Genomic DNA, 57,671 nt, shown 5'->3' with positions numbered 1-57,671 from the left:
TATTCGCACCCAGATGGTAAAGCGCGTTTTGTCGTGACCAGTGAATCTCCGACGCGTTTAAAGAGAACAAAAGGCTGGTGGTTCAATACGGGCAGGCAACGCGACCAATGGCATACCATGACGCGCACAGGTCATATCGCACACCTTGCCGCCTCTGAGTTAGAACCAACCGTGTACATGAACACACTCTCTGCCACTCAAAATCGCTTAAAAGCAGGACAACTCACCAAGCTGTTTCAGCCTACTTCAAACACCGGTATTTATGCCAAAGTTGCCATTGATGAAGGTTTGGGTTTTCAAGAGCTGTTTATGTCAATGCATTGGGCGGGTCGATATGGCGGTGAAAGCAGTGTTAACGCGATAGTAAACAGCGCAAAAGACCCTATTTCTGGGCAACCTGCGTTTAAGTCATCTTATGTTGAAGTGCAAGATGCGGCGGTAAAAACCTACGGTATGTTCATCGGTACACAGTTTGATTCCGGTAAATTTCTCTACAGCGCATTTCAAGCAGAAAGCAATTTGGGCATTTGGCGCTTTGCACACGATAAGCGACCAAAGAAGCAGAGTTTTTGTCGAACGGAAAAGAGCCGCAGAATTACGATAGATATTGCCCAAGGTTGGCTAGCGGTGGATTACGACCTTGTTGGAGACGTTCGTATCATTCGCTCTGTTTTGGTGGTGTCTAGTGAACCGATTCAAACCGACTACACCAACTTTACTGGCTTGATTGGCAAACCGATGGAGCTATCGCAACTGCTTACCATCACTCAATCGCAAAGCAGTGCCAAACTGGTTTGTAGTTGTTTCCGTGTCACTGATAAACAAATACATGACGCGATGGAGAAACAAGACTGCACTTCACTGACTCAACTTCAAAACAAACTCAAATGCGGCACTAACTGTGGCTCGTGCGTCTCTCAAATCAAACAAATGGTCGACAGCCATCAGCATCAAAAGGGCAAACAGCAAGCGAACGAGCAAAGTTTGGCTATTCAAATAAAGTAAGTTACAAAGAGGATAAGCACATGGAAGCGCCTTATCAAAAGTCTTGGTTTAAGAAAGGACAAGCGAGTCAGAAACAAGAACGCTCGTCTCGTTTTTCTAAGCATGACCAAGCAAGCAAACTGAAGCAACTTTTAGAAGACCATTCAGTAGACCTAGACGCGAACCACAAAGGTTTTGTCTCGATTGTCGGAGCAGGGCCGCACGATCCAGACTTGTTAACCGTAAAGGCTGTGAAAGCGATTATGTCGGCAGAGATTCTGCTGTACGACCGTTTGGTTAACAAAGATATTTTGGAGTTGGCTCCGCCACAGGCCGATTGGATTTACGTGGGCAAACGATGCGGACAACCTAGTATTGGTCAGGAAGAAATTTGTGACTTGATGGTATCACTCGCTCAACAAGGAAAGCGAGTTGTGCGCTTAAAAGGGGGAGATCCTTTAGTATTTGGCCGTGGAGGCGAAGAAGCATTAGCGCTCGTCAAACACTCAATCGCGTACGAAGTCATTCCCGGCATTACTGCTGCGATTGGATGTTCAGCAAACAGCTTGATTCCGCTGACTCATCGTGGCGTTGCTCGCAGCGTTACCTTTGTGACAGGGCAAGTGGTAACAGGCGCATTTGAGGCGTGGAGCCAACTGATGCAAAGCGGACAAACGTTAGTCTTCTATATGGGGTTAGAAAAGTCATCGCAAATACAAACGGGTTTAATCGGCTCTGGTTTGAGAGCAGATTTCCCAGTCGCGATCATCACTCATGGTTGCAGCCCTCAACAACAAGTGCACGTTACACAACTCAATCAGCTCAATGATTTATCGATTACACTTAAAGGCGTGAGCCCAGCATTGATTGTGATGGGAGAAGTTGTCAAACTGCGCGAACAACTAATAGAAACCGTACAGTCAGTGACGGAATACGAGGGAATATGAGCAGCATTTTGGAATGTATTAGAACAGTCGGTCGTGGCGAACGTGGTAGAAAACCACTGAACTTTGACCAAGCGTTTCGAGTTATGGATGAATACCTAAACGGTGAGTGCGACGACGATCAGATGGCAATGCTGTTGATGCTGATCCGCGTACAGAACGAGACTCAACAAGAAATCGCTGGCTTTGTGAAAGCATTCCAATCCCGCATGCCTGCTATTGGTGCAAACATCGACTGGCCATGTTATGCAGGCAAACGTGAAGCGGCAGGTCAACCTTGGCACCTGTTGGCAGCAAAGATCCTCGCCGATAATGGTCATAAAGTGTTGATGCACGGCTATCACGACCGCCAATCTGGTCGTTTACACGCTGAAGACTACCTCGACAAATTTGCTATTACGAAAGCGGAATCAGCAGAAGACGCAAAGCGTGTATTAGAAACACAAAACATTGTGTATCTGCCGCTGAGTGCGTTTGCTCCTCAAGCAGAAACCATGATCGGTTGGAAGAATCGTTATGGGCTTAGAACGCCGATTAATACTGTGGTTCGAGCATTGAATCCGGGGCAGGCGACGGTTGGTATTCGTGGTAGCTTCCATCCTGGATTCCAACAACTTCATGCTGAAGTCGAATACGAGATTGGTCAAACCGCTCACGCTGTTGTGTCATTTAAAGGACAATCGGGTGAGTCAGAATACAACCCGAAAGTAAGTCAAACCGTATGGTTAAGCCAAACAAGCGGCGTGACATCGCACTACTGGACGGAGCAAATGCTGTCTGAGGTGCCAATGCCTGCGAACTGCCCGTTTGGGACGTCAGAAGATGACATGAACCAAATGGCGAATACGGTTCTCGCCACAATGACAGTGGTCTTGTTTGCACAAATGCACGACAGGGAAAAAGCATTCGAACGAGCTTTCTCTTACTGGCAAGCCTATTGCGGCCAGCAATAAGATACTATTGTCAATTAATGTAAAACCAACGACGCAAAGTTGTTGAATCTGAATCCATTATCTACTGTTTGAAGAAGGTAAAAGATCCTAGCTCGCCAATGATGTGTTTCACCACCTTGCTCCGTATCAGAGTGGTGAAACCGCAGTTTTAGCCTCAATCGCGTTCGTTTTTAGCTTCGCGTTTGAGAATGAGAAAATCCCATATGGTAAGACACAGAGGACATGGATAATGGTTCTAAAGCATACCACTCCTAGTGAAAAGGCTTCTCATCCGATCCCGCAAGAAGCCTTCGATTGGTACGACGAATACGCCCACGGAAAAATCTCGCGCCGTGAGTTTCTAAATAGGCTGGGTGGCCTTGCTGTGCTTGGCTTTAGCATGACAGCACTGGTCGACGCGCTAACCCCGAATTATGCACTCGCAGAACAAGTTTCATTTAACGATCCTGACATCAAAGCAACTTACGAAACCTTTCCATCTCCAAATGGGCATGGAGAAGGGCGTGGTTATTTGGTGATGCCACAGAAGAAGACCTTAAAATCGCCGACTGTGTTGGTGATCCATGAAAACCGAGGTCTGAACCCTTATATCAAAGATGTCGCAAGACGACTTGCAAAAGATGGCTTTATTGCTTTCGCTCCAGACGCGCTTTATCCACTCGGCGGCTATCCGGGGAACGACGATGAAGGTCGCGCCATGCAGAAAGAGATGGACAGAGCCAAGATCGAACAAGACTTTATTGCAGCGGCTAACTTCCTTAAGCAATACGAGGGTGGTAACGGTAAATTGGGCGCGGTTGGATTCTGCTTCGGTGGATACATTGTCAACATGCTTGCAGCAGTTATGCCAGAAGAACTCGATGCAGGTGTGCCATTCTATGGAACACCCGCGGCGCAAGAGATCCAAAAGCAAGTCAAAGGGCCATTGATGATTCACTTTGCAGGGCTCGATAAGCGTGTTAACGACACATGGCCTGCTTATGAGCAGCAATTGATCGCAACCGACGCACAGTATCAAGCGTTAATGTATGAGAACGTCAACCACGGCTTCCATAACGACTCAACAGCACGCTACGCACCGGAAGAAGCAGCACTCGCTTGGGAGCGCACACTCGGCTTCTTCAAAGAACATCTCGCCTCTAGTTAAAACGCGTCTACTTTAGTTGGCACATTCCTTGTTATGTCTCTCTTAGTGAGTGAGATATAAACAAGGAATGTGCATGACTCAATCAACGTCAAAAACACCCATCATAGTATGTTGTGATAGCCTCCAAGAGCAGGCTCGATTGTCCGGCTTATTGAGCAAAGATTACGACAACATCATCGGCTGCCAATTGGCACAACTAGAAACGTTAATGCAACGAGAACCGTCAGCAAGCGTTGTGGTTGGATGGCAGCAACCAACCGCGGAACTGCGTTTGATCGTCGATTTCTGCCGCAGAAAATCGGCACCACTTCTTATCGTCTTAAAGCAATTATCATCCAATGATATCAATCGGTTATCAGAAAAAATGGACTATGTGCTCATGCCCCACGATAGTGAGTTTGCGCTTCAACCTTGGATTGAACATGCGACATTAGTGAGAGCGAAATTCGAAAGTATGCAATCGGAAATTGAATCGCTGACCCACAAGATTGAAGAGCGCAAGCTGGTGGAAAAAGCCAAAGGTCTGCTGATGAAGATGCACAGCGTTGATGAAGATCAGGCTTATAAAGCGCTTAGAAATTCGGCCATGCAATCGAGCCAAACGCTCGCACAAGTTGCCAAGAATTTGATAACTACTTTGGAGGTGCTTGATTAGTCGCTCTACCACTTTGGGGTTAGAGTGCGTTTTCTAACGTGGTGCGTGTTGCACTATCAGCAAGCAATAACAGGGAATAACAAACGGCAAGATATACTAATCTATTGTATTTACTGTGAAAAATAAGTTGGCACAGTAATTGGATTAGTAGAATTGGGTTTATTGTTGAATCGCTTATCTCAATTATCAACGGCGGTAATTGTAGACTTAGCAACGGCGCTACTGCTCTTCGGAGTAGTGGCGCTTTTTTTATGGGAGCAAACCAATGAAATGGAGTTCGATGCTGAAAGTGTCAGCAATTTCGTTATCGGTATTCACCACGGTCAGCGTAAAGGCAGAGTTGGGTGAGCCAGAAATTGAAGACCTGAAGTTTGGTTTTATTAAGTTAACCGATATGGCACCGCTGGCGGTTGCTTATGAGAAAGGCTTTTTTGAAGACGAAGGCTTGTACGTCACTTTAGAAGCGCAAGCAAACTGGAAGGTGCTATTAGACCGAGTCATCGATGGTGAGCTTGCTGGCGCGCACATGCTTGCTGGTCAGCCATTGGGCGCGACGATTGGTGTCGGTACAAAAGCAGAAGTGATTACCGCGTTCAGTATGGATTTGAACGGCAACGCAATCACGGTTTCCAATGATACTTGGGAGCAGATGAAGCAATACATTCCAAAACAACCGGATGGCAAGCCTGTTCACCCAATCAAAGCGGATGCACTGAAGCCTGTGGTCGACAGCTATCTGGATAAAGGTAAACCGTTCAACATGGGCATGGTGTTTCCTGTATCGACGCACAACTATGAGTTGCGATACTGGTTAGCGGCAGGTGGGATTCATCCAGGCTTTTACGCACCAGACTCAGGCGATAACAGTGGCCAGTTGGATGCTGACGTTCTTTTGAGTGTTACACCGCCACCACAAATGCCAGCAACAATGGAAGCGGGCACGATCAAAGGGTACTGCGTAGGCGAACCATGGAACCAACAAGCCGTATTCAAAGGCATTGGTACGCCAGTCGTGACCGATTACGAGATCTGGAAGAACAACCCAGAGAAAGTGTTTGGTGTTTCCAAAGTTTGGGCTGAGAAGTATCCAAACACGCACATTCGCGTAGTGAAAGCCTTGATTCGGGCGGCACATTGGTTGGATGAAAACGACAATGCCAACCGCCAAGAAGCAGTGAAGATGCTATCAAAAAGCGAATACGTTGGAGCCGATGCCGAAGTTATCGCCAACTCGATGACGGGCACATTTGAATACGAGAAAGGCGACAAACGAGACGTGCCAGACTTCAACGTGTTCTTCCGTCATAACGCCACGTATCCGTATTACAGCGATGCGATTTGGTACCTGACCCAAATGCGTCGCTGGGGACAGATCTCAAGCGAGAAATCCGATGATTGGTACATGGATGTCGCAAAAGAGGTTTACCGTCCGGACATTTACCAACAAGCGGCTCAAGCACTGATTGAAGATGGTGTGTTGAGCAAAAAAGACTTCCCAGATTTTAGTGCTGAAGATGGTTTCCGTGCGCCACAAACACACTTTATCGACAACATCGTTTATGACGGTCGCGAGCCAAATAAATATCTAGAGAAGTTCTCTATCGGGCTTAAAGGAAAAGACAAGGTTTAACCATAACGATAAACGCCACAGGCGAGGGAATTCGCTTGTGGCAACAAGGATGTAAATTTCTTAGGAGTGAGTATGTCTAGTAATGTCATTTCCCTGTTTCCTGCTAAGCAGGTAGTGAACCGAAGTCGGCTGGTGCTTTTGCCCGTCATTGGCTTGCTGATCTTTTTGGCAATGTGGCACTTAGCAGCGAGAGAAGTGCAAACCTCATTAGGTACGCTACCGGGGCCTGTGCAAACTTTTCAGCAGTTCAGCAACCTTGTCGATGACCATTGGCAAGAGCGAGAAAAGGAACAAGCGTTTATCGAGCGTCAGGAAAAGCGCAATGCTGCGAAGTTAGCCAAGAATCCAGACGCGGAAGTGAAGATTCGTCCTTACACTGGTAAACCGACGTTCTTCGACCAAATCATAACAAGCTTAGTGACCGTAACTGCGGGCTTTTTGCTGGCGACGGTTATCGCGATTCCGCTTGGCATCGTGCTTGGTCTTAATCAAGGGCTGTATCAAGCGTTCAACCCAATCATTCAACTGCTCAAGCCCGTATCACCTTTAGCTTGGCTGCCTATCGTCACCATGGTTGTAAGTGCCACTTATGTGAGTGATGATCCGATGTTTGCTAAGTCGTTCATTAACTCTCTGATCACTGTGGCGCTGTGTAGCTTATGGCCGACGCTGATTAACACCGCTGTGGGTGTAACAAGCGTTGATAAAGACTTAATCAACGTGAGTAAAGTGCTTCAACTTTCCTGGTGGCAGCACATCCGCACCATCGTATTACCTTCTGCCATTCCAATGATCTTCACAGGTTTACGTCTCTCTTTAGGTATCGCTTGGATGGTGTTGATTGCGGCAGAGATGCTCGCGCAGAACCCTGGGTTGGGAAAGTTCGTTTGGGATGAATTCCAGAACGGCAGTTCGGCATCATTGGGTCGTATTATGGTCGCAGTCATCACCATCGGCTTTATCGGTTTGATGCTCGATAGAGGCATGTTGCAACTTCAAAAGTGGCTGTCTTGGAATAAACAACAAGCGTTGAGATAAGGGAAAAGATCATGGAAAAAGCATTATTAGATCTAACGCGTTTAGGGATGCGATTCCCAACGCCAGATGGCGAGTTCATCGCGCTTAAGAACGTCGATTTACAAATCAATAAAGGTGAGTTTGTATCCCTGATTGGCCACTCTGGCTGCGGTAAATCAACGGTATTGAACTTAGTTGCGGGTCTACACATGCCAACAGACGGCGGCGTGATCGTCGACGGACGAGAGGTGGCAGGACCGGGACCCGACCGCGCAGTGGTGTTCCAAAACCATTCATTATTGCCTTGGCTCACTGTGTATCAAAACGTTGAGCTCGCAGTAAAACAAATTGCTGGCAAAAAGGGCAAAGCGTGGATTCAGGAACAAGTGAATCACTACTTGGAGTTGATTCAAATGCAGCATGCTGCGCACAAAAAGCCGGATGAAATCTCGGGTGGTATGAAGCAGCGGGTCGGCATCGCGAGAGCACTGGCACTTCAACCAAAGGTTTTATTGATGGATGAACCATTTGGCGCGTTGGATGCGTTAACTCGTGCGCATTTGCAGGATGCACTGATGAAGATTCAAGCCGAGCTAAACAACACCGTCATCATGATTACCCACGATGTGGATGAGGCGGTGTTGCTATCCGACAAAATCGTGATGATGACTAACGGACCGGCGGCAACCATTGGTGAAGTGTTAGAAGTGAATTTACCGCGTCCCCGTGAGCGTGTCGCACTGGCAGATGATGCACAGTATCAGAAGTGTCGACAAGCAGTGCTGAAGTTCCTTTACGAGAAGCAATCCAAAGTCGAGATTCCTGCTTCGAAAGAAGACAAACCCAAAACCGCAGCGCAAACGGCATAAGGAGGCAGCGATGAACAGTCCTTTAACGATTCCAGTAAAGAACGCATTAAGCCACATTGTTGTGGTAGGTAACGGTATGGTCGGGCAACACCTTGTCGAGCAATTGGTGCAGAAAAATGCACATTTGGAGCACCGAATTACCGTGATTGGTGCAGAGCGCTTTATCGCGTATGACCGTGTACAACTTTCTTCTTTATTTGCGGGTAAGTCTCATGATGATTTGATGCTGAGTAACCAAGAATGGTACGACATGCATGGCATCCAACTCGTACTTGGCAGCCAAGTAACAGGTATCGACAGAGAGCAAAAGCGCATTCTGCTTGATGGTGAAGATGTGCTGGGTTACGACCAACTTGTGCTCGCGACTGGTTCGTACCCATTTGTGCCGCCAATTGAAGGTAAAGACCGCGACAACGTGTATGTCTACCGTACACTTGATGACCTTTCACAAATCAAAAAAGCATGTGAAGGCGCAAGAACAGGCGCAGTGATTGGCGGTGGATTGTTGGGTTTAGAGGCGGCAAATGCACTCAAACTATTGGGGCTAGAAACTCACGTCATTGAATTTGCGCCTCGCCTGATGCCCGTGCAGTTAGACGATGGTGCTGGCTTAGTACTAAAAGAGAAGATTGAAGCGCTAGGGCTAACCGTTCACACCTCTACAGGTACGGAACGAATCTGCGATGGTGAAACGGCTAAACATCGCATGGTGTTTAAAGACAAAGATCCTCTCGAAGTGGATGTGATTGTCTTTTCCGCAGGGATTCGCCCTCAAGATGAGTTGGCAAGAATAGCTGAGCTAGAAGTAGGCGAGCGAGGCGGCATTGTGATTAATAACCAATGCCAAACCAGCGATGAGAACATTTATGCGATTGGCGAATGTGCTCTTTGGGAGCAAAAGATCTTTGGCTTAGTCGCACCCGGTTACACCATGGCGAGAACCACTGCCGATGTCTTGACTGGGATGCCGAGCGATGGTTTTAAAGGTGCAGACATGAGCACCAAACTTAAGCTGCTTGGGGTGGATGTGGCGTCTATCGGCGATGCACAAATGCAAACCGAAGGCGCACAAGAAATGGTCTTGCAAGATGCGGTCGCAGGCATCTACAAAAAGCTGGTGGTTGATGCGAGCGGCACCCAATTGCTCGGTGCAATTCTTGTTGGTGACAACAGCGACTACGATGCACTCTTACAGTGTTATTTGAACAAAACGGTTCTGCCAGACCACGCGGCGAACCTGCTGTTTGATACCGGAATGCTGGATGGAGAGATGCCAGACAGCGCCATCATCTGTTCTTGTCACAACGTCACAAAAGGCGACTTAGTTGCCGAGATACAAGCTGGCACTACCAACCTGACGGACCTTAAAGCCAACACCAAAGCCGGTACTGGCTGTGGTGGCTGTAGCAATATGGTCAAGTCGGTATTGGATACTCAATTGGCAGCTATGGGGGTAGAGGTTAACAACCACCTTTGTGAGCACTTTGAGCTCAGTCGCCAAGAGATGTTCCATATTTGCCAAGTGGAACAAATCAAAGACTTCGACACCTTAATTGCACTGCATGGCAAGGGGCATGGGTGTGATATCTGTAAGCCGACAGCAGCATCTGTGTTTGCTTCTTTGTGGAATGAACACATCATGGAGCCTCAACATCAATCTCTGCAAGATTCCAACGATGCCTTTATGGCGAACCTGCAAAAAGATGGTTCTTACTCGATTGTACCTCGTGTTCCGGGCGGCGAAATCACACCAGACAAACTCATCGTGCTAGGCGAAGTTGCTCAACAATACGATCTATACACCAAAATCACTGGCGGTCAGCGCGTGGATTTATTTGGCGCGCAGTTAGAGCAACTCCCAGAAATCTGGCAAACCTTAATTGATGCTGGTTTTGAAACAGGGCACGCCTACGGCAAGTCGGTGCGCACCGTGAAATCTTGCGTCGGTTCTACTTGGTGCCGCTATGGTGTTGATGACTCGGTCGGATTAGCTATTGAGTTAGAGAACCGCTACAAAGGATTGCGAGCGCCCCATAAGCTTAAGTTTGCCGTATCGGGCTGTACTCGCGAGTGTGCAGAAGCGCAAAGTAAAGACATTGGGGTGATCGCCACCGAAAACGGCTGGAATCTATACGTTTGTGGTAATGGCGGCATGAGACCACGACACGCGGATTTGTTTGCATCTGACTTATCCAAATCAGAGTTGATCACCATGATCGACCGAGTATTGATGTTCTACGTCAGCACCGCAGATCGCTTGCAGCGCACGTCGGTGTGGATGGAGAACATGGAAGGGGGCCTAGATTACCTTAAACAAGTGATTTTGGATGACTCTCTGAATCTATGTGATTCTTTGGATGAACAAATGGCACGAGTCGTAGATACGTATCAATGTGAGTGGAAGAGTACGTTGGATAATCCTCAGAAATTGCAACGCTTCCGTCCTTTCTTGAACAGCACGTCGGGCAGCAAAGTCTTGCCGTACCAACGTGTGCGCGGTCAGCGTATTCCAGTGAAACAGGAGGTGTAAATGGCAGCTTTAACCAAAGTGAAATTGTGTCAGCTTGATGACTTAATGCCGTTTATCGGTGCTACTGTATTGATTGAAGGCGAGCACGTTGCGCTATTCTACATTCCAGATAGCGGTGTTTACGCCGTTCAAGATTGGGACCCAATTGGTAAGGCTTATGTGATGAGTCGAGGGATTGTCGGTGATATTGATGGTGAGATGTGTGTTGCATCACCACTATATAAACAGCACTTCAGTTTAAAGAGTGGGCAGTGTTTAGAAGACGATGCGCACTGTCTAAAAACATGGCAAGTAACAGTCGACGATAATCAGGTTTGTTACTTAGTCGAAGAATGACCCTCGAAACTAGCTTGCTCGAAATGAGTAAATTCTTAGCGTAAGAGACAAGCGAATAAAGCTCCAGAGACAGCACAGTATGGCTCTGGAGCTTTTAATTATTTGGAAGGGTTCACTTGTAGTTCGGTATAGCCAGTCGAGTCGTCCATCGCTCTAGTGAACTCAAGTTCTGAGTACGAATGGATGATCAACTCTGCGGTAGTATCAATCACTGTGCCTTCCAGCAAATGCCCACCCCAAACTCGTCCTTCACGATCAGACACCGAGATATGAACGTGTTGATGTTCAGGCGTTAGAGTTCCCATCACAGAGACGATTTCAAATGGCTCATGTTTGGTTAACGTACTCTCTGCACCTGCCAAACGAAGGTTGAGGTCAGAGACACAGCCAACGCATGAGGCAATCGAGCCTGCTTTGATACCATGCTGCTCGACCAATTTCGCTAGGCTCAGCTTTAAGTCCATGCCTTTGGTAAGACGTAGTGCTATCACTTCAATCGACATATTACTTCCTAATCAAAACCAGCAAGCAGGAAAGCGCCGTATCCAAGTCGGCATAACGTTTGGCTTTGCCAAGTACGCGCATGCCTTGCATGTTGTTGAGAACAAAACGAGCAAGCTCTTCTGGTTTCAGCGTTTTCGGCACTAAGGTTTCTTTTTGTGCATTGGTCAGCGCATCCGCAATGATGTCGATAAGATGGTCAAACAAAAAATGCCCTTTGCGCAGTACATCATCGTCTTCACCAGCGTGCTCAATCAACGCATTTTGGATAAAGCACCCACAGTTGCGTTTGCGTTGCAGCTCAGCAAAAGATTTAAGGAACGATTCCAACTCAGGTAAAGACGCGTCGTCTTTTTCCAAATCATTGAGTGACGGTAGCGAGACCTTTTTTAAGTAAGTATCGAGCGCTTCGTAGTAGAGCTGTTGCTTGTCACCATAGGTGTTGTAAAGACTGAAGCGGTTGATGTTCAGTTCGTCGGTGAGATCCGAGATAGACGTGTTCGCAAAGCCCTTGCGCCAAAATACATCCATAGCCACGAGAAGCTTTTCATCTCGGTCGAAGTTGGCTTTTCTTGCCATAAATTACCTGCCTGGGTCTGCTTATCGGGTAATTAAATTGCTTTGGAGGGATGGTACAGAGAACCTCTAGCGTTCGAACTGAACCAATATGATGAATACCCATCTATGCTTGGGTATCAGCCCCCAAATTCATGTGAACTCACAAACGGCATCAAAAATATCTCTCAGCAAACAGACCCACAACTGTTTGAAAATTTTTGATAGTGAAGTTCTTGACTGATCGTTTATAAACTGGCTACAGTATATCCTAACCAATCGGTTAGAAAAAGATAAAAGGATGTGAAATGAAGCTCTATGAAACCGCAATGACTCCAAGTTGTAAGCGAGTTAGCATTTTTCTAAAGGAAATCGGTGGCGAGGTTGAGCGAATTGCGCTGAACGTTCGTGAGGGCGATAACCTATCTGAACCGTTTAAATCGAAAAGCGTGAACGGCAAAGTGCCTCTACTGGAACTGGATGATGGCACGACGATCTGTGAAAGCGTGGCGATTTGTCGCTACCTAGATGAAGCGTTTGAAAATGATCTGGCGCTGTTTGGTGCTAACCAGCTCGAACGTGCTCAGGTAGAAATGTGGCATCGCGTTGTCGAATTCCAAGGACTAAATGCGGCATTTCAGGCGTTTCGAAACATGACCGGAGTTTATGGAGACAGAGAACGTTGCGTTGAAGCATGGGGCGAAGAATCAAAACAACGCGTCTACGAATTTCTGCCCGTCTTAGACAAGCGTCTTGAACATAATGATTTTATCGCCGTAGACCATTTTACTATCGTCGATATAACAGGCTTTATTTTGATCAGTTTCGCAATTAAAGGCCTAGAAATTGATGTGCTATCGACGTCGCCAAACATTGCTCGATGGTATAACCAAATTTTAGCTAGACCTGCATTTCAGAGTTAATGTATTGCAGCGAGTGGATGATAGCTCGCTGCTACCACCTTACCGATTCTTAACTCAGCAGGATATTCAAATTTTCTCAGATTTTTCTTATTTTTTCTCCTATCGCCTATAATTGGAAAAACAACCTCAATTTGCTTCGTTGCGTTTTAGAGCCTCGAGCTCTTGGTCCGTAGACGCTCTCTTTCATCATGGAAAGTCTAGTAATAGACAAGGAGAGGTCATGAGTATTCAAGTGAAAACTATCAATAATATTCTAATAGCCCTGTTAATGGTTTCGGTTTTTGGTCTATTCGCACTGTACCTCAATTACATACAGCAGAATGAACAGATTGAAAGGCTGCAAAGTCAGTTAATCGAAAAAGAGCATCAGATACTAATTTCTAATGAAGCGTTGTCTTACACTCGATATCAACACCAATTATTAGCCGAAGACTACAGCCGTTTTAGAAATGAGCAGTCAGTGACTAGTGTTTTGCGTTAGCCAGTATAGCAACTGTATTAAGGAGGAAGATGAAACCCATTCTTTTGGTCGATGACAGTAAAACAGTACTGCTTTACATCAGCAGTGCATTGGAAAAGCAAGGCTATGAAGTGGTTGCAGTTGAAGACGGAAGAGCGGCGCTTGAAGTGCTAACCCACCGCCCTGATATTCAGTTTGTGCTGAGCGATTTAATGATGCCTAGAATTAATGGTATTGAATTGTGTCGCCAATTAAAATCTAAAGTTAGCGAACGTTACATTTTCTTTGTTCTACTGTCTTCTAGAAATGACCAAAGTTCGATCGTGAAAGGCATTGATGCTGGCGCAGATGATTTCGTAGATAAGAAGACGTCTGTAGAGGAACTTCAGGCCAGAATCCGTGCGGGGTTTCGTACTTTAGAACTGCACAACAAACTCGTTGAGAGAAATAAAGAGCTAGATGCGGCCTATCAAACAATCCACCAAGACCTACAGTCTGCTAGTCATCTGATGGAGCAACTACTCCCTGCTGAATCAACTATTCAGAATGTAAATTTTAGCTATGTCTACAAACCATGCTCCCAGATTGGTGGTGATATGTTGGGGTATTTGGAGCTCGATGAACAACATGTTGCGTTTTATGTATTTGATGTTTCTGGTCATGGTATTTCTTCAGCTTTGATGGCTTTTTCTATTCAACAGACGCTATCTCAAAGTCAGGGGCCTGATTCGATCACGATGGAGTTGAGAGATGACTGCTATTGCGTAAGTGAGCCAGCATCTGTGATTGAACGGCTAAATCGGCGTTATCAGCAAACTAGAAACAGTCAACTTTACTTTACTATGGCTTACGCCATTCTTAACACAAAATCAGGGCGACTTAGCTATTGCACGGCTGGCCACCCCAGGATCTTAGTTTGGCGAGCGAGTACGAACACGATGGAACAGATAGGTGACGATAACTTTATCGTTGGTGCAATGCAGCCGATAGAATATAGCGGTAACCAAATTAGTCTAGATGAGGGCGATGCATTGTGGCTTTATTCGGATGGTTTGATTGAAGCGAGGCAGGGTGAGGAGATGTTTTCACTACAACGATTGGCATCGAGTATAAAAGCTGTTTGCACGCTGCCAGTTGAAGATCAAGTGGGAGACGTCTTTAAAAAAGTACAATCTTGGCACAACGAAGATGAGTTTGATGATGATGCCAGCCTTTTACAGGTAAAATGGCATGGTGAGAGGCTCGATTTTAAGGAAAAGAATGTCAAAGAGCGAATTTAAACGAACTTACGGGAGCTCCCTTACTCACTCACGAAGTGCGAGCAAAGACGTTGTTCGGTTTTTGATGGGTCATCAAATCCCCTTAAATGCAATTCAATCATTGGAGCTTTGTGTCGTTGAGCTCATGAATAACGCTTATATTCATTCTTACAGTGAAATAGAAGGCCTGCCAATTGAAGTGGAGTGTAGGGTTGGGGATGACCAAGTGTCCGGTTTCGTGGAACTGAGAGTCTCTGATTGCGGAGCGCCGATCAATGAGAAGACGTTCATCCAACATAAAAATAAACAGATTGAGGCACCTAACTTAATGGATGACGATAGTTGGTCCTCCTCTGGTCGCGGACTGATGTTAGTCGCTCAATTATCTGACCTGTTTAAATTGGAAAAAGGTTTCGAAAACAATACGTTTGTTGTAGTGAAAAGGAATTGGGAGAGAAACTAACAACCAAGCAAAGTCGATTTGCTTCACTTGGTCCCTAGCGTTAATCTGACGGTTGCGTTGTATATCATTGTTATTTTGTATTCGTTGTTGGTGCTGGTGATAGTAACGCCTCCAACTCTTCTGGTGTTAGAATATCACTGATGTTTAACATATTATTTTCATCATCTAGCGCCATCTTTGTACGGCTAAGTAAGTACCTTTTTTGAGTTGGTGTTAGGTCTTTGAGAGACTCAATCAACTCCCTGAAATTGCTATTATTCATTGCCATATTTCCCCCAGTTAAGCCTTGAATTTCTTTATTGCATATTCTTCAAGTAAGCGAAGATTTGTTGATTAATTGCAGCTAGCTCTTCAGTAACTATAGCTATATCTGAGCTATCTGGCGCTGTATCGTTTCTGGTTTTTTCTTCTATTCTTTGAAACGCAATGACCGCGGTGTCTTCTCCGAAACTCTCTAGAATGCCCTTTAAACTATGCGCTAATAGATAGAGTTCTGACCAACATCTGCTTGTATATAGCTCATCTATACGCTCTATATCATTCGTGTGATCTTCAAGGTATGTAGAAAAAACAGTGACGATCAGATCTACGTCGTTATCCATGTATGTATTGAGAACATCAAAATTAATCATGTATACCCCTATTAAACGTTGCGGTAGAGGAATGTTTCGGATAATGAAGGCTTAGCCGAAGGTATGAATGGCATAACCAGTATTTGAGCAGAAATAGTTTGCTTGTCGCTTGAGATAAACTTACAAAAAGAAAGTCATTGTTAAAGATATTTTGACTTATATCCAAACGGCAATGGTCGAAATGTAGGGATGAAAAAACTTCAACTCGCGTGTTTTTAACACAAGTAGCAAAGGGGACGTTTCCAAGTAAAACGCCGAGTCGGTAAGTGTCTTGCAGTCCTAGTTTAAGGCTATCGTTACATACGGACGCCAGACGTTCGCCAACTTTGACTATTCCTTCAGTCAAGGCTAACTCTCCTCATTAAGTACAAGTATAAATTAGCAATCTAGTTGCATATTGGCAAGTGATCTGCGGCAAAAAAGGGACTCGCGTCCCTTTTGTATTACTAGCTTTGCTTAGAGTCCTGTTCTATTTGCTTCATAAGCTCGTTGGCTTTCTTCATAGCGCGTCTTGCGCTTGAAGTCCTTCGCTTATTAAGTAATATATCGGAGAAGCGTAAGTATTTATCAGCAGTTTTGAATCTTAAATCGTTAACATCCTGAAAACCAATAGGAAAGTTTTTCGAGAACAGATCCACATCCTTCACCAAGTTATCGAGATGAGTTGTCGTCCTTGCCTTTTCTAGGCGAGAATAAAAGTTTTCAAACTCTTTTTGGAACAGGATTCTAGCGGCATCTTCTGGAAACGGTAGAGGGCTGTTGGAATCTAGCGCTGTCTCATATAATTTCATTTCCAGCACTGCATCTTTCATCGCATTACTTATCTGTAAGTTCTCTTGATGCTCTTCTACGTTTGAAAAGAAGGTGTTCCCAACCTTAATAAGAGCAACAAGTGCAGCTGCGTCTTTCTTTTGGAGTGCTTCAGTGAGGTGCTGACCGAAAACATCGCTAGATAACGAACTTGGCGTGAAAGGATAACCTTGATGAATCTGATTTAACTCATCCTTGAGCTCATAGATGGATTTACTGCCGTCTTCTTTACTGTACCGAGACTTTTCAAGTTGACTGTTGATTTGCCTTGCTATCGAAAGTAACGTGGAGTGCTTGCTTGACTGAATATCTAAGGCAAGAACTTCTATTTTATGTGAGTCAGGGTAGTAGGTTTTTGCTTTATCAAGTATGGACTCAATTTCATCATAATTCGGGTAGTTGTTGGCATCAGAATTCAAAACCTGATCAATTTCAGATTCAAACTCGCTGAGAATATAGGTCTTGTGTAAGCGTAATAAGCCAGCCTTAACGACTGGATGTAAGCTTTTTTCACTATCAATCAGTGCCAAACTTTTTTCTGCTGGCGTATCAAGCTGCCACTCTTGTCCGGCAATTTGATCATTTTGCTTGCTAATAACGGTTTCCAAATTGGCGATGGTTTCTTGTTGCTGCTGATAACCAAATACAATGCCGCTAACTAATAATATACTCGCTGCCGCGCCGCTAGCGATAGGCCAATAGCGCATATTCAATTTGCGTTTCAACTGCTCAGGGGTCAGCTCGTTCGGAATGATGCCAGTTGAAAATACGCTTGAAAATATTGGCCACTTAGATGTAGGCATGTTAGTTGGTTTAGAGACCTTGATCTTCTTTTTGAGAGCTTCATTAACTGGAGTTCTTGCGTAAGGGTGTTTGCAACTCAATAGCTCGTAAGCAATACAAAATAGAGCAAACATATCGTCGCTTAAGTTCGGTTCCTTACCGGATAACAGGTTGAGTGATGCATAGTTGGGAGTATAACCAAGCGTTTCAACATTTTCGGATTTACGTTTAGCCGCATATTGATCCTGCTTTAATTGATGAGTTTTAGATACACCAAAATCAAGCAACTTAACGTTACCCTCAGACGTTAAAATCACATTAGCGGGCTTTAGGTCGGCGTGCACTACACCAAGAGAGTGAGCATATGAGAGTGCATCGAGTACCTGATTTAGGATTGATAAAGTTGCATTAAACTTCAGCCCATGGGGCCTAGAACGCTGTATTAAACTCTCTAATGTTTCTCCGTTAATATACTCCATAACTAAAAAGTATATTTCGCCATCAACACCAAAATCAAAAACCCTAATGATATTAGGGTGGCTTAACCTTTGAGTTTGTTGAGCTTCACGTATTAACATGCGTGCAGTCTCTGGTTGAGAAGCAAACTCTTTCTGTAATATTTTTAACGCAACGTAGGGTGTTTCTGAACCTGAAGATTCAAGAATCCTATCTTTAGCTAAGTAAACATCGCAAAGCCCACCATGCCCAATAACCGACTCAATTTCATACCGATTTTTAACGGTCGCTCCTATTAAGCTTTCGTTAATAACATCTTTGTTATTATTTAATGAGTCATCTTTATTGTTTTTTTTCTTATTAACTAACGGAGTGTTTTCTTTTTGAGACAGTTTTGTATTTGTTTCATTTTTATTTTTAACGGAGGTTTCATTATTAGTGGGTTTGGTTGATTTAATTGCATTGTCTCGTTTTTGAGTCTTTACAATTTTAGTTTTATCTCCGCTTTCTTCGTTATTTATAGAATTGTTTTTATTACTGTCTTCCATCACAAGAACTCCGTATAAATGATGGGGGAATATATACCTTTCTGCTCAATGAAAAGTCATTATGTTAGAATTTCTCGGCCAAACTAACATTCGTTTTTTTATTGATGAAAGTCTAAGTGTCAAAAATTTGAACTTGGTTGGATAATTAAAATTGTTGAACAATACGTGATTGCTTTGATAAAAAAATGATTCATTATTCCGTGCATGATTTTCAATGGCAGTATTAAGATTTTTATTAATCTTACTGTTAATAAGAAAGTAGTTAATAATAAAATTAAAAATAATATCTAGCAGGTCTTTGGCGAGGTTTACATGAAGTTGGTTTTAACCATAACAAGTTTTCACAAATTTACTCCAGAGATTGAGAGTGAGTTCGTGTTTGAATCAAGTGATGAACATGCCAAGGTTACATTTGGTAGGTCTGAACAATGTGATTGGACACTACCAGATCCTGAAAGAGTGGTATCCGGAACCCACGGAGAACTGATTAAGTTTGGTGACAAATACTTGATAAAAGACCTCTCAACTAATGGTACTTTTGTAAATAATGCTGTAACTCCTGTGGGTCAAGGAAATGAAATAGCACTAAGCGATGACGATATGGTTAGCTTAGGGGATTATCAAATTTCAATTTCTATTCAAACAGATACAGATGTAGTCAGTCTTGAGACAAGTAAAAGTCTTTCTAGCGCACCCCCTGAAGTAGTCTCAAGTCCATCGGAAGCAGAATTTGTTGACCTAGGCCTTAGTGCTAGTGAACTCTTAAACGAAAGTGTTCCTTCTGATTTTCAGCTAGATATTGGTTTAGTCGATGATTTTATTGATATCCCAAAGCCCGAAAAACAGAGCACCGTATCTGAAACTTTACCGAAAGTTAACCGACAATCAGAACACCTATCGACTCCCAACTTTGATACCAATGGGGGTGAACTTGCGGCTTTTGTTAGAGGGGTGGGTATAGATCCAATGATGATTCCCAGCGATAACCGAGAGGAATGGTTCGAACAACTGGGGGAGTCATTTTCTTTGATGCTAGTTGGTTTAATGGAAACACTGCATAACAGAGCAGTGTTTAAACAAACAAATCGACTTAGTCATACCGCATTTCGTAAGTCAGAAAATAACCCTTTAAAGTTTTCTGCAAACTTAGAAGATGCGATTCATAACTTATATAACCGTCAAACCGCTAGCTTCTTAAAGCCAAATGCAGCCATTAAAGAAGCATTTAATGACATCGAAAGTCATGAGCAAGCCTTAATGAAAGGTGTTGAAGGTACGGTTTCGAGTGTTATGTCACTTGTTGAACCTACTTCTATATACTCAGATGCTTTAGCGAAAGACACGGTTATTAATAAGGTTATTCCAGCTAGGAAATATGCTCAAAGTTGGAAGAGGTTTGAGGATATTCATGAAAAGCTATCCGATGATATTATCAATAAAGAGTCTCCGTTCTATTTAGAAGACTTCGCTAAGCACTATGAATTAGCATTAAAAAACAAAGGCTAGGAATTAGGGTGATGAAAAAGTTTTACCAATATATTTTGTTATTAATTTCAATAGCTTTATTTGGGTGCTCAGCAGCGAACCTAGTTGTTGATCCATACTCAGATTTAGAAATAGCAGCAAGTCATAACATTAATCCTGATTCAAACGGCAGGCCTTCTCCTGTAGTGGTGTATGTATTTGAATTAACGTCAAATACCATTTTAGAAAGCCAGGACTTTTTTTCTATTTATGAAGAAAGTGAAAAAGTCTTAGGACCTGATTTAGTGAATAAATATGAAGTTTCATTAACTCCAGGTCAGAAAGAAACATATCAAGCAAGTATGTCTCCAAAGACAGAATATTTAGGCATTGTCGTAGCGTTTCGAGATATTGAAAACTCAAATTGGCGACAAGTCATTAAAGTGGATAAGACCGGTTACAACACATATCAAGTATTGTTAGAAGATCTGTCTTTGGTCGTTAAATAACGTTTAGTTGGCTAATTATAAATGACGCAATACTCCAAGACGGCTTGGTGCGAAGGAATGTTTTTACGTCCCCAGCACTTCCAACAACAAGAACGCGCAACCTCTCAAGAATTCAAGGGCTTACATCAGTTAGGTGGGGCTTACAATTGGGGAGTTTGGAAATGTCGAGTAAAAAAACACGCGCTAAAAGATGGTCTTATTGAACTTGAGCATCTTGAAGCTGTTTTGCCAGATATGACGTTGGTTAATACGTTAATATCCAACGATTCAGTTTCGCCTCTACTTATTGATAAAAACACTGAAAATACGTTAGTAAAAATAACTCTCCCTCTTTCAAGTGTTACAGGTAAAAACGTTTCGGATGTAAGCGAATCGATCGTCTCTCGTTATGTACTTCAAGATATCGACGTGATAGATAACCTTACAGGACAAGATGAAGAAACCATCCAAGTTGCAGCCCTTAACCTAGAGTTGAAAGCGAGTAATGACAAATTAGCGGGTTATGTGGAGTTACCTATCTTAAGGATCAAAGAGGTAACTCCTGAAGGGGAAGTTATACTAGACGATGAGTACGTTCCTCCGCTTATCAACCTCCTTAGCGACAAAGTTATGTCAGCTTATCTACGTAACGTTATCGCGATGACAAAGATGCGTGCTGACGTTATTGCACAGCGCTTGATTAAGGGTAAATCTGCATCGGCATCTGCTGTTGATTTCATCATGCTCCAAATGCTGAACCGATATGAGGCGAAGTTAAAGCATTTCAGTGAGTTAGATAGGTTACATCCACTGGAATTAGCGACGACACTTAAAGGTTACATTGGTGAGTTAGCCACTTTTTCTAATAAAACTAAAAGAGTCCCAAGTTTGCTTGCGTATGATCACTTAGATGTATCAAGTGTCTATAGCGAGTTGAATCAGATACTCAGTCAGTACCTCAGTGTTGTCCTTGACCAAACTGCGACCAAACTTCCGTTGGAGCCTCGCCAATACGGTATTCAAGTGACGCCGCTTCCAGATAAACGCTTGCTTGAGTCATGCCAATTTGTGCTAGCAATTAAAGCAGACACCACAACAGATGAAATAAGACGCCTGGTCCCAGCGCAACTCAAGTTTGGCCCGGCAGAACAGATTCGCGATCTAATTAATAATCAGATCAACGGTATAAACGTAGTGCCGTTGAGTGTCGTCCCGAGACAGATTCCTTACCAAACGGGCTATGTTTATTTCGAAGTTGTCAAGAAAGGGCCATTTTGGATGAGGCTAAAAGATAGTGGCGGTATTGCGCTTCACCTATCAGGGCATTTTCCGAATGCTGAACTTGAGCTTTGGAGTATTAATCAATAGGCGCGCTCTGTATGGAACAAACGATAGTAAAACCAACACCGGGTGGAAGAGCACCCGCATCGAAACCACAATCAGAAAAGTCTGTGGATAATACCGTAGTTATCTCAAAAAGTCCTGAATTGGTGAACAATGATTCAGTGGTCGCTTATGGGAATAACTCTCTACTAGCAGAGGCGAATGGCCTGTTATCTATTATCGGTCAAATTCGCTCGACAGCGACTCATTCCGATCCGTTGTTTCTAAAAGAGACATTGGCACAAAAGCTTAGAGATTATGAGAACCGATTACGTCAGCATGACGTTGATTTGGATACCATTGATACAGCTCGTTATTGTTTATGCTGTTCACTAGATGAAGTTGTCCTTAACACCAATTGGGGTGGGAATTCATTCTGGAGTCACGATTCATTACTTAGCTCCTTCTATGCTAGCAGTCAAGGTGGGGAAGCGTTCTTTAAGCATCTTGATAAGTGCATGGCGAAACCAGATGTGAACTTAGATTTGCTTGAACTAATGTATGTGTGCTTATCTCTCGGGTTTCTGGGTCAATACCGTTTAGAAAAAAATGGACTGGAATCGCACCGGAAATTGAGAAGACAGGTTATTGCTACTCTTAAGACTTATGGGAGAGGAGTCCCTCAGGAACTAAGCAATAGTATCGACCAACACATTTTGAATGGCTCAAAGGCTTCTGATAGAGCTCCTCTTTGGGTTGTATGTTCTGTAACGGCGGCACTATTGGTCTGCATATATATGTATTTTAGTTATGAGCTAAATAAGGCATCCAATCGCACCTTTTCTCAATTAGTCAATTTGATTCAACCGCAACAACTTAACCAAGATGCAACGTCAGAATCAAAATCAGCGCCAATTGCAGAAAAGATTTCAATGTATCTAGCAACTGAGATCGGTAAGGGGCTAATCAATGTTGAGCCGCTGCAAGACAGGGTAAGAATTTCGTTAAAGTCTCAAGATCTATTTGAATCAGGTAGTGCTGATGTTGTCGCTTACATCCAACCCGTTATTTCTAAGCTTGCGAGAACATTGGAGTCGACCCAAGGCAAGATCATTGTTACTGGTCACACCGACGATAGGCCTATTTTCACGAGTAAATATCCCTCGAACTGGCACCTATCATTAGCTCGAGCCACTGCTATGTCTGAACAACTGATCTCGAATAGTGCATTAGAAGGGCGAGTGATACCCGAGGGATTGGGGGATGCAAGACCATTAGTTGAAAACAGTAGTGATGAAAACCGAGCTATTAACCGCCGGATTGAAATCGACCTTCTTGTCGCGAATTAATAATAGGTAGATAGAGATGCGTATTAAAGAAATTGGCAGAATATTTACTCAAAGATGGTTTCTCGGTCTTATAGGTGTCGCTGCTTGTTCTATTTTCATTTGGGTTGTTGGTCCACTTATTGCGATAGCGGGATATGAGCCCCTAAAGAGTGACTTTCAACGGCTAGTCACTATTCTAGTGTTGGTGTTGCTTTGGGCGATATTTAACGTTACCAAGCAGCATAAGCAAAAGGTGAAAGAAGACGAAAGTATTCAAACGTTGCTTGAGGTTGATAGCCTATCAGATAAAGAAGCGGCAAGTGAAATTGACTTAATGCGCGAGCGTATTGAGCAAGCTGTCAAAGTAGTGACGAAAACACACAAAGGCAAGAGAAGCTTGTATGACTTACCGTGGTATGTGTTGATTGGCCCTCCTGGAACGGGGAAAACAACCGTATTAAAGCAGTCGGGGTTAGAGTTTCCATTAGGAGACAGCCTTGGCTCTGACTCTATTGCCGGTGTAGGTGGCACTCGCCACTGTGATTGGTGGTTTGCAAATAAAGCAGTTCTTATAGATACGGCTGGCCGGTATACGACACAAGACAGTCAAGAAAAGGTCGACTCTAAAGCGTGGCATGGTTTCTTAGGATTGTTGAAAAAGTATAGAACGCAAAGACCAATTAATGGTGCGATTGTTACGATAAGTTTAGCCAGCGTGATGTCTCAGACTCGAACCGAGCGAAGTCTTCATGCTCGAGCAATTAAGTCGAGACTTCAAGAACTGAAAAACCAGTTAGGCATGCAGTTTCCGATTTACGTATTGCTCACCAAAATGGATTTAGTTGCCGGTTTCAATGAGTTTTTTGCCGATTTAAGTAAGGAAGAGCGAGAGGAATTATTTGGTTTCATGTTCCCTCGTGAAGTGGATGATGAAAGAGGCGTTATTTCTCTATTCAACAAAGAATTTCATGGCATGTTGGAGCGCCTTGATGCCCGTATGCTTAGAATACTTGAAACAGAGGACGATTTAGATAAACGCGCGCTTATCTTTGAATTTCCAAAGCAATTAAGAGTGCTACAAGCTAATCTTGACGAGTTTTTAGCTGAAATTTTTGCACAAAACAGTTTTGAAGAGCCTGCCTTGATTCGTGGTGTGTTTATGTTGAGTTCGGTTCAAGAAGGCTTACCAGTCGATAAGCTGATGAATGAATCAACCAATGGACTTGGGTTAAATCGTTTAGCTCTAGCAAAGAGTCAGACTGGTTCTCATAGTTATTTCGTAAAGAATCTTTTTGACAAGGTTATTTTCAAAGAGCAACTGTTAGGAACAGTTAATCGTCACTATCAAAAGCAGTCAGGTTGGATGCGTCGAGGTGTTTACATTGGATGTACAACGCTACTGCTAGGAGCTTCTGCGCTTTGGTTTATGAGTTATAAGTGGAACTCACAGTTAATTGTCGATACCAATGAACAAGCGAGCCATATTGATGCAATGATTGGCGCTCAAAGTTTAGATTTTGAAGCGGATATTGTTTCAGCTGTAGAAACATTAGATAGGTTGATGACGCTTCCTCTCGGAAAGCAAAGCGACTACGGTGATGCCGACTCTGTAAAGAGGTTTGGTCTCTATCAAGGAGACAAAGTGTCTCAGGCGGCAAACAATGCATATTCTGATGCTTTGACCCAATATTACGCCCCTCTGCTTCTTGATAGCTTGGTGTCAGAAATGGAGAGCAATCAACAGCATCGTGAGTATTTGTACGAAACGTTAAAAACGTATTTGATGTTATTCAATCCAGACAAATATCAACAAGATGAAGTGTTGGCTTGGTTTAACTTTTATTTCGAACGTCAATATCCGGGTGAGCTAAACGCAGACTTAAGAAGACGTTTGCTACAGCACACTCAATATTTATTAGGCAACGATGGACAAGGCTTTACTTACAACACTGCTGCCGTGACGAGTGCTCGAGAAGTGTTGACTCAAATGTCTCTACCTGAACGTGCTTATCAGCGAATGAAAATACAATTTTCTAAGAGTCATGTACCTTCATTTCGCTTGACTGATGTATTGGGACCTAAAGGGCTTGAGCAGTTCGAGCGAGCTAGTGGAAAACCGCTATCACAAGGCATTTCGGGTTTCTACACGTACAATGGTTTTCATAGCATTTTTCAGATTCAGATCAACCGTACAGTAAAAAGCCTAATGGAAGAGAACTGGGTTTATGGTGACGATCTTAAGGCTCATGAAATTGATCAAGATAGTGCCATCCAAGGCGTTCAGTCTCGATACTATCAAGATTATGTTAATGAATGGAAAACGTTGATCGAAGATATTCAATTGAAGCAGGCTCCGAGCCTAGAACTTGCGACAGAGCAAGCGAGGGTTTTATCTGGAGTTGAAAGACCAATCGAATCTTTGTTGAGAGCAATCCAAAAAGAGGTTGCTCTATCAAAAGTATCATTGTCAGAAAATCAAAAAGCCGCTTCTGAAGTTGCTGGTAAAGTTGCCAAAGTTAAGTTTTCAAATACGGCAGATAGACTAGACATGTATTTACCTGAAGAAAACGGTTTCAATGTTGCTCTGCCAGGTAAAGAAGTCGAATCGCATTTTTCAGAGATCTTACGCGTTGGTGAGCAAGACTTTGATGATATTCAACAAGCAATGGTTAACTTGCGTTCGTATTTAAGTGACTTATCAAGCTCTGGTAACAATCAGAAAATTGCCTACAAAAGTATTTTAGATGGAACCGTTACACAAGATGTCGCAGCTTCCTTTGCTCGTGCTAAAGAACTTTTGCCGAGACCATTTAATCAATGGCTAGGTGAGCTTTCTCAAGAGTCGGTTAAGTTTGCGGAGAGCGGTTCGAAGGATCATCTAAATCAACTTTGGGTAACACAAGTGGTCCGCCCTTATCAGCGGACTATTGCTGGCAGATATCCATTCGAGCCCAACGCGAGCAGAGAAGTTAGATTGAAAGACTTTAAGCGATTCTTTGGTTATGGAGGTACGCTTGACGCATTCTTCCAAGAATACCTCGAACCGTTTGTGGATACTTCGAAAAGTCGTTGGCGATTAGAAAAGGAAATTGGAGTTCGCCCAGAAACACTAATGGTCTTTCAAAGAGCGCAACGTATCAGGCAGTCTTTCTTTGAATCTGATAATTCCTTACGCGTAGAGTTTGGGATGAAGCCTGTTTATCTAGACCAGCACATTACTCGATTTGTCTTAGAGTTGGGTGGACAAGATTTGGTTTATAAGCATGGACCAGCAAGAGCTAAATCGTTGAGTTGGCCTGCCGGTCAAGATCAGACTCGAATTGTGTTCACACCACCTGAATCTAAACGCGAAATTGCGCATACCTATGAAGGTGAGTGGGGCATATTCAAGCTTTTGGATCAATCACTTAAAGCAAGGCCAGAATCGCGTAAAGACAATATAGTTATGATTGATTTAAAGGGAAATAAGGTGCAGCTAGAGCTTATTCCTTCTAGTGCCATTAATCCTTTTTGGTCAAATGAAATGGAGAGGTTCAGATGTCCACGAACCTTATAACATCAGGCTGGGGCTATATCGGTAAAATGCCCGCAAAAGGGGACTTTGTGAAAGATGGTTTATCACAAGATTTCTCGGAGCGTTGGCATGATTGGCAACAGGCGGTTATTGCAGTCAGCAGGGAACAACTGGGTGAAAGCTGGAATGAGCACTTTTTAACGGCTCCTGTGTGGCACTTTGCTTTGGATATTAGCTATTTAGAAGACTCAACCTACATTGGTAGCATGATTCCTAGTGTTGATGCATGCGGTAGATACTTTTTCTTTACTATAGCTCGTGCCGTAAAAGGTGAAGCTGCGCAATATTGGGGTGACAGAGCTTGGACAGAGGACAGTGCCGCTCTTGCTCTTTCAGTACTTGAGGACGACTTTGTCTTTGATGTTTGGCATAAGAGTACTCAAGAAAAAAATGACCTCGTTGCGAATGTAACAAGTGAAGTGAGGCCTCTAGAGTTTCTTTATCAAAGCCAAATATCTACAGTTTTTCATGATCACGGCAATACTGATCAAAATACGCTTTTGAATTACCTCATTAAAGAAAAATTGAGTAAACCATGTTTTTGGTGGACTGAAGGTTCAACGAAGGTTGAACCATGCATGTTCATTACTAGTGGATTTCCTTCAATTGGTCAGTTTTCAGCCATGCTTGATGGCGGCTGGAAAAAGTGGAATTGGTAGGATAGAAGAATGAATTGGAACTATTTTACCTTTGCTAAATCGCACGCAGGAAAAGTACGCCCTTATAACGAGGATGCTCTGTTGGATATGACAGAGCAGCATATTTGGGTGGTTGCCGATGGAATGGGTGGACACAGTGCTGGCGATATAGCAAGCCAGATGCTAGTGGATAGAGTCGCGCGCCACATGCAGGATGTCTCCAATACTAATATCGATGATATCCGAAGAGTGGTTCAAGAAGCGAACTTAGAAATTTACCAATACGCACAAAATCACTTAGACGGTAAAACGATGGGAACAACACTTGTTTTGTTGTTTATTCAGGATGGGTATTACCACTGCCTTTGGGTGGGGGATAGCCGAATTTACCAGCTTAGAAGTGGTAATTTTGTCCAAAAAACACGTGATCATAGTCAAGTCATGGACTTAGTGGATCAGGGCTTATTGGCATTTGAAGATGCCGAATCTCACCCTCTTGCAAATGTTATTACCAGAGCTGTTGGGGTCGACGAAAGTGTCACTATTGATCAAGTTTCAGGGCAGTTGGCTGACGGCGATCAGTTTCTACTCTGTAGCGATGGACTCTCTAAGGAACTTACGAGTGATGAAATTCATCGGACATTGTATGCAGACTCAGTCAACCAAGCTGGATTAGCGCTCATGCATTCGGCTTTGGTTCGGGGCGCAAGTGATAACGTAACTTGTGCTTTGATCAAAGTTCGCCAAGCGCAAACGGAGTGCGAAACAGTAACTAGAGAAGACGCGACAATACCTGTCTTTCTAAGAGGGAGAGCTTATGAGTAATGAAATGTTTGATTGGTATGAACAAGCGTTGGCTCCTATATCTCAAGAAAATCCTACAGGTGTTGATCCTAGAGAGGATGTATCACCACAGTCTGCTTACTATCGGTTGAAAGATCAGCGTATGGCCGCCCGCAACGCTGAACGTAATGCTCTTATAGAAGAAGAAAGTATCTATACCCACAGTAATTTATGGCGAGTATTTATTGAAGATGTCCCAGAAATACTCACGAATCAGTCTAAAGATTTGGAATTTGTTGCCTGGCTTATAGAAGCCCTAACTCGATTGTATGGTTTTCGTGGTATGGGCGTTGGCTACAAACTCGCAACCAGTTTAATTGAGAACTTTTGGGATGATCTGTACCCAATGCCTGATGAAGATGGTATTGAGACAAGAATATCGGCGATTATTGGCCTCAATGGTATCGATAGTGAAGGAACACTTATTTTTCCAATTGCTTGTATACCATTGACTGACTTAGGCGTGGAGCAAGCTTATGCCTATTGGGAATATCAGCAAGCTATAGAGCTTGAGCGCTTAGACGAAGATAAGCGCCGAAATCGAGTCGAGCTTGGGGCTGTTGAGTTATCTGAAATTATAACTACGGTTAAGTCGACTTCTGATACGTTTTATCAAGAATTAATCACGGATTTGGAGTTCGCTACAGAATCATTTAATGAATTCAGTCAGCGATTAGACGAAGCGGCCGGTGATGTGACTCCTAGCTCTTATATATCAAAAAGACTTGAATCAATACACTCGGCATTAAAGCACCTTCTAGGAGATCGTTTCAATCAACCACAAGCCGTGTTTGAAGAGCTAGAGGATCTTGATGAATCTTCTTCTGAACAACCGTTAAGTTCACAAAGTTGTGATGCATTATTAGCGACAAACATGAAATCACGAGAGCAGGCAATTAGACAATTGCAGCAAGTAGCTGATTTCTTCCGAGAGAGTGAACCTCACTCACCAGTTTCTTACTCCATCGAACAGATTATTCGTTGGTGTGGGATGCCTCTGCCGGAGTTACTGGCGGAACTTATCTCCGACGGGGATGCAAAGAAAAGCTACTTCCGTTTGGTTGGCATAGCAGAACAAAATGAAAATTAATAAAGGGAGAATGGTATGACGAGTATCCACTCGAAACTATCACGAGTACGGAAGCCTCGTGTCCACATTACCTATGATGTTGAAACTGAAGGTACGACTCTTAAGAAAGAACTGCCTTTTGTTGTAGGTGTAATGGGTGACTTCGCTGGTCAAAACACAGAAGCGTTGAAGCCATTAAAAGACCGCCGTTTTATTCAGATCGATCGAGATAACTTTGACGATGTACTCAAAAAAATGAATCCATCGGTGAAGTTTAAAGTTGCGAATAAGCTTGCGAATGACGATTCACAGTTTGAGGTCGATTTAAACTTTAAATCAATGCAAGACTTTGAGCCTGCTGCGATCGTAAATCAAGTTGATCCACTACGCCAATTGATGGAAACGCGTAATAAACTGCGTGATTTGATGACAAAAGTTGACCGCTCAGAAGAGCTTGAAAATATCCTAGAGGATGTTTTGAACAATACAGACAATCTGGCAAGACTTGCAGGCGAGTTAGATCTTGGCAAGAAAGCGAAGTCAGACAGTACTGAAGGAGCGGAATAATGACGACTGAAGCTGAAAAACAGTTAGATCCAACTGTTAATGAACAGACAACTTCATTCTTAGATCAAGCTATTGGTGCGACTAAGCAGACCGAAGCTTCTCGTGCTGAGGAGCTGATTAAAACGCTCGCTGAAGAAGCAATGAAAGGGACAGTTACTTGGAACAAAAACCTAACAGTAACTTTTCGTGAAGCGATTAATTTGCTCGATAGGCAGATTTCTGATCAGTTGTCTGAAGTAATGCATCACCCAGAATTACAGAAACTCGAAGGTTCTTGGCGCGGCTTAAATTATCTAGTGATGAATTCAGAGACCAGCTCTACTCTGAAAGTTCGCATGATGAGCATGACCAAGAAAGAGCTACATAAAGACTTGAGCAAAGCTGTTGAGTTTGATCAAAGCCAGATCTTTAAAAAGGTTTACGAGTCTGAGTTTGGTAGTGCTGGTGGTGAACCGTATGGTGCATTGATTGGAGACTATGAGTTTACCAACCACCCAGAAGATATTGAGTCGTTACGCCTAATGTCAAATGTAGCGGCTTCTGGCTTCTCTCCATTCTTGTCCGCAGCTTCACCAGCACTATTCGGCTTTGATGAGTGGACTGAGTTGTCAAAACCACGCGACCTAGATAAGGTATTTGAATCACTAGAATACGCCCAATGGCGTTCGTTCCGCGAGAGTGCCGATTCGCGCTTCGTTAGTCTGACGATGCCAAAAGTCCTTGCTCGTTTGCCATACGGACAAGCTACCGCTCCAGTCGAAGAGTTTGGGTTTGAAGAGTTCGAAGTAGATCCTGTTTCAGGTATTGCTGTTAACGCTGAACATAACGACTACTGTTGGATGAACTCTTCGTATGTTCTTGGTGTTAAGTTAACCGACGCATTTTCAAAATATGGATTTTGTACTGCCATCCGTGGTGCAGAAGGCGGCGGTCGAGTGGATAACTTGCCAACGCATTTCTTCATGAGTGATGATGGCGACCCTGATATGAAGTGCCCAACAGAGATTGGTATTACCGACAGACGTGAGGCGGAGCTTGGTAAGCTTGGTTTCTTACCGCTTTGTCACTACAAAAACACCAACTATGCAGTGTTCTTTGGTGCGCAAACCTGTCAAAAACCAGCGAACCATGAATCCCCTGAAGCAACGGCCAATGCGGCCATTTCTGCCCGCCTACCTTATATGATGGCAACATCTCGTTTTGCGCATTATTTGAAAGTAATGGCCCGAGATAAAATTGGTAGCTTTATGGAAGCAGAAGACGTTGAGTCTTGGCTGAACCGCTGGATCCTAGGTTACGTCAATGCTTCTGAAGGCGGTGGTCAAGAGATCAGAGCGAAATACCCTCTAGCAGACGCTCGTGTTCAGGTTAAGGAAATTCCTGGCGCACCTGGTTCTTACAATGCCGTAGCATGGCTGAAGCCTTGGTTACAAATGGAAGAACTGACCACATCTTTGCGACTTGTGGCAAAGATCCCTCAGTCAGGTGGATAAGAAATGAATTGGCTGGTCGAAAGGCCAGCCATGACCAATCTTTATGTTCTAGATGGAATTAGCAGTGTCACTTAACTTTCGCGACCCTAGCAAGCTAAAACATGAGTTCAGTACCGGAGGCTATGCTGAACTTGATAGCCCGTGGTTGACTCGATTCAATGAATCTTCTGATCTTGTAGCGTCAGCGCGAATTTGGCTAGAAGGTACACGTTCAAGAGATTTGGACAGCTTTCGTCATAGTGTGATGAACACAATTAACCGCATTGATGAGCTATTAGAATCTCAACTAAATGAAATATTACATCATCCTGAGTTTCAACAGCTCGAAAGGGGGTGGGTTGGAGTTAGGTATTTATGTGAACAGGTTGATTCTCGTTCATCGGACTCTGTAAAAGTTAAGGTTTTAACGGCGACATGGAATGAAATCAGTAAAGATGCTTTAAAAGCCATCGAGTTTGACCAATCAGCACTATTTAAGTTGCTCTATCAAAATGAATATGGCATGGCAGGGGGAGAACCCTTTGGTGTGGTGGTTGGAGATTATCAGCTTCGCTGTGATCCTAGTAAAAATTATTTTGATAGAGATCTGTCTGTGTTGAGTAAGATCTCTCAGTCTGCAGCTGCAGCATTCAGCCCATTTATCATGTCTGCATCGCCAGAGATGTTTGGTGTTGATAGTTTCGCTCAACTCTCTGCGATAAGAGATATAGCAGCCCAATTTGAACAGGAAGATTATGCAAAGTGGCGTAGTTTGAGAGATAACGATGACGCTAAATTTATTGGTTTGACTGCACCTAACGTCTTGTTCCGTCAGCCATACAAAAGTGATGGCTCGCGGAATGATAAATTCAATTTTCAAGAACACATCTACGACTCCAACCGAGATTTGCTATGGGGGAGTAGTGCGTACTGTTTTGCTGCCGTATCAATTAGAGCATTTCAGGAACATGGTTGGTTCACGCATATGCGAGGGATTAAACAAGGCGATTACAGTCAGGGCATTATCGTCGCTCCTACAAGGAGCAAGATGCGTGTTAACGGCAAGAATGATCGTGAAAGATGTCCGTTAAACTTGAAAATCTCTGAGAGAAAAGAACAAGAATTGTCTGAGTGCGGTTTTATTTCTATTTCTCCAATACCTGAGACTGATATGGTAGGGATGACCTCGAATGTATCTCTCTACAAGCCCAAACAATACGCAGAAAAGCATATTTCAACGAATGCAAAACTGACATCGATGTTGCAATACACATTGTGTGTATCGCGAGTCGCACATTATCTCAAGGTTATGGGGCGTGACAAAATTGGTGGGTATCAAGACGCGGAAAGCCTAGAGCGTGACTTTCAACGCTGGTTACACCAGTACACTACCGCATCAGATGAAGCGTCGGATGAGCTTCGGGCTAAATACCCCCTAAATGAAGCAAAAATTACAGTTCGAGAGAAAAGAGAAACTCCTGGACATTATTACTCAGTTATCCATTTGCGACCGCATTTTCAACTCGATCAAATGGTATCTAGCATTAAATTAATTACCGAATTATCACCAGAGCACATGGTGTAAGGAAATAACAATGACTCAATGGAAAAATGCTTTGTCCCAAGGCCTATTGCAACACGCTCTAGAGCAATTAATTGATGAAATTAAAGCAACCCCTAAAGATGCGAGCTTGAGAAGTTCCTTCATTGAGCTTCTTTGCATTGATGGGGACTTCGAGCGTGCGGACGCTCAGCTCATGCAATCTATTAAATTGTTTCCTGAGTATCTGCCTGGTGCAAGTCAGCTACGACATTTAGTGAAAGCAGCTCAAGCTAGAAAGGATTTTATCAATGGTGCGGCTAGTGCCAAAGTATTAGGTGATGAGGAATTAACTAAAGAGCTTGTTCGATTTAATCTTGCTCTCGGAAATCAAGAGTACGAAGAAGCGTCACGTCTATCGCATCGCATTGAAGAGCATCGTACTATTAAAGGGTTTAACGTAAACGGCACAAACTACGAAGATGCTAGAGATATTGATGATCGTTTAGGTGGTTACATTGAACTGTTTTCTACAGCAGGTAACTATTTTCTTGTACCCATATCGAGCATCCATACGCTAGAAGTTAAAGCACCTACTTCTTTGTTAGAGAGTATTTGGCGACCTGTCGAGTTTGATATCGATGGACTTGGTGAAGGCGAAGGCCATATGCCGTTGACATATGTTGACTCAGAGACCGATGCGCAAAAGTTAGGTCGAGAAACGGATTGGAAGCAGATTGGTGAGCAAGAATCTTTTGTTGGCTTGGGTCAAAAATGTTGGTTAGTCGGTGACTCAGCGCTTCCAATCTGTGATTTGACTACATTATTAGAACAGAAACAAATAGCGTAGAAATATCATGTCGTTAACCGTTTCTCTGCTCGACAAATTGATAGATAGTGATCCTCTCACTCGAGATGAGAAAGACTTCCCTGCAAGCCAGCAACAGATGTTGAGCAGCTTACTTAGAGATCTAGAGTCGATGCTGAATAGTCGTATTGGATGGAAAAATATTCCTGATGACCTTCTAGAGGTTCGTTATTCAATATTGAATTATGGACTGCCAGATTTTTCCTCAATGCCCTATAGCAGCCAAGAAGGGCAGAATCAGCTTTGCGACATTGTTCATGATGCAATTAAAGAGTTTGAGCCAAGGTTAAGGAACCCTCATGTCCAGATTTCAGACGAGAAAAACGCTATTGATAGGGTATTGAGGTTACAGATAAATGCCACTTGCTTAATTGATAACAGTATTCATGAAGTGCGATTCAATTCTGAAGTAGAGCCGGTAAATTTAGGTATGAAACTGAGTAGAGCAAAATGAGTGAAGAGTTTCTCAAGTACTATAATCGCGAGTTAGCTTATTTGCGTCACAAAGGGCAAGAATTTGGGGAGCAGTATCCTAAGATCGCTGCGAGACTTCGTATTAGTGAGGAGCAGGTTGACGATCCACACGTAGAAAGATTGTTAGAAGGCTGCGCATTTCTAACAGCAAGGATTAGACAAAGCTTAGACAATAGTTACCCTCAGTTTACAGAGTCTTTGATGGGACAGTTATATCCGGATTTTCACGCCCCAATCCCGTCAATGTCAGTCATTAAAATGAGCTGTTCTAACTCCACTTCCTCTTATTTTGATGTAGAAGAAGGCGAGCGAGTTGTTGTCGGTGCTCCTGGATATCATGAGTGCGAGTTTAGAACTTGTTATCCGGTCAGAATGTATCCTGTTGATGTGACCTCTGGCGTTTTTAAAAATGCGCCTTTCAAGCCAGTTGGCTCACGATGGGAAAGCAATGCTCATTCAGTTTTGAAAGTACAGCTCACGGCTCAAGATGAAGAGACTCCTCTTGGTGAAATGGGGGTAGAACGGCTGCGCTTCTATTTAAACGGTCAATCTCAATTGACTTTTAAGCTCTACCAAATGCTGTTTCAAAACCTAATTGGTTTATCTGTTGTTGTGGATGGCAAAGAAGTTCGTCCTTTAACCAAAAGACATCTTTCTGAAGTGGGATTTTCAGAAGATGAGAAAGTTGTGCCATACAGTAAAAGAAGCTTTTCAGGAGCAAGATTACTTGTTGAGTATTTGCACTTTCCTGAGAAGTTTATGTTCTTTGATATCACCGAACTTGGATTATCTGAGCTAGATCTTGGAGAGCAAGTCGAACTGTATTTTTACTTTGATACCAACGATGACTGGCTTCCAAAGCAAGTGGACGAAGAAAGCTTAATGGTAGGCTGTGTGCCTGTGATCAACTTATTTAAAAGTATTATGGAGCCTAAGCGTATTCTACCAACTGAATACGATTACCACTTGTCTCCACAATACCAAGAAGCTGAAAGTAATGAGGTTGTCTCAATTTCTGACGTAACGTTGAGAAACTGGAACAAAACGTACCACAATTTGCCATGTTATCACGCTGGTGAGCACACGCATTATACGAACACTAGTGAGATTTATTGGTTGATGAGACGTGAGGATAAGAACTGGGCTGGTGGGTATGATGAGCCCGGTAGAGAAACTTACATTTCTTTTGTTGATAAAAAACATCAATTGTTCAGCCCGGATAGCCGGGAAAACTGGTTAATGTACGTGGAAGCTGAGTGCTGTAACCGCAACTTAGCGCAGAAACTTCCATTTGGAGGTGGGCTGCCGCAAGTATCTTTACCGGAGATAAATGACAATTTCGAATCTGTTCGTTGTTTAGTTTCTTTATCAGAAACTATTCGGCCAGAAATGGATGAAAGCACACGATGGCAGTTAACTAAGCTTTTAACTTTAAACCATTTTACCGAGGAAGATGGTTTAGCAACTTTGAAGCAGACCCTTAATCTCTATGCATTTTCTGGGACAGCAGAAACGAAAGCGGTAATCGATGCTTTAACTAAGTTAGAGTTTGAGCCTACTACAGGAAGAATTAGTCAGAAAGGTAAAGTTGGATTTGCGCACGGTATAAAAATTATTTTGACGGTTTCTGATCAAATTTTACCTAAAGAGCAGATCTTTCTCTTAGGTAGTGTTTTATCTGTTTACTTCTCGCAATATGCTGAAATTAACATTTTTACGCAGTTGGAAATAAGACTTAAGTCCACGGGAAAGTCTTTCCACCTATGGCCCGCATTAACTGGCGATAAGGTGTTGCTATGAGCGCGGAACAATTTTATCGAGAATTAAAGCAACATCCATTGTTTGAAGCGATTCATCTTATTGAACACGAAGTCCTGCAAGCAGAGGCGCAAATAGGAACAGATGCGTTACCGAAGCATGAAAAGCTAAACTTAAAGGTTAATCCATCATTAGGTTTTGAAAATGCTCAGCTTTGTGAACTGAAAAATATAGATGACAGCAAGTTAGAGGTTGAGACCAATTTAATAGGCCTAACGGGTGAGCAAGGTGTGCTTCCCCAGCACTATAGTGAATTAGCTTTACATCGCCAAAAAGAAGGCGATACGGCTATGGTGGACTTCTACGATATTTTCAATCATCGCTTATTATCTCTTTATTATCGATGTTGGCAACTGAGTCAGCTGACTGTTCAGTCTCGTGCGCATGCGCAGGGCGCGCGTTCGCCGTTAGAAAGCTGTAAATCGGCATTAACTGGGAAAGGGAGTTCACTGTCCCGGCACTATGGTGGTGTGTTTGCTTCACCAGTGAGAAGTAAAGGTGGACTGAAAAGTATTCTTGAATGTTTATCTGGATGCCAAGTAAAAGTTCATGAATTTCAAGGACAATGGTTACACCTTACGAAAGAAGAGCAAACACGCCTTGCATCCCGAACTATGCCTGAAGGGCAGTTTGCTCAACTTGGTGTAGGAGCTTCTTTGGGTTCGAAAGCATGGAATATCAACGCGGGGACAACAATAGAATTTCTGCCAAAAGATAAACAGCTAGTTAGTAAATTGCTTCCTAACCAACCCAATATAGCAATCATTAAGAACGCTGCTTATGAGTTGATTGGAAAACATAAACAACTGAAGTGGCAGCTCACCACCAAACATAGTTTGCTACCACAAGCTTGTTTATCGAAACAGCAGGGGCAGTTAGGTATTGGTTCTGTGCTTAAAAAACACGAACGTACAAAAGATCGAACTATAACAATTACTATTTAAAGGAAATGTAATGGCTTCACTCTCACTTTCAGCGTTGGTCGAAAGATTGTCTCCTCAGGCTAAGGAAACACTTGAACAGGCAGCTGCGATGGCAAGCTCCCGAACTCATCACAGTATTGAAATGTCTCACTGGTTAATGATGATTATCCGCCATCCTGACGATATTTACTCTGAAGTTTTTGACGAATTTGATGTCGATAAAATCAAGGTTGAAACCGATATTCAAAAGGCATTAGAAAAATACAAAACAGGATGCCAGTCGGTGCCTGGGCTATCAGCTCATACGGTGACTGTTATGCAAAATGCCTTGTTATCTGCAACCATTGAATTCAATCAAGAACAGTTGGGGTGCATCCATCTTTTATTTGCCTACTTGTCTGATGATACGTTAGTCAACATGGCTGGTTCGATTAGTCCTGAACTAAACAAGATAGAACCATCTCGCTTATTGAACTTTAAAGAAAGTAATGCGCCTCAATCAAGATCGAATGACTTAGCGCAGTCAAACGCGAATTCCGCCTTGAATCAATTTACAACAGACCTTACTGAGCAAGCTAGGGAAGGTAAAATAGATCCGGTGATTGGCAGAGATAATGAAATTCGCCTAATGATCGATATTTTATTAAGACGCCGACAAAACAACCCGATTCTTACGGGAGAAGCTGGTGTTGGAAAAACAGCCGTTGTTGAAGGTTTGGCGCAAAAGATCATTGATGGCGATGTACCTCCCGCTCTGCAAAATGTGGCAATTAAGTCTCTGGATTTGGCGTTACTGCAAGCCGGTGCAGGCATGAAAGGTGAGTTTGAAAACAGGCTTAAGAACCTTGTGAAGGAAGTAAACGACGCTCCACAGCCTATTATATTGTTTATTGATGAAGCTCATGGCCTAATTGGCGGTGGTGGGCAAGCGGGCCAAGGTGATGCGGCGAATATTCTGAAGCCAGCATTGGCGAGAGGCGAACTCAGAACGATCGCGGCAACAACGTGGGCAGAGTATAAAAAGTATTTTGAAAAAGATGCAGCTTTAACTAGGCGTTTTCAAGTCGTAAAGGTTGATGAGCCAGCCCCTGAGCTCGCGATCGAAATGTTACGAGGCTTACTTGATGTAATGGCACAACACCACGATGTTCATATCACTAACCAAGCTCTCAATGCAGCGGTCCAACTCTCAGCTCGATACATTAATGGTCGTCAACTGCCAGATAAGGCGGTTTCTGTTTTGGATACGGCCTGTTCTCGAGTTGCGTTAAGTCAGTCATCTACACCGGGAGGTCTAGATGCGAAAAGAAACAAACTTAAAGCAAAGCAAGCTGAGTATGAGCATCTTAGCCAAGAGAATCGATTAGGAGCATCTCTTGATGTGCAGCTCCAAGGTGTCCGAAAAGAGATTGATGCGCTATCTAATGACATTATTGAATTAGAGGTACTTTGGGAAAAAGAAAAAGAATGGGTAAGTGAAGCTAAGTCACTTAGAACCCAAATAATCCAGGAGGGTTCTGAAACTGCTAGAGACAAGTTACAAGAGCTTGAAAATAACCTTTCCGCTAACTCACAGCCGTTAGTTTTTTCGCATGTAAATGAAGCGCTAATCGCAGAAGTTATTTCGGATTGGACCGGTATACCGCTGGGTAAACTTCAGGATGATGAAATCCAAGCAGTATTGGGTTTGAAAGAAAGTTTGTGTAAGCGAGTTGTCGGGCAGGATCACGCTTTAGAGCTCATGTCTGAAGTGATAAAAACCGCGAGTGCGCAGCTCACGGATGAGACACGACCAAATGGTGTATTTCTCCTAACCGGACCAAGCGGAGTGGGTAAAACCGAATCGGCTTTGGCGATTGCAGAGAAAGTGTATGGTAGTGAAGAAAATGTCACGACTATCAATATGTCGGAATTTAAGGAAGAGCATAAAGTCTCATTGCTATTAGGTTCTCCTCCTGGTTATGTCGGTTATGGAGAAGGAGGTGTACTGACTGAAGCTGTTAGACGTAAACCTTATAGTGTAATTCTCCTCGATGAAATGGAAAAAGCGCACCCTGGTGTTCAAGATATTTTTTATCAGGTATTTGATAAAGGCTCAATTAAAGACGGTGAAGGTCGAGATATAGACTTTAAAAACACTATTATTATTATGACCGCGAACACAGGGACCGAAACGACGATGTCTTTGTATTCTGATCCTGATTTAGCTCCTGAGCCGTCAGCACTAAAAGATGCTTTACGCGATGATTTGTTGGTTGACTTTAAACCAGCATTTTTAGGGCGTGTGAATGTATTACCTTATTTGCCTCTATCAAGAAAAGTATTGATAGAAATAACAAAATTAAAGTTGGATAAAATTACGACTCGTATTCGTAAGCACTATAACGCTGACCTGTTTTTTGATGAGGAACTAATTAATGATATTGTAGACAATAGCAATGAGTCTGGGAGTGGTGCGCGTGTGGTACAAACAACCATAGAAAATACATTGCTTCCGAAGATTTCTCATGAAATATTGCATGCAATTCTTAATGATAAGACGTTTGATGAAATTATTGTTAAAGGTACAACTAGTGGACTTGATGTCTCAATAGTTTAACATCCTTTACACTCTCAATAATAATTGGGAGTTGGTTCATATTAACTATTATTTTTTATAAAAAACGCTTAAATTAAATCTTATTTAAAGATATAACAGGGCGTATTTAAAATGAAGTTTTTGATACATTAATCACTAATTATCACCAAACGTCAGATAATTAAATTATTACGATATATGTCAATTAATAATGCTATAGGAGATTAGCATGCAGTCTAATACGTATCTTAAATACGCAGATATTAAGGGTGAGGCAACAGCCGAGCAATACAAAGATTTGATTACACTACTATCTGTAGATTGGAGTGTAGGTCGTGAGATCTCATCATACACTGGTACAGCGATGGACCGTGAAGCGAGCGCTACTCGTCTATATGATTTGACTATCACTAAACTTCAAGACCGTTCTTCTCCTGACTTATTTAAAGAAGCGACGATTGGTAAAGGTAAACCAGCGGTTTTCCATATTACTAAGCAGGGTGAGAAGGTTGAAGAGATCATGAAGATCGAACTGACTGATGCGATGATTTCTAACTACTCAGTTTCTATCCAAGACGATCGTCCAGTTGAAACTATTACAATTTCTTACACAGAAATGATGATGACAGTGACTCCTACTGACGATAAGAACAACACTTCTGCTCCATTGGTATACGGCTACAGTGGTGTTAAAGGTCAACAAATGTAATTTTCATGCGGGGGAGTATTCCTCCGCATTTTTTTGAAAGAAGTATTTAATGAAAAGAGCAACTCAAGATAACAATTTCATCCGAATTTCTTCGCCATTCGGTAAAGATGCCATCATACTAAACTCGTTTGAGTATAGAGAAGAGATCTCAGAACTTTTTTCATTGCGTGCTAAAGCTTACTTTAATGATCAACGAAGTGAATTAAACGAAATTATTGGTAAGGAAGTTACCATTACCCTTGAAAATAATGAGGATGTTTCTTCAAATCCTCGTTATATGCATGGTTATGTTTCTGCTGCAAGATTAGAAGGGAAAAGGGTTTCTAATACACATAAAGGCGAAAATTATAAAAACATAGAATTATTAATAGAGCCTAAATTACGTTTCGCTGAATATCGAAAAAATTGCAGAATATTTCAGCATAAAGATATAAAGGAAATTATCTCTGAAGTACTATCGGAGCATAGTGTTGCCTTTAGTTTTGAGTTAACCAAGTCCTATCCTAAATACACATACAAAGTACAATATGAAGAATCAGATCTTGAATTTGTTCGACGTCTGTTATCGGAGGAGGGGCTATCATTTTGTTTTACACATACTAAGTCTGCCCATACGCTCAATATTTTTGATGACATCAGTTTTTATAAGCCGGGTACTGAGTTTTTAGTCGATTTTGATACAGGTACGGCGAAATCTAGCCACATTTCTTCTTGGCATGAAACGCAAATTCTGACTACTAAAGCGAGTCAAAAGTCAGGCTATAACATGCTCAAGCCTTCTTCGAATCCTAAAAATGCTGCAAAGGGTGAAAGTGATTTTTTTACAGTACCTGGAAGCGAGTATTTTGAATACATGGGTGAAATGGAGAGCAATGATCAATACGCACTGAGAAACACGCATGCAATAGAAGCACTACAGCAAAATGCATATTTGTGTCGTGGCGAGGCTACGTGCAGAACATTCAGTGTGGGCAAGTGCTTCAAGTTTAAAAAGCATGAAGATAAATCTCGAGTCGGCAAAGAATATGTACTGTCTTCTGTTTTTTTGTCTGCTGCTGTTTATAACCAGACTGGTCAAGGTGGGACCGGTGCGCAAGGTGTCAAAGTCTCGTTTAGTTGTGTTGACTCAAAGACAATCCTGCGTCCTTCAGTTAACTACCCGAAACCTCAGATGAAAGGTTTGCAAACCGCAGTAGTTACGGGGAACAAAGATGGTGAAATTTACATAGACAAACATGGCCGTATCAAAGTTCAGTTTCACTGGGACCGTGTTGGTAAATACGATGTAAATAGTTCATGTTGGATTCGTGTTGCGCAAAATATTGCAGGTAACGGATGGGGGTCGGTGTTTCACCCTAGAGTCGGACAAGAGGTCATCGTCGAGTTTGTTAACGGAGACCCTGATCAACCAATCGTTACGGGGTCACTATATAACGGTAGTCAACTCCCTCCTTACGCTTTACCAGAGCAAAGTTCTCAGAGTGGTTATAAATCACGCTCTGTACAAAAAGGTACATCCAATTTTAATGAGTTGCGCTTCGATGATAAGCCTGGTGAAGAGCACATTTATCTTCATGCTGAAAAACTGTTCCAAATGCTAGTTGAAGACTGTGTTGATATCGCTGTTGAAAACAGTAAAACCGAAAAAGTGACCAATGATGTTAATCAAGAGGTTGGTCAGAACGCGAGCTTGAAAGTAGGTAAAAACTTTTCGAATGAAACGGGTGAAGTACTGTCTTTTAATGCAGGAAAGAGCGTCGAGATCAAAGTAGGTGGTGCTTCTATTCAGATGTCTAGCTCTGGAGAAATCAATATCAAAGGTAATAAAATATCCATTAACGGCTCAGCTATTGCTCTTAAAGCTGGGCAAATTTCATTGAACTAAGGTGATTTAAAGTGGGTAAACCAGCCGCAATTTTGGGCAGCTTTCATCTTTGCCCTAAAAAAACAGGAAAGATACCGCATGTCGGTGGTCCCGTCGTTGTTGGTTCACCAAACGTAACGATTGGCGGGATACCTGCGGCAAGACAAGGCGACAAGCTTATTTGTATCGGTCCTCCGGATAGTATCTCAGCAGGTTCTTCTAGCGTAACAATCAACGGTAAACCAGCCGCAAGAGTCGGCGATTCAACGTCTCATGGTGGCAAAATTCTATCTGGTATGCCTACGGTTTTAATCGGAGGCTAGATGCCACTCGCATTTCAAACGCATCTTCTATCCTTTAATGGCCGTTCACACACCGTTCGCGAGATAGCTGATGATTCTTTTAGATTGTCCGAGGAAATCCGACCCCCTGACTTTGCTCAATCAATAGATGAGCATATATTAAGCCTCGTGCGCTCTGAGCGCGAGAGTCTTGAGCAAGCTGATATCAAAGGGAATCTCTGTGTTCTTTTACCCTCTTCGGTAGACAAAAGCTTGCTTAAAGCATTGATAAGCGAGCTTTCTATTTTCGTTGATCAAACTGTCAATACTGAAATTTACTTTTATCCTTATGGCCAAGCTGCATTTTTGATGGCACTAAATCGGATAAATCGTGAAGTTAATGAAACGCAAGCGACTTGGATACTGGCTATAGAGGTTACGAGTGATGTAGAAGGGCATGTCAAACCTCAAAGCTCTATCATTTTAACCAAGTGTTTTTTTCGACATTCAGGTCTTGTGCCTGATGTTGTTCGAATTGACTTAGATGCCAAACAACAACGCATCGCCGTGGACAAGGTGTTTAAGCAATTAGGAGTAAGTTGTGAACATCCACTCAGTCAATTGTATTTATCCGTTAATAAGGAAGAACCGCAATGGTTAAACTCAATGCAATTCTTGTCTCCGTGGGTGACCGATCAAACTCAGTATCAATTTGTTGATATCAAACTTGGCGGATTGGGTGCATGTGGCGGCGTTTTAAAAGCGTTAGTGATTGATGAGCTTCAAAGAAGCAGCCCCTGCCCAGACTTTCACGTGTTGCAAGCGGACATCGAGTCAGATGGCTATGCGGTAGGAGTAATATACAATTGGCGTAGTGAATAGGTCTGGCTATTGCTTTTCCTTCTAGTAGTAGCTGAGGTTTTAGTGATGCAAATGTTATGGGGGATTGACTCGAAACTGGCCCTTTAATGATGTTTGGACAATGACTAGGCGCAGCTTGCTTTTCAAAATAGCTTTGCTCACCGCGTTTTTACAGTGTTCTTCTCGCTTTCTGATTAAATAGCCAGCCATAGAACACAAACCACATGAAAAGCTGTTCGACTCAAGATATCCTTACCGAAATAAAATAACTTGAGTTTTGGCTTGTTCGAGATCCCACCCGTGACGCATTCCTTTTTATAAACGGTACATGGACTCTGACAGAAGCAAGCCTACTCATAGAATTGGCGGAAAGTGAATTCGAATGAAGTTTATCCACACCTCAGATTGGCATCTTGGTCGACAATTCCACAACGTATCACTACTCGAAGATCAACAAGCAGTACTCGAACAACTGATTAACTATATTGAACGCAACCCCGTCGATGCAGTTGTAGTGGCGGGAGATATCTATGACCGTTCGGTGCCACCAACGGTTGCAATAGAACTGTTAAATCGAGTCGTGAAACGCATTTGTACCGAGTTAGAAACACCAATGATATTGATATCTGGCAACCATGATGGTGCAGAAAGGTTAGGTTTCGGCTCAGAGCAAATGAAAAATGCAGGTCTCCATATTGTTAGCAACTTTGAAGATATGCTCACTCCCATCATCATAAAAACGGACTCTGCGGATGAGGTCGCGTTTTATGGTATGCCTTATAACGACCCTGAACAGGTCAGGTTTGCCTACAAAGCCTCGGTATCCACTCATGATGAGGCTCATCAATTGCTTGTTGAGCAAATTAAAGAGCGCTTTATCTCTACGCAAAAGCGCGTGCTCGTGAGTCATTGTTTTGTTGATGGGGCCATCGAGTCAGACTCTGAACGACCATTATCTATTGGTGGCTCTGATCGCGTGAGTCATGAACACTTCTTAGATTTTGACTACGTCGCACTTGGTCATTTGCATCAGCCTCAAAAGAAAGGCGCAGAGCATATCCGCTACTCTGGCTCACTCATGAAGTATAGCTTTGGTGAACAGAACCAGAGAAAAGGTTTCACGTTAGTTGAACTGGACAAGAAAGGATTTGTTTCTGCAGAGCATATTGATCTTACGGCTCCTCATGAAATGCGCATTGTAGAGGGCGAGCTGGATAAAGTTATTGATCAAGGCAAAACAGACCCTAAGAATGAAGATTATTTGTTAGTTCGTTTGATGGATAAACATGCGATTTTAAACCCAATGGAAAAACTTCGTTCAGTGTATCCAAACGTTTTACACCTTGAGAAACCTGGCATGTTAATTGGGGTAGAGCAGGAAATGGCGCAAGCAAAGTTGGCGCGAAGCGAAATTGATATGTTCCGAGATTTTTTTATTGAGGCGCAAGATAGCCAGTTGTCTAAAGAGCAAGAGCAAGCTGTTACTGACATTATTAAGCAATTATCACAGCAATAGGGACCAAAGATGAAACCAATTAAACTTACCATGCAAGCCTTTGGTCCGTTTGCAAAAACCGAAGTCATTGACTTTGAAAAGCTTGGCCGTAACCCTCTGTTTTTGATTAATGGTCCTACAGGCTCAGGTAAAACGTCGATCTTAGATGCCATTTGCTTCGCCCTTTATGGTGAAACCACAGGTAATGAGCGACAAGGTATTCAGATGCGGTGTGACTTATCCGCGCAAGATTTACCAACCGAAGTAGTTCTCGAATTTTCGTTACACGGCAAACAATACCGAGTTGTTCGATCCCCTGAGCAGGAAGCGCCCAAGGCCCGTGGTGAAGGGATGACGATTAAAAAGCACACTGCGGCTCTTTATGAACTCGGTGAGACTGAAACGCTTATCACCAGCAAGACGACTCAGGTTAAAACTGAAGTTAGCAATATTATTGGCTTGAATGAAACTCAATTTCGTCAAGTTATGGTGTTGCCTCAAGGAAAATTCCGAGAACTGTTGCTTGCTAGCTCTAAAGAGCGTGAAGAAATTTTTGGCCAGCTCTTTCAAACTGACATATATAAAAAAATTGAGTACGCGCTCAAAGATAAAGCGAGTGCAATTAGTAAAGCGAAAGGCGAATTTGATAATCAAATTCGAGGTGCTTTACAAGTTGCAGAAGCGAGTTCTGAACAAGAACTATTACAACAACTGGAACAAGTAACTAAGCAATTAGAGTCTGATAAAAAGAATGAGCAAGCAGCGTTAGATAAGCTCAATACTGCTAAATCTGAATTGCAAAAAGCGGAAACCTTGAATGGAGAGTTTTCGAAACGAGAGCAAGCAGAAAGCGCACTCAAGCTGCATCTAGAACACTCAGATTCGATAAAAGCTCGTCAACAGCAATTAGAAAACGCTAAAAATGCCAATAAGATAGAGTTGCCCTATATCTCATTACAAAATGCAAAAGCTCAAACGCAAGAGCTTAGGCAAAAAATCGTAGCTTTGAAAGAGAGTCTCGAAAAAGCTCATGTCGTTGCGAGAGAACAAGAAAACTTGCAGCAAAGTGCAAAAGAGGCCGCGGCAAAGGTCCCGCAGTTAACGCAACTGCAGTATCAGCTTGAAAGTACGAAAAACAAGTTGGTCGAGAAAGACAATTTGGAAAGTAAAATAACGGCGGGTTATCAACAAAAACAACAATTTGAAGCAACGTTAAAACAGTACATAGAACTAAAAGATAAGTTAACGTTACAGGCCCAGCAGGGACAGAAGGAGCTAGAGAAAGCACGAGTTGATGTTGCGCTTATTGGAAGCATCGATGCGGAAATAAAACAAAAACAACGGCTGCTACAGGATCTAAAAAAGCTGCATGATCTTACTTTAGAGCTCTCTAAACTCAATGCGCTAACTGTAGGTAAGCAGCAGTCACTAAACGAAGCCAGTCAGCGCTATATGCAGTGTCAACAAGACGCTGATACGATAGAGCTTAAGTGGCACAACGCTCAAGCAGCAGTATTAGCGCAGCGACTAAAAGCAGGTGAAGCATGCCCGGTGTGTGGTAGCGAAACGCATCCTAACCCCGCAACGTTTGTTGAAGAAGCCGTGACAAAAGAGCAAGTTCAGGCGGCTAGAGCGAAAGAGCGAGAAGCTCAAACCTTGTTGAACCAACTAAGCAATCAGCTAGAACAACATAACGTTGTCATTAGTCAGTATCAGAATCAGTGTAACCAGTTGAAAGAGGAGTTGGGTGAGTATGCTACATCTGAGATCTCGACGGTTCAAAATGATTTGCAAGCGCTTAATGCTCAACTCCTACGTCTACAAGCTATTGATATTGAAAAAATAGAAAGGAACGTTGAACAGCTTAATCAACGCTGCGTCGTGGGTGAAAATAAAATTCATGAGTTACAGAATAAAATTGCGGCAAATGAATCAACCGTTAAAGCGAACCAAGAACAATTGGCTCAATTACAAGCTTCTATTGACCCAAAATACAGTTCCGCTGACTTGCTTGAACGTGAAATTTTGCTGACAAAAGAGCAAATTCTGAGTTTGAACACAGGCTTAGAAAAGGCGCAAACCGCTTTGCAGCAAGCGATATTGGAGAAATCAAATGCGGAAAGTCACTTAGCGACGAACAAGCAGTGGTTATCTGAGTCAGAGCAAAAACTTAGCCAAGCAGAATTAGCGTGGAATGAGGCACTACAGGCGAGTAAATTTGAGGATGAAAGCCATTATCTAAGTAGTCGAGTGGGAGATGATGAACTTCAAGCCTGGCAGCAAGAAATAGACAGCTTCAAACAGGCACAAACCAAGCTTGAGCAAACACTACATGATTTAAATCATGCATTGAAAGATCTTGAAAGGCCTAATTTAGAGTTGTTTAATGACAGGTTAACCACTCTGCAGGCGCAATATATTGAAGTAAGGAATCAACTTGATACCACACGCTCAATATTTGAACGTCTTGAAAAGGTTCGTAAAGATATTGCCGTGTTGCATGAGAAAAATAGTAAGTTAGAAGAAGAATACAAAGTCTTTGGTACGTTGTACGACGTTGCTAGTGGTAAAACAGGCAGCAGGGTTAGCCTACATCGCTTTGTTCTTGGTGTACTGTTGGATGATGTGCTGATTCAGGCCTCCCAACGTTTAAGCCTTATGAGTAAAGGGCGCTATATTCTTGCTCGAAAAACAGAGGGCTTCAAAGGTGCTGCGGGTCGCGGCTTAGATTTAATGGTTGAAGATGGCTACACAGGAAAAACGCGTGATGTTGCGACACTTTCCGGCGGTGAATCATTTATGGCAGCGCTTGCTCTGGCACTTGGTTTGTCGGATGTTGTGCAATCCTATAGTGGCGGTATTCGTTTAGACACTTTATTTATTGATGAGGGCTTCGGTAGTTTAGACCCAGAGTCTTTAGATCTTGCTATTCAAACGCTAGTGGACCTGCAACAGACTGGGCGCATGATCGGTGTTATTTCTCACGTTTCTGAGTTGAAAGAACAAATGGCGCAGAGGATTGATGTAGAACCATCAAGACTTGGTTCAACGGTGTCGATTAAATCTCAATGTCGCTTCGCTGTCTAATTCAGTGACTACTGTTAGATCAAAAAGCCCTTAATGTTGGGGCTTTCTGACTAAGTCGCTACTGTTCGCAAAAGTGGCCTTCTTTTGGCGATTGGGTAATCGCATATTCGCCATCGAGGTTGCGATAAACAATCGTGTTCCAAACAGAGCCATCATCCAATTCAAACTCAATAGCATAGTTGACGCCGCTAACGATTTGCGCGTGAACATTCAGTATTTGTTTAAACGACGCTATTGTGTCCATTTTCTTTAAAACAAAGGCCATTGCCTTTTGTGCATCAGGGGTCGCGTTAAACTCATTCCACCCACCTGGCATGTTTCCTTGTGCATTACATACATCTGCCGAGGTCGTTAATTGTGTCGTTGCGCTCGGCTTTTCCTGCTGACAACCTGCAAGTAACACCAAAAGTGCACAAACTGACACTGTTTTTAATTTCATAACAATAACCTCTGTCTATAACGCAACGTATTATAGGAGGGTGATATGCCTACGAATGTCTATGTTGTGCAAAGTTTCTATATGCATAGGGTTAAATGCTGACAAAATGTACAAGCATGGTCAGCTCGTAAGTCAAAAATAGAGCAATCTTGTTATCGATTTGCTGAGATGACGAGGTTTCGGTGTTCAGCGCGCTATTGATGATGAAGAATTGTGATGTGTACCTATTAGGGCGATGGTGCGGCTTAGTGATCGATTTGTTATCTTCTAGAGTAAAATCAATCACTAATTAAAATTTAGGTGTTGTATGAAATCGATAAAAATATTTTTACTTTTGTCACTTGCAACTTTATTTGGTTGTACCTCGAAGCCGGATGGGGTGGAACCCGTCAATAATTTCGATTTAGAGCCATATCTAGGTAAGTGGTACGAAATTGCACGCCTAGACCATTCATTTGAGCGAGGCTTATCCAACGTTACCGCTGAGTATCAGGTTCGCGAGGATGGTGGGGTTAAGGTGATAAACCGTGGATATTCCGAAGAAGAGCGACAGTGGTCAGAAGCTGAAGGCAAAGCTTATTTTGTTGAAGATAAAACGGTTGGACACTTAAAGGTTTCCTTTTTTGGGCCAATATACTCTTCTTACATTGTTTTTGAGCTAGGTGAAAACTATAACTATGCGTTTGTTTCCGGTTACAACCACGACTATTTGTGGCTATTGTCTAGAACGCCTAACGTTGATGAGAAAGTAGTGGAGCGCTTTAAGTACGTAGCTAAAGAGAAAGGTTTCGCTATAGACGAGCTCATTTTTGTTGAACAAGAGAAACAAAGACAGCTTTAAGTTCATCAGCGTGGCTGAAAAAGCGGACAGAGGGGAAGCTTCCTAATTAAGAGCTCAGTTTGTCATTTCGCTTAACAGTAATTTGTTACCGCGTAACTTAACGTGGTCAAAATGGATATAGCCCCATCATTTGTGATTACTCGTGATGGGGCTTATATAAATTTGAGTGAGCGTCGAAAGGTTGATCTATCAACAAACGGTTATGGTTTACTTAATCAAACGAACGATCAGGGAGCCTGGTGCTCGAATAGATTCAACATTGTGGCTAAGTACTGTGCCGCTTGTTGGGGCGGTGTAGCGTTTAATCTCAGCGCCAAAGCTGTCGTATTGAATCGCAAGAAGTTGACCTTGCTCGACAAAATCCATCAAACTAACATGAGGCAGTACAAAGCCGCCGTGTGTCGCTTTCACACTGATGATTTCGTTTCCTTCCAAGCATGACGTAATAGTGTCCACATCACCTTCAACAATGTTATGCTCTTTCAGCACATTAAAAATGCCTGTTACAGTTCGATTGATGAGCTCTTGCTCGGTGTATCGCCCCATACCTACTTCAACTGTAATGCTTGGGACACCGTGGTTATTCCAAACCGTTTCAAGGACGCCAGCATCTCCAGGATCATTTAAAATCGCATCAGGATTAATGAGACGAGCCATTTCTAATGATTGCTCGATTCGGAAATCTGCAAACACGTAAAGCGGATAGGCCGCACCACTGGTTTGAGTGTGAAGGTCAATGGCTAAATCAGCATTTGGTTTGAGCAAATCATTCCACAATGCATATAAGTAGCGTTGGGCTTCATTGCCGTTTTGGTCACCAGGAAAAAAGCGGTTTAAGTTTGCAGGAGACGCATCAGGGTCTGCGGAATAGAAATCACGGCTGTGGTTTAGCATACCTGGCATGTTAACGGTTGGAACAATAGTGACAGTACCAGCGACTTCAGTGCCGATGAGCTCTCGAGCAGTTTGCTGCGCTGCTAACACACCATTGTACTCATCACCATGAACCCCTGCGGTAATCATGATTTTCTTGCCAGGTTTTTCACCTTTGAACACTAGCACAGGTAGGTGTTGCCACTGAGAGAGAGCATTCGTTGCGATGCGAAACCAAAACTTATGCTCGCCCGAATTTAGGTCTGCTACATTGAGAGATTGAATCACTTGATGACCTTGAATCACGTCATCGAGAAATTGTGTTGCCATTAAAGTTACCACTCCAAAACCATGAGCTAATCTAAAACCTTAGCGTCGTCATACCATGAATATTAATAAGGCGAGAACATGTCTCACCTTAATTACCAATTGGCTTCGTTTTACGCAAAACCCATAATATGAGCTGCGATAACGACGATACTTGATAGGGTAAAGAGTAATAGAATAAATCGCCAGCAGAATTTTGCCCAGTCACCCCAGTCGATACGGCAGACACCAAGCGTTGCCATGAGAGATGCCGAAGTAGGGACGATAACGTTAGTAAAGCCATCGCCAAGTTGGAATGACAAAACTGCCACTTGGCGCGTAACTCCTGCAATGTCTGCCAGAGGGGCCAGTAGAGGCATCGTTAGTGCCGCTTGTCCGGATCCTGAAGTGACGAAGAAGTTGAAGATAGATTGGAATACATACATTAACCATGCCGCAGCCACGTCAGGAAGCCCGCTAATCACGCCGCCAGCACTGTTTAGAATTGAATTCAGTACACTCGCTTCATCAGTTGTACCACCACCAAGTATAAGCAATACACCTTTCGCACAACCCACTAATAGGGCAGGTGCAAGCATAATAGCTGCACCTTCTTTAAATGCATCAGCTGCGCAGTTTAGCGTCATACCGTTCAGGCGGAAAATCGTACCGATGATCGCGACAACAAAGCCCATAGTGAAAAATTGAGAAGCGATTTCTGGGATGTACCATGCGTTAGCGACTACGCCCCAAACGACCCACACCGTGGTCGCAATAACCGTAAGGATAACGAGTGTGTCACCTAGGTTCCAACGAGAATCTTGATTGCCAAGCTCTTGCTGACGGAAATACTGGTCTGTGCGGTGGCTGTAAGAAAGTTTAGGATTTGACTTCACACGAGCGGCGTAGATCATTGTGAAAGCGATACCGATTAACGTAAAGCCAGCCCATAACCCCATGCGCACTGTCATGCCGGATAAAACAGGTACACCCGCAATGCCTTGCGCAATAGCGACGGAGAAAGGGTTCATCCAAGAAGTAGCAAAGCCAATTTGAGTCGCAACATAGGTAACCATTACCGTAGTGATACCATCATAACCAAGGCGAACCATAAGCGGCGCGATAATAATCGCAAATGCTACGGCTTCTTCACCCATACCAAATACCGCACCGCCTAGCGAGAACAGCAAAAATAGCACTGGAATGAATAGCGCTTCGTTACCTTTGGTCTTATCGATAAGGCGCAGGATACCGTTATCGATTGTGCCTGTGCGCATTACAACGCCGAAAGCACCGCCGATAACCAACATGAACATAATCACGCCGATTGCGCTGCCCCATTTAGAGCCAGAAACTAGCCCTTCGAAAGGGAAGTTCATCAGACCAATGTCACCACCAGAAGCAAACAGGCCAACCTTGTTGTAAACCAATTCACCGTTTTCGTCGGTTGCATAAGAGAAAGAAGAAGGATCGATAACTGTGCGAGTTTTTTCTGCACCGTCGACCATGTAGGTCACCTGTTGGCTATCAAAATGACCAGCAGGAATTAAGTAGGTAAGAATCGCAGCAAGAATACCAACAATGAAGATCAAAATGAGGGTATCTGGCATCTGCCACGACTTAGGGGTAGCAACCGAGTCTGCTGGTTGCGCATGTGTGTGAGACATAACTTACTTCACGTCAAATTCAATAAAGCATGAAATATCGATAAAATAGAATAAAAAGTCAATATTAATGCTTATGTTGAACTATAAATTCATCAAATATTTGAAGTGAAGTTAATTTGATTGTTTTGTGGTCAAATGTTGGGTTAATGTTTCAATATGCGTTGAGTTTGGATGATTCACGAGCTTTCATAGTCATCTACAGGTGATCTAATTACTTGATTTCTGTCTGTTCTGCATAAAAAGCAGCGACATCACGAAGGTCTTCATCATTTAACATTTTTAACTGTGCTGCCATCATTTCTGCAAGCGGCCCTTTACGCTCACCGGCTTGATAAGATTTCATTGCATTGTAAAGGTACTGAGAATTTTGACCAGCAAGGCTTGGATAGGTGTTGTTCGTTGCGATGCCTTTAACACCGTGACAATAGACACAGCTAGGTGATTTGATTTTACCTTTATCAGCATCACCAAACGGCTCGGCATGGATAGCGGAAGAGAAAATAAAAGAGATTAGAAGTACAAACCTGAGCATGGAGGTTATCTATTCGCTAAAAATCATGGCGATACAATAAAGCTTCCCCTTAGGGGAAGCTCAATGATCAAAATCAAATTAAAGTAGAGATTTTATACTTGATAAGAAAGTGTCGATGTCTTTCGCTGAAATATCTTTATGAGTTACAAAACGAATTGGATTTCCAGGGGTTATCGTGATGTTTTGTTCCTTTAGTTTCGCAGCGATACTTACTATGTCCACTTGAGGATCAAGCTTCGCGAACACGATGTTCGTTTGAACAAATTCAGGGTTGACTGAAAAACCAGGCAGTTCTGCTAAACCTTCCGCTAAGGTTTTTGCGTTGATGTGGTCTTGTTTTAGCTGTTCCACTTGTTCGGTAAGGGCAAGTTTGCCTGCTGCGGCAAGAATACCCGCTTGACGCATACCACCGCCGACCATCTTTCTTAAGCGACGTGCTTTTGCGATGTAGTCTTTGCTACCAAGTAGTAGCGAGCCAACAGGGGCAGCCAGACCTTTCGACAGACAGATCGTCATTGAATCAAAGTACTGACCGATCTCTTTTACCGGAACATCAAGTGCAACGGCTGCGTTAAAAACGCGAGCGCCATCTAGATGCATCTGCAAGTTATGTTTATTCACGAAGTCACGTGCTTCTGCTAAGTAAGACAGAGGTAGTACTTTACCATTAATTGTGTTTTCTAAGCTGAGAAGCTTAGTGCGAGCAAAGTGACAATCATCTGGTTTAATCGCAGCAGTCAGTTTATCAAATGGTAGCGTGCCATCTGGGTTATTTTCGACTGGTTGAGGTTGAATTGATCCCAAAACCGCCGCGCCACCAGCTTCGTATTTGTAGTTATGTGCTTGTTGCCCACATAGATATTCATCTCCCCGCTCGCAATGCGCCATTAAACCGAGCAGATTGGCTTGAGTGCCTGAAGTGGTAAACAAAGCTGCTTCGAAACCAGCAAGCTGCGCAGCAAATTTTTCAAGCTCATTGACCGTAGGGTCATCACCATAAACATCATCCCCAACGGGGGCCTTAAACATGGCTTCTCGCATGGCTTGGGTGGGCTGTGTAACGGTATCTGATCGAAAATCCATGAATGTCTCCTTGGTCAAAGTCCTAAATATATCCGCAAAGGCGCGCTTTGCTTAAGCAAGCGATCGTTTTGGCATCGGTGATCGTGCCATCGACTATCTTTTCTTCGAGTTGCTTGATTGACAAGGTGACGACCTCAATCACTTCGTCTTCATCGCACTCGTAACGGTTTGTTTTGTTGAGCTTTTCGGCAACAAATAGATACTGTATCTCATCACAAAATCCGGCAAGAGGGGTGACTTGGCCGAGAGACGTGAATTTCTCTGCACTAAACCCAGTTTCTTCCTCTAACTCTCTTTTGGCGCAGCAGAGTGGCTCTTCGTTGCCTTCTCTGGTACCAGCAGGAAGTTCCAATAGCCATTTATTAAGTGAAGGCCGAAATTGGTGGACAAGGACAATGTGACCCTCCGCTGTAATAGGGAGAATCACCGCAGCACCCGGATGATGGATTGTGGTGTGCGTAATTGCCTGTCCTGTAGGAAGCACAACGTCTTCTTCAATCAGAGAAATTTGCTTCCATTTATGAATTATCTTGCTCATGCAGTTATAAACCCTAGCTGTTACCGCATTTTTGACGTTTTTCGACATTAACCACAAATGGTGGGAAACAAAAGCAAAAAATACTGCAACACGACGAAAGCGTTTGCACTTTAAGTGAGCAATGTCTCATAAATGGAAACTTTGATTGCTTCGTCAAGAAGGGGAAAAGCATCTGCTATAAGGGGAATTCGACAAAATACATTTGTAACAAAGTTATAACAAGTGTATAAAAATGTTAACGCAATACCACTTCAGCAGCCGGAGAACGTATGACACAAACCTTATTTACCTCAAATGCCGAAAAAGCGCTTCTCTCAGAACGCATCAATAAATTGGCGAAAGCGTTAACGGATGGCGTTTATGAGCGTGAACATACGATCAAGCTCTGCCTTCTTGCTGCACTTGCTGGTGAAAGTGTTTTTCTTTTAGGTCCCCCTGGTATTGCAAAAAGCTTAATTGCCAAACGACTCATCCAAGCGTTCGATAACAGCAGTTACTTCGAATACCTGATGACGCGCTTCTCAACCCCTGAAGAGGTGTTTGGGCCACTGAGTATCCAAGAGCTAAAAGACAACGGCCGTTATGTTCGCTTAACTAAAGGGTATTTGCCAACTGCACAAGTCGTATTTTTGGATGAAATCTGGAAGGCGGGCCCTGCAATTCTTAATACATTGCTGACAGTGGTTAATGAGAAAACATTCAAAAATGGCAGCGATATCGAGCGTGTGCCAATGCGCTTGTTGGTATCGGCTTCCAATGAATTACCCGATGAAGATAGTGGATTGGATGCGCTCTACGACCGCATGTTGGTGCGTGTGTTTGTGAATCGAATTCAGAATAAACAAAACTTTAAGTCGATGTTGACTGTGGGCACATCGCAAGAGGCACAAGTACCAGAAGGCCTAGCGATAACTGATGAAGAATATCATCAATGGCAACAACAGCTCGACAAATTGACGTTAACCGACAATGCATTCGAAAAGCTTTTCCAGCTTAAAACGATGTTAGAAAGCAAAGTTGAAGCTCAGTTTGGTGATGTGGCCAATACCGATATGTATGTCTCTGACCGCCGCTGGAAGAAAGCCGTGAAGTTGTTAAAAGCGAGCGCGTTTTTTAATGGTCGCGATGAAATAAATCCGCTTGACCTTTTACTGCTGCAAGATTGTTTATGGAACAGTCCTGAATCGCGAGATGTGGTACGTGAAGTGGTTCAAGAGTTCGCCTTAAAACATGCATTTGATCAACAAGACGCGGAGCAGGAAATCGAGTACTGCCGTGAGTCTTTGGTTGATGTCCAACATGAACTAGAAGATGCCTACCGCATGACGTTAACGTCTGAAGCGGCCACGGGTATTTTGCGTAAAGAAACCATGCGCTTTGATACCTCTAAAGCCAAGATGTACAAAGTTGGCGCAGCCGTTAACTTAGTTAAATTGGTTGTCTTGCAAAGCAACATGTCGGTTTCAGAATCAGAAAAAGGTGATAGCCGCTGGGTTTATGTACCCAAAGATGAGTTAGATCGAGTCATTAAAGAGGGAAGCGGTGATGTGTATGGTTACGTCAATCAAAACACCAACATGTGCCGTTTACGATTTGATGTTGACGCGGCGAATAACCTAGTTATCCGTGATATCGCGAACCGAGGCATTTTGGTTAGCCTAGTGACTCAAGAGGGCTTGGATGTAGAGCTTTACCAAAAGTGGTTAACGCAGAGCGAAAAAGCCGTAAATCAGCTTAGTGAGGCAGAACACCATATGCGCAAGGTGAAAGCGAACTTTCATGATGCGCTTCCGCATAGCTTTGTTGATCCTGAACTACCCCGCCTTATGGAGTCGAGTCTGCAACAGGTCAGTCAGAGACTTGAATCAATCCAAGCAGAAAGTGAAAAAGTTATCCAACGCTTTAAAAACTTACATCAGTTTTTCTCATAAGGAGACGACATGCTAGGTGCAGACGGACTTAACCTCGCGCTGATGGTGGCCGACTCCGGCATCATCGATAGCGCAGTTAATGATTTGATGGCTCGTTCACAAGTCATGATGATGGCAGAAAACCGAGGTGTTAAATCTTCGGTCAAAGGTCACTTGTTAAAGTGGCGAGGCAGCGTCAAAAAACGGATCACCAAGGTATGTGAGACAGAGCGTTTCCAACAAGAGCTGTCTTTATATCAAGAGGTTATTCATTGGGATGAAGAGGCGTTTTTTGAAAACATCGAAGATGTGATTAAAAAGCTGGAATGGCACTCTGCGTTTTACATGCAAGCTCGCCGAATGATGGAAAAGAACAAAGGGATGAATAACCCTATGTTCCCACATTACTTTTGTGATCAATGGTACCAAAGCCTCACCGATGCAATAAAACAAGCGCAAGTAAGCGAGCTTGAAGCCAATAAAGAAAAGGTGCTGAAAGACCTGTATCAACGTATGGAAACCATGCGTAATATGGATAAAGTCACGGAGTCGGGTGATGCTGAAAGTGTAGGGCGCCTGTGGGATATGGCATCTGCCAAGTTGAGTAAAACAGACTTAACGGTGATGAAACGCCATGCTGAGTTTCTGAAGAAGCACCAAGGCTTGCAAGAAATTGCGGAGCAACTCGGTCGTATGGCGGGGCAAGTAAATGATCCTGAACTAAATCGTGCGCCCACTGAAGAACTTCAATTGGTCGAAGAGAAAAGTGATGAGGCGACGGATGATATTGTTGGTATTCACGAAAGCGATGATCTAAATAAGCTACTTCCCAACGAAACGATGTTTTTGGCGTATCCTGAACTTGAAGTTGTGTTCTATAAACACTTAGTCGATAAACGGCTCATGAACTATCGTACACAAGGCAAATCGCGCACGTTACGTAAAGTTAAAGCTCACCGACCTGACCATAAAGCGGTAGATATCGAAAAAGGCCCCTTCATTGTTTGTGTGGACGCGTCCGGTTCCATGAGTGGCTTTCCTGAGCAATGCGCCAAAGCCATGGCTTATGCTCTGATGCAAATCGCACTAGCGGAGCAACGTGATTGCTATGTCATTATTTTTTCTACGGAACACATTACCTACGAACTAACCAAACAAGATGGTCTGCGCGAGGCGGCGGACTTTCTAACTTATAGCTTCCATGGTGGTACAGACTTAGAGCCAACTTTGATTAAATCTATCGACTTGATGAGCGGTGATAAATATAAAAACGCAGACATGGTAGTCATTTCCGACTTTATCGCGCCAAAACAACAAGACGAGTTACTGGCCAAAGTGGATGCGCTCAAAGCGAAGAAAAACCGTTTTCACGCGATTAGCTTATCGAAATACGGAAATCCTGCATTAATGTCGATGTTTGATCACACTTGGTCTTATCACCCTAATGTTGTGGGAAGATTGCTAAAAAGGGTCAGCAACTATTAAACGCTTTAATGTTTCATGGGACAAAACGAACTGAAAGCGAGATTTATATTGCTTCGTTTTAAGCCAATAAGATCGAACTTTGGTCGAATTGACTTAAAAGAAATCAAACGAACAGAAAATGAAATGTTTTTGTTTGACTATCTTCTCTCAATCCGTAAAGTAGCCACCAACGCAACGGGGTAGAGCCCTGAAGCGTAATAAAAAGGCGCCTTGGCAGAGTGGCTATGCAGCGGATTGCAAATCCGTGGACCTCGGTTCGACTCCGGGAGGCGCCTCCA

The 57,671-nt window shown here is 43.1% G+C and carries 51 protein-coding genes and 1 tRNA gene (1 of these 52 running past the window's edge); 40 read left to right on the top strand and 12 right to left on the bottom strand.

The genetic code is table 11. The annotated features are described in order from the left end of the window. From R7Q39_RS25065 to nirD, 10 genes are all read left to right on the top strand, one after another. Positions 1-1,005, top strand: the 3' end of a protein-coding gene (locus R7Q39_RS25065; protein ID WP_318077005.1) for a nitrate reductase. 1,659 nt of this gene lie to the left of the window's left edge; the window shows 1,005 of its 2,664 coding nt (coding positions 1,660-2,664); the start codon falls outside the window, past its left edge; the stop codon is at positions 1,003-1,005. A gap of 20 nt (positions 1,006-1,025) precedes the next feature. Then, entirely contained in the window at positions 1,026-1,931 is a 906-nt protein-coding gene (gene cobA / locus R7Q39_RS25060; protein ID WP_318077004.1) for a uroporphyrinogen-III C-methyltransferase, read from the top strand. Then, a complete protein-coding gene (locus R7Q39_RS25055) occupies positions 1,928-2,881 on the top strand; it encodes a glycosyl transferase family protein (RefSeq protein ID WP_318077003.1) in 954 nt (317 codons plus the stop codon). Before cobA ends, R7Q39_RS25055 begins: the two co-directional genes overlap by 4 nt. 229 nt (positions 2,882-3,110) lie before the next feature. Continuing rightward, on the top strand, positions 3,111-4,028 hold the full coding sequence (locus R7Q39_RS25050; RefSeq protein WP_009704599.1) for a dienelactone hydrolase family protein: 918 nt from the start codon (positions 3,111-3,113) through the stop codon (positions 4,026-4,028). 73 nt (positions 4,029-4,101) lie between these two features. Beyond that, entirely contained in the window at positions 4,102-4,683 is a 582-nt protein-coding gene (locus R7Q39_RS25045; RefSeq protein ID WP_012129218.1) for an ANTAR domain-containing response regulator, read from the top strand. A 265-nt stretch (positions 4,684-4,948) separates the two neighbouring features. Continuing rightward, positions 4,949-6,313 (top strand): CmpA/NrtA family ABC transporter substrate-binding protein, encoded by a 1,365-nt coding sequence (locus R7Q39_RS25040; RefSeq protein WP_318077002.1) that lies wholly within the window; start codon positions 4,949-4,951, stop codon positions 6,311-6,313. 72 nt (positions 6,314-6,385) lie between these two features. Next, positions 6,386-7,351 (top strand): ABC transporter permease, encoded by a 966-nt coding sequence (locus R7Q39_RS25035; RefSeq protein ID WP_005375889.1) that lies wholly within the window; start codon positions 6,386-6,388, stop codon positions 7,349-7,351. Between the two features lie 11 nt (positions 7,352-7,362). Next, a complete protein-coding gene (locus R7Q39_RS25030) occupies positions 7,363-8,199 on the top strand; it encodes an ABC transporter ATP-binding protein (RefSeq protein WP_005450080.1) in 837 nt (278 codons plus the stop codon). 10 nt (positions 8,200-8,209) lie between these two features. Beyond that, positions 8,210-10,729, top strand: a complete 2,520-nt coding sequence (gene nirB, locus R7Q39_RS25025; protein ID WP_318077001.1) for a nitrite reductase large subunit NirB — start codon at positions 8,210-8,212, stop codon at positions 10,727-10,729. Further along, entirely contained in the window at positions 10,730-11,065 is a 336-nt protein-coding gene (nirD, locus tag R7Q39_RS25020) for a nitrite reductase small subunit NirD (RefSeq protein ID WP_042764613.1), read from the top strand. A gap of 98 nt (positions 11,066-11,163) precedes the next feature. Here nirD and R7Q39_RS25015 read toward each other — a convergent pair whose 3' ends face one another. Next, positions 11,164-11,568 carry a PPC domain-containing DNA-binding protein gene (locus R7Q39_RS25015; protein WP_206952870.1) on the bottom strand — a complete coding sequence of 135 codons (405 nt, stop codon included), beginning with the start codon at positions 11,566-11,568 and terminating at the stop codon, positions 11,164-11,166. Between the two features lies 1 nt (position 11,569). Further along, positions 11,570-12,145, bottom strand: a complete 576-nt coding sequence (locus R7Q39_RS25010) for a TetR/AcrR family transcriptional regulator (RefSeq protein WP_005375904.1) — start codon at positions 12,143-12,145, stop codon at positions 11,570-11,572. A gap of 284 nt (positions 12,146-12,429) precedes the next feature. On the opposite strand from R7Q39_RS25010, the gene R7Q39_RS25005 reads away from it, so the two are divergent. From R7Q39_RS25005 to R7Q39_RS24990, 4 genes are all read left to right on the top strand, one after another. After that, the gene (locus R7Q39_RS25005; protein ID WP_005375905.1) at positions 12,430-13,044 is read left to right on the top strand and encodes a glutathione S-transferase family protein; all 615 of its coding nucleotides are present in this window, start codon (positions 12,430-12,432) and stop codon (positions 13,042-13,044) included. 220 nt (positions 13,045-13,264) lie between these two features. Beyond that, a complete protein-coding gene (locus R7Q39_RS25000) occupies positions 13,265-13,525 on the top strand; it encodes a hypothetical protein (RefSeq protein WP_053303685.1) in 261 nt (86 codons plus the stop codon). A gap of 29 nt (positions 13,526-13,554) precedes the next feature. Beyond that, positions 13,555-14,784, top strand: coding sequence for a PP2C family protein-serine/threonine phosphatase (locus R7Q39_RS24995; protein WP_053307741.1), 1,230 nt, complete (start codon positions 13,555-13,557; stop codon positions 14,782-14,784). After that, the gene (locus R7Q39_RS24990; RefSeq protein ID WP_005375914.1) at positions 14,765-15,226 is read left to right on the top strand and encodes an ATP-binding protein; all 462 of its coding nucleotides are present in this window, start codon (positions 14,765-14,767) and stop codon (positions 15,224-15,226) included. Before R7Q39_RS24995 ends, R7Q39_RS24990 begins: the two co-directional genes overlap by 20 nt. Positions 15,227-15,296: 70 nt before the next feature. Here R7Q39_RS24990 and R7Q39_RS24985 read toward each other — a convergent pair whose 3' ends face one another. The 3 genes from R7Q39_RS24985 to R7Q39_RS24975 all read right to left on the bottom strand — a co-directional run bounded on the left by R7Q39_RS24985 (position 15,297) and on the right by R7Q39_RS24975 (position 18,455). Then, the gene (locus R7Q39_RS24985) at positions 15,297-15,488 is read right to left on the bottom strand and encodes a hypothetical protein (RefSeq protein WP_005375916.1); all 192 of its coding nucleotides are present in this window, start codon (positions 15,486-15,488) and stop codon (positions 15,297-15,299) included. A 34-nt stretch (positions 15,489-15,522) separates the two neighbouring features. After that, positions 15,523-15,858 (bottom strand): Hpt domain-containing protein, encoded by a 336-nt coding sequence (locus R7Q39_RS24980; protein ID WP_005375918.1) that lies wholly within the window; start codon positions 15,856-15,858, stop codon positions 15,523-15,525. A 446-nt stretch (positions 15,859-16,304) separates the two neighbouring features. After that, on the bottom strand, positions 16,305-18,455 hold the full coding sequence (locus R7Q39_RS24975; RefSeq protein WP_206952872.1) for a serine/threonine-protein kinase: 2,151 nt from the start codon (positions 18,453-18,455) through the stop codon (positions 16,305-16,307). A 312-nt stretch (positions 18,456-18,767) separates the two neighbouring features. Here R7Q39_RS24975 and tagH point away from each other — a divergent pair, with 312 nt between their 5' ends. From tagH to R7Q39_RS24865, 22 genes are all read left to right on the top strand, one after another. Continuing rightward, complete coding sequence (gene tagH / locus R7Q39_RS24970; protein WP_206952874.1) at positions 18,768-19,961, top strand: type VI secretion system-associated FHA domain protein TagH; 1,194 nt, start codon at positions 18,768-18,770, stop codon at positions 19,959-19,961. Between the two features lie 11 nt (positions 19,962-19,972). Next, a complete protein-coding gene (gene tssJ, locus R7Q39_RS24965; protein WP_318077000.1) occupies positions 19,973-20,428 on the top strand; it encodes a type VI secretion system lipoprotein TssJ in 456 nt (151 codons plus the stop codon). A 21-nt stretch (positions 20,429-20,449) separates the two neighbouring features. Next, complete coding sequence (tssK, locus tag R7Q39_RS24960; protein WP_080276943.1) at positions 20,450-21,775, top strand: type VI secretion system baseplate subunit TssK; 1,326 nt, start codon at positions 20,450-20,452, stop codon at positions 21,773-21,775. A gap of 11 nt (positions 21,776-21,786) precedes the next feature. Next, positions 21,787-23,079 (top strand): type VI secretion system protein TssL, long form, encoded by a 1,293-nt coding sequence (gene tssL / locus R7Q39_RS24955; protein WP_005375939.1) that lies wholly within the window; start codon positions 21,787-21,789, stop codon positions 23,077-23,079. A 16-nt stretch (positions 23,080-23,095) separates the two neighbouring features. Next, entirely contained in the window at positions 23,096-26,614 is a 3,519-nt protein-coding gene (tssM, locus tag R7Q39_RS24950; protein ID WP_318076999.1) for a type VI secretion system membrane subunit TssM, read from the top strand. Then, positions 26,596-27,291, top strand: coding sequence for a type VI secretion system-associated protein TagF (gene tagF, locus R7Q39_RS24945; protein ID WP_005387528.1), 696 nt, complete (start codon positions 26,596-26,598; stop codon positions 27,289-27,291). The genes tssM and tagF overlap by 19 nt, the downstream gene beginning before the upstream one ends. Positions 27,292-27,300: 9 nt before the next feature. Then, the gene (locus R7Q39_RS24940) at positions 27,301-28,095 is read left to right on the top strand and encodes a PP2C family protein-serine/threonine phosphatase (RefSeq protein ID WP_005375947.1); all 795 of its coding nucleotides are present in this window, start codon (positions 27,301-27,303) and stop codon (positions 28,093-28,095) included. Continuing rightward, positions 28,088-29,203, top strand: a complete 1,116-nt coding sequence (tssA, locus tag R7Q39_RS24935; RefSeq protein ID WP_054701384.1) for a type VI secretion system protein TssA — start codon at positions 28,088-28,090, stop codon at positions 29,201-29,203. The genes R7Q39_RS24940 and tssA overlap by 8 nt, the downstream gene beginning before the upstream one ends. Before the next feature lie 15 nt (positions 29,204-29,218). Then, positions 29,219-29,749 carry a type VI secretion system contractile sheath small subunit gene (gene tssB, locus R7Q39_RS24930; protein WP_005375949.1) on the top strand — a complete coding sequence of 177 codons (531 nt, stop codon included), beginning with the start codon at positions 29,219-29,221 and terminating at the stop codon, positions 29,747-29,749. Further along, positions 29,749-31,242, top strand: a complete 1,494-nt coding sequence (tssC, locus tag R7Q39_RS24925) for a type VI secretion system contractile sheath large subunit (protein ID WP_005375950.1) — start codon at positions 29,749-29,751, stop codon at positions 31,240-31,242. Before tssB ends, tssC (R7Q39_RS24925) begins: the two co-directional genes overlap by 1 nt. A gap of 52 nt (positions 31,243-31,294) precedes the next feature. Beyond that, a complete protein-coding gene (tssC, locus tag R7Q39_RS24920) occupies positions 31,295-32,806 on the top strand; it encodes a type VI secretion system contractile sheath large subunit (RefSeq protein WP_064369227.1) in 1,512 nt (503 codons plus the stop codon). 10 nt (positions 32,807-32,816) lie between these two features. Then, a complete protein-coding gene (locus tag R7Q39_RS24915; RefSeq protein WP_017635622.1) occupies positions 32,817-33,611 on the top strand; it encodes a type VI secretion system accessory protein TagJ in 795 nt (264 codons plus the stop codon). A gap of 7 nt (positions 33,612-33,618) precedes the next feature. Then, complete coding sequence (gene tssE, locus R7Q39_RS24910) at positions 33,619-34,083, top strand: type VI secretion system baseplate subunit TssE (protein WP_017635621.1); 465 nt, start codon at positions 33,619-33,621, stop codon at positions 34,081-34,083. Next, a complete protein-coding gene (tssF, locus tag R7Q39_RS24905) occupies positions 34,080-35,903 on the top strand; it encodes a type VI secretion system baseplate subunit TssF (protein ID WP_064369228.1) in 1,824 nt (607 codons plus the stop codon). Before tssE ends, tssF begins: the two co-directional genes overlap by 4 nt. Next, on the top strand, positions 35,900-36,865 hold the full coding sequence (tssG, locus tag R7Q39_RS24900) for a type VI secretion system baseplate subunit TssG (RefSeq protein ID WP_064369229.1): 966 nt from the start codon (positions 35,900-35,902) through the stop codon (positions 36,863-36,865). Before tssF ends, tssG begins: the two co-directional genes overlap by 4 nt. 10 nt (positions 36,866-36,875) lie before the next feature. Further along, complete coding sequence (tssH, locus tag R7Q39_RS24895) at positions 36,876-39,443, top strand: type VI secretion system ATPase TssH (protein ID WP_064369230.1); 2,568 nt, start codon at positions 36,876-36,878, stop codon at positions 39,441-39,443. Between the two features lie 208 nt (positions 39,444-39,651). Further along, complete coding sequence (locus R7Q39_RS24890; protein ID WP_005375967.1) at positions 39,652-40,131, top strand: Hcp family type VI secretion system effector; 480 nt, start codon at positions 39,652-39,654, stop codon at positions 40,129-40,131. A gap of 49 nt (positions 40,132-40,180) precedes the next feature. Continuing rightward, positions 40,181-42,016 carry a type VI secretion system tip protein TssI/VgrG gene (gene tssI / locus R7Q39_RS24885; RefSeq protein WP_053349933.1) on the top strand — a complete coding sequence of 612 codons (1,836 nt, stop codon included), beginning with the start codon at positions 40,181-40,183 and terminating at the stop codon, positions 42,014-42,016. 11 nt (positions 42,017-42,027) lie between these two features. Continuing rightward, positions 42,028-42,318, top strand: a complete 291-nt coding sequence (locus R7Q39_RS24880; protein WP_005375969.1) for a PAAR domain-containing protein — start codon at positions 42,028-42,030, stop codon at positions 42,316-42,318. Then, positions 42,319-43,158, top strand: a complete 840-nt coding sequence (locus R7Q39_RS24875) for a hypothetical protein (RefSeq protein ID WP_025767716.1) — start codon at positions 42,319-42,321, stop codon at positions 43,156-43,158. It abuts the gene before it with no gap. Positions 43,159-43,519: 361 nt separating this feature from the next. Then, a complete protein-coding gene (locus R7Q39_RS24870) occupies positions 43,520-44,653 on the top strand; it encodes an exonuclease SbcCD subunit D (protein ID WP_025767717.1) in 1,134 nt (377 codons plus the stop codon). Positions 44,654-44,662: 9 nt separating this feature from the next. Next, positions 44,663-47,719, top strand: a complete 3,057-nt coding sequence (locus R7Q39_RS24865; RefSeq protein ID WP_053349932.1) for an AAA family ATPase — start codon at positions 44,663-44,665, stop codon at positions 47,717-47,719. A gap of 58 nt (positions 47,720-47,777) precedes the next feature. Here R7Q39_RS24865 and R7Q39_RS24860 read toward each other — a convergent pair whose 3' ends face one another. Both R7Q39_RS24860 and R7Q39_RS24855 read right to left on the bottom strand, forming a co-directional pair. Continuing rightward, positions 47,778-48,158, bottom strand: coding sequence for a cystatin domain-containing protein (locus R7Q39_RS24860; protein WP_017633640.1), 381 nt, complete (start codon positions 48,156-48,158; stop codon positions 47,778-47,780). 91 nt (positions 48,159-48,249) lie between these two features. Further along, positions 48,250-48,444, bottom strand: a complete 195-nt coding sequence (locus R7Q39_RS24855) for a hypothetical protein (RefSeq protein WP_318076998.1) — start codon at positions 48,442-48,444, stop codon at positions 48,250-48,252. A 21-nt stretch (positions 48,445-48,465) separates the two neighbouring features. Between R7Q39_RS24855 and R7Q39_RS24850 the strand changes: the two genes are divergently transcribed. Continuing rightward, positions 48,466-48,999: a lipocalin family protein gene (locus R7Q39_RS24850; protein WP_005375974.1), complete on the top strand. Its 534-nt coding sequence runs from the start codon at positions 48,466-48,468 to the stop codon at positions 48,997-48,999. A 207-nt stretch (positions 49,000-49,206) separates the two neighbouring features. On the opposite strand, the gene R7Q39_RS24845 is transcribed toward R7Q39_RS24850, so the two are convergent. The 5 genes from R7Q39_RS24845 to R7Q39_RS24825 all read right to left on the bottom strand — a co-directional run bounded on the left by R7Q39_RS24845 (position 49,207) and on the right by R7Q39_RS24825 (position 53,998). Then, complete coding sequence (locus R7Q39_RS24845; protein WP_318076997.1) at positions 49,207-50,202, bottom strand: succinylglutamate desuccinylase/aspartoacylase family protein; 996 nt, start codon at positions 50,200-50,202, stop codon at positions 49,207-49,209. Positions 50,203-50,312: 110 nt separating this feature from the next. Next, the gene (gene yfcC, locus R7Q39_RS24840) at positions 50,313-51,845 is read right to left on the bottom strand and encodes a putative basic amino acid antiporter YfcC (RefSeq protein ID WP_318076996.1); all 1,533 of its coding nucleotides are present in this window, start codon (positions 51,843-51,845) and stop codon (positions 50,313-50,315) included. Between the two features lie 211 nt (positions 51,846-52,056). Beyond that, the gene (locus R7Q39_RS24835) at positions 52,057-52,377 is read right to left on the bottom strand and encodes a c-type cytochrome (RefSeq protein WP_005375977.1); all 321 of its coding nucleotides are present in this window, start codon (positions 52,375-52,377) and stop codon (positions 52,057-52,059) included. Between the two features lie 78 nt (positions 52,378-52,455). Beyond that, the gene (gene ltaE / locus R7Q39_RS24830) at positions 52,456-53,460 is read right to left on the bottom strand and encodes a low-specificity L-threonine aldolase (RefSeq protein WP_062730971.1); all 1,005 of its coding nucleotides are present in this window, start codon (positions 53,458-53,460) and stop codon (positions 52,456-52,458) included. A 22-nt stretch (positions 53,461-53,482) separates the two neighbouring features. Further along, positions 53,483-53,998, bottom strand: a complete 516-nt coding sequence (locus R7Q39_RS24825) for an NUDIX hydrolase (protein ID WP_005375979.1) — start codon at positions 53,996-53,998, stop codon at positions 53,483-53,485. A 269-nt stretch (positions 53,999-54,267) separates the two neighbouring features. Between R7Q39_RS24825 and R7Q39_RS24820 the strand changes: the two genes are divergently transcribed. The 3 genes from R7Q39_RS24820 (at position 54,268) to R7Q39_RS24810 (ending at position 57,671) form a co-directional block, all read left to right on the top strand. Next, on the top strand, positions 54,268-55,929 hold the full coding sequence (locus tag R7Q39_RS24820; RefSeq protein WP_158155193.1) for an ATPase RavA domain-containing protein: 1,662 nt from the start codon (positions 54,268-54,270) through the stop codon (positions 55,927-55,929). 9 nt (positions 55,930-55,938) lie between these two features. Then, positions 55,939-57,393, top strand: a complete 1,455-nt coding sequence (gene viaA, locus R7Q39_RS24815; RefSeq protein WP_017820201.1) for an ATPase RavA stimulator ViaA — start codon at positions 55,939-55,941, stop codon at positions 57,391-57,393. Positions 57,394-57,597: 204 nt separating this feature from the next. Continuing rightward, a tRNA-Cys gene (locus tag R7Q39_RS24810) sits at positions 57,598-57,671 on the top strand.

This window comes from Vibrio sp. 947 (genome assembly GCF_033339115.1).
Lineage (GTDB): Bacteria > Pseudomonadota > Gammaproteobacteria > Enterobacterales > Vibrionaceae > Vibrio > Vibrio alginolyticus.
Note: the sequence above shows the minus strand (reverse complement) of the source record. Positions and strands in the feature narration are given on the sequence as shown.

What these genes read in the sequence shown, in the direction of transcription:
- cobA (WP_318077004.1), top strand. Translation starts at nt 1,026, where the DNA reads ATGGAAGCGCCTTATCAAAAGTCTTGGTTTAAGAAAGGACAAGCGAGT.
- R7Q39_RS25055 (WP_318077003.1), top strand. Translation starts at nt 1,928, where the DNA reads ATGAGCAGCATTTTGGAATGTATTAGAACAGTCGGTCGTGGCGAACGT.
- R7Q39_RS25050 (WP_009704599.1), top strand. Translation starts at nt 3,111, where the DNA reads ATGGTTCTAAAGCATACCACTCCTAGTGAAAAGGCTTCTCATCCGATC.
- R7Q39_RS25045 (WP_012129218.1), top strand. Translation starts at nt 4,102, where the DNA reads ATGACTCAATCAACGTCAAAAACACCCATCATAGTATGTTGTGATAGC.
- R7Q39_RS25040 (WP_318077002.1), top strand. Translation starts at nt 4,949, where the DNA reads ATGAAATGGAGTTCGATGCTGAAAGTGTCAGCAATTTCGTTATCGGTA.
- R7Q39_RS25035 (WP_005375889.1), top strand. Translation starts at nt 6,386, where the DNA reads ATGTCTAGTAATGTCATTTCCCTGTTTCCTGCTAAGCAGGTAGTGAAC.
- R7Q39_RS25030 (WP_005450080.1), top strand. Translation starts at nt 7,363, where the DNA reads ATGGAAAAAGCATTATTAGATCTAACGCGTTTAGGGATGCGATTCCCA.
- nirB (WP_318077001.1), top strand. Translation starts at nt 8,210, where the DNA reads ATGAACAGTCCTTTAACGATTCCAGTAAAGAACGCATTAAGCCACATT.
- nirD (WP_042764613.1), top strand. Translation starts at nt 10,730, where the DNA reads ATGGCAGCTTTAACCAAAGTGAAATTGTGTCAGCTTGATGACTTAATG.
- R7Q39_RS25015 (WP_206952870.1), bottom strand. Translation starts at nt 11,568, where the DNA reads ATGTCGATTGAAGTGATAGCACTACGTCTTACCAAAGGCATGGACTTA.
- R7Q39_RS25010 (WP_005375904.1), bottom strand. Translation starts at nt 12,145, where the DNA reads ATGGCAAGAAAAGCCAACTTCGACCGAGATGAAAAGCTTCTCGTGGCT.
- R7Q39_RS25005 (WP_005375905.1), top strand. Translation starts at nt 12,430, where the DNA reads ATGAAGCTCTATGAAACCGCAATGACTCCAAGTTGTAAGCGAGTTAGC.
- R7Q39_RS25000 (WP_053303685.1), top strand. Translation starts at nt 13,265, where the DNA reads ATGAGTATTCAAGTGAAAACTATCAATAATATTCTAATAGCCCTGTTA.
- R7Q39_RS24995 (WP_053307741.1), top strand. Translation starts at nt 13,555, where the DNA reads ATGAAACCCATTCTTTTGGTCGATGACAGTAAAACAGTACTGCTTTAC.
- R7Q39_RS24990 (WP_005375914.1), top strand. Translation starts at nt 14,765, where the DNA reads ATGTCAAAGAGCGAATTTAAACGAACTTACGGGAGCTCCCTTACTCAC.
- R7Q39_RS24985 (WP_005375916.1), bottom strand. Translation starts at nt 15,488, where the DNA reads ATGAATAATAGCAATTTCAGGGAGTTGATTGAGTCTCTCAAAGACCTA.
- R7Q39_RS24980 (WP_005375918.1), bottom strand. Translation starts at nt 15,858, where the DNA reads ATGATTAATTTTGATGTTCTCAATACATACATGGATAACGACGTAGAT.
- R7Q39_RS24975 (WP_206952872.1), bottom strand. Translation starts at nt 18,455, where the DNA reads ATGGAAGACAGTAATAAAAACAATTCTATAAATAACGAAGAAAGCGGA.
- tagH (WP_206952874.1), top strand. Translation starts at nt 18,768, where the DNA reads ATGAAGTTGGTTTTAACCATAACAAGTTTTCACAAATTTACTCCAGAG.
- tssJ (WP_318077000.1), top strand. Translation starts at nt 19,973, where the DNA reads ATGAAAAAGTTTTACCAATATATTTTGTTATTAATTTCAATAGCTTTA.
- tssK (WP_080276943.1), top strand. Translation starts at nt 20,450, where the DNA reads ATGACGCAATACTCCAAGACGGCTTGGTGCGAAGGAATGTTTTTACGT.
- tssL (WP_005375939.1), top strand. Translation starts at nt 21,787, where the DNA reads ATGGAACAAACGATAGTAAAACCAACACCGGGTGGAAGAGCACCCGCA.
- tssM (WP_318076999.1), top strand. Translation starts at nt 23,096, where the DNA reads ATGCGTATTAAAGAAATTGGCAGAATATTTACTCAAAGATGGTTTCTC.
- tagF (WP_005387528.1), top strand. Translation starts at nt 26,596, where the DNA reads ATGTCCACGAACCTTATAACATCAGGCTGGGGCTATATCGGTAAAATG.
- R7Q39_RS24940 (WP_005375947.1), top strand. Translation starts at nt 27,301, where the DNA reads ATGAATTGGAACTATTTTACCTTTGCTAAATCGCACGCAGGAAAAGTA.
- tssA (WP_054701384.1), top strand. Translation starts at nt 28,088, where the DNA reads ATGAGTAATGAAATGTTTGATTGGTATGAACAAGCGTTGGCTCCTATA.
- tssB (WP_005375949.1), top strand. Translation starts at nt 29,219, where the DNA reads ATGACGAGTATCCACTCGAAACTATCACGAGTACGGAAGCCTCGTGTC.
- tssC (WP_005375950.1), top strand. Translation starts at nt 29,749, where the DNA reads ATGACGACTGAAGCTGAAAAACAGTTAGATCCAACTGTTAATGAACAG.
- tssC (WP_064369227.1), top strand. Translation starts at nt 31,295, where the DNA reads ATGGAATTAGCAGTGTCACTTAACTTTCGCGACCCTAGCAAGCTAAAA.
- R7Q39_RS24915 (WP_017635622.1), top strand. Translation starts at nt 32,817, where the DNA reads ATGACTCAATGGAAAAATGCTTTGTCCCAAGGCCTATTGCAACACGCT.
- tssE (WP_017635621.1), top strand. Translation starts at nt 33,619, where the DNA reads ATGTCGTTAACCGTTTCTCTGCTCGACAAATTGATAGATAGTGATCCT.
- tssF (WP_064369228.1), top strand. Translation starts at nt 34,080, where the DNA reads ATGAGTGAAGAGTTTCTCAAGTACTATAATCGCGAGTTAGCTTATTTG.
- tssG (WP_064369229.1), top strand. Translation starts at nt 35,900, where the DNA reads ATGAGCGCGGAACAATTTTATCGAGAATTAAAGCAACATCCATTGTTT.
- tssH (WP_064369230.1), top strand. Translation starts at nt 36,876, where the DNA reads ATGGCTTCACTCTCACTTTCAGCGTTGGTCGAAAGATTGTCTCCTCAG.
- R7Q39_RS24890 (WP_005375967.1), top strand. Translation starts at nt 39,652, where the DNA reads ATGCAGTCTAATACGTATCTTAAATACGCAGATATTAAGGGTGAGGCA.
- tssI (WP_053349933.1), top strand. Translation starts at nt 40,181, where the DNA reads ATGAAAAGAGCAACTCAAGATAACAATTTCATCCGAATTTCTTCGCCA.
- R7Q39_RS24875 (WP_025767716.1), top strand. Translation starts at nt 42,319, where the DNA reads ATGCCACTCGCATTTCAAACGCATCTTCTATCCTTTAATGGCCGTTCA.
- R7Q39_RS24870 (WP_025767717.1), top strand. Translation starts at nt 43,520, where the DNA reads ATGAAGTTTATCCACACCTCAGATTGGCATCTTGGTCGACAATTCCAC.
- R7Q39_RS24865 (WP_053349932.1), top strand. Translation starts at nt 44,663, where the DNA reads ATGAAACCAATTAAACTTACCATGCAAGCCTTTGGTCCGTTTGCAAAA.
- R7Q39_RS24860 (WP_017633640.1), bottom strand. Translation starts at nt 48,158, where the DNA reads ATGAAATTAAAAACAGTGTCAGTTTGTGCACTTTTGGTGTTACTTGCA.
- R7Q39_RS24850 (WP_005375974.1), top strand. Translation starts at nt 48,466, where the DNA reads ATGAAATCGATAAAAATATTTTTACTTTTGTCACTTGCAACTTTATTT.
- R7Q39_RS24845 (WP_318076997.1), bottom strand. Translation starts at nt 50,202, where the DNA reads ATGGCAACACAATTTCTCGATGACGTGATTCAAGGTCATCAAGTGATT.
- yfcC (WP_318076996.1), bottom strand. Translation starts at nt 51,845, where the DNA reads ATGTCTCACACACATGCGCAACCAGCAGACTCGGTTGCTACCCCTAAG.
- R7Q39_RS24835 (WP_005375977.1), bottom strand. Translation starts at nt 52,377, where the DNA reads ATGCTCAGGTTTGTACTTCTAATCTCTTTTATTTTCTCTTCCGCTATC.
- ltaE (WP_062730971.1), bottom strand. Translation starts at nt 53,460, where the DNA reads ATGGATTTTCGATCAGATACCGTTACACAGCCCACCCAAGCCATGCGA.
- R7Q39_RS24825 (WP_005375979.1), bottom strand. Translation starts at nt 53,998, where the DNA reads ATGAGCAAGATAATTCATAAATGGAAGCAAATTTCTCTGATTGAAGAA.
- R7Q39_RS24820 (WP_158155193.1), top strand. Translation starts at nt 54,268, where the DNA reads ATGACACAAACCTTATTTACCTCAAATGCCGAAAAAGCGCTTCTCTCA.
- viaA (WP_017820201.1), top strand. Translation starts at nt 55,939, where the DNA reads ATGCTAGGTGCAGACGGACTTAACCTCGCGCTGATGGTGGCCGACTCC.